The sequence below is a fragment of the Shewanella sp. GD04112 genome (assembly GCF_029835735.1).
Taxonomy (GTDB): domain Bacteria; phylum Pseudomonadota; class Gammaproteobacteria; order Enterobacterales; family Shewanellaceae; genus Shewanella.
This window is the reverse complement of the sequence record NZ_JAOEAL010000001.1, coordinates 2,995,963-3,053,633: the sequence shown is the minus strand read 5'-3', so window position 1 is coordinate 3,053,633 and position 57,671 is coordinate 2,995,963. Positions and strand designations below refer to the sequence as shown.

53 protein-coding genes (2 of these 53 only partly in view) are annotated in these 57,671 nt (G+C 47.5%); 35 read left to right on the top strand and 18 right to left on the bottom strand.

Features of this window, described 5'->3' with window-relative positions; translation table 11 throughout:
- The 3 genes in view from msbA to N7386_RS13565 are tightly spaced (each overlapping or abutting the next) and all read left to right on the top strand, a layout consistent with a single transcriptional unit that may run on beyond the window.
- Positions 1-357 carry the end of a lipid A export permease/ATP-binding protein MsbA gene (gene msbA / locus N7386_RS13575; RefSeq protein ID WP_279769032.1) on the top strand. The gene continues 1,446 nt to the left of window position 1, outside the view, so the window shows 357 of its 1,803 coding nt (coding positions 1,447-1,803); its start codon lies beyond the left edge, outside the window; it ends in the stop codon at positions 355-357.
- Positions 358-1,365 (top strand): tetraacyldisaccharide 4'-kinase, encoded by a 1,008-nt coding sequence (gene lpxK / locus N7386_RS13570; protein ID WP_279769030.1) that lies wholly within the window; start codon positions 358-360, stop codon positions 1,363-1,365.
- Positions 1,355-1,534 (top strand): Trm112 family protein, encoded by a 180-nt coding sequence (locus tag N7386_RS13565; protein WP_011623174.1) that lies wholly within the window; start codon positions 1,355-1,357, stop codon positions 1,532-1,534. The genes lpxK and N7386_RS13565 overlap by 11 nt, the downstream gene beginning before the upstream one ends.
- A gap of 128 nt (positions 1,535-1,662) precedes the next feature.
- Here the strand turns inward: N7386_RS13565 and N7386_RS13560 are convergent, their stop codons facing one another.
- Complete coding sequence (locus tag N7386_RS13560; protein ID WP_249555759.1) at positions 1,663-2,127, bottom strand: hypothetical protein; 465 nt, start codon at positions 2,125-2,127, stop codon at positions 1,663-1,665.
- Between the two features lie 165 nt (positions 2,128-2,292).
- On the opposite strand from N7386_RS13560, the gene N7386_RS13555 reads away from it, so the two are divergent.
- Positions 2,293-2,982 (top strand): energy-coupling factor ABC transporter permease, encoded by a 690-nt coding sequence (locus N7386_RS13555; protein ID WP_220053360.1) that lies wholly within the window; start codon positions 2,293-2,295, stop codon positions 2,980-2,982.
- Between the two features lie 87 nt (positions 2,983-3,069).
- Here the strand turns inward: N7386_RS13555 and N7386_RS13550 are convergent, their stop codons facing one another.
- The 3 genes from N7386_RS13550 to N7386_RS13540 form a co-directional block, all read right to left on the bottom strand.
- Entirely contained in the window at positions 3,070-3,426 is a 357-nt protein-coding gene (locus N7386_RS13550; protein ID WP_011717480.1) for a glutathione S-transferase N-terminal domain-containing protein, read from the bottom strand.
- 231 nt (positions 3,427-3,657) lie between these two features.
- Complete coding sequence (locus N7386_RS13545; RefSeq protein WP_279769020.1) at positions 3,658-6,870, bottom strand: DUF748 domain-containing protein; 3,213 nt, start codon at positions 6,868-6,870, stop codon at positions 3,658-3,660.
- Positions 6,871-7,100: 230 nt separating this feature from the next.
- Positions 7,101-7,481, bottom strand: a complete 381-nt coding sequence (locus N7386_RS13540) for a VOC family protein (protein WP_011717478.1) — start codon at positions 7,479-7,481, stop codon at positions 7,101-7,103.
- Between the two features lie 350 nt (positions 7,482-7,831).
- Between N7386_RS13540 and N7386_RS13535 the strand changes: the two genes are divergently transcribed.
- The 3 genes from N7386_RS13535 to N7386_RS13525 all read left to right on the top strand — a co-directional run bounded on the left by N7386_RS13535 (position 7,832) and on the right by N7386_RS13525 (position 9,153).
- On the top strand, positions 7,832-8,536 hold the full coding sequence (locus N7386_RS13535) for a DUF445 domain-containing protein (protein WP_279769018.1): 705 nt from the start codon (positions 7,832-7,834) through the stop codon (positions 8,534-8,536).
- A 73-nt stretch (positions 8,537-8,609) separates the two neighbouring features.
- A complete protein-coding gene (locus N7386_RS13530; RefSeq protein ID WP_011717476.1) occupies positions 8,610-8,957 on the top strand; it encodes a VOC family protein in 348 nt (115 codons plus the stop codon).
- A complete protein-coding gene (locus N7386_RS13525) occupies positions 8,938-9,153 on the top strand; it encodes a DUF1289 domain-containing protein (RefSeq protein WP_279769016.1) in 216 nt (71 codons plus the stop codon). Before N7386_RS13530 ends, N7386_RS13525 begins: the two co-directional genes overlap by 20 nt.
- A gap of 85 nt (positions 9,154-9,238) precedes the next feature.
- Here N7386_RS13525 and cdd read toward each other — a convergent pair whose 3' ends face one another.
- Both cdd and sbcB read right to left on the bottom strand, forming a co-directional pair.
- Entirely contained in the window at positions 9,239-10,129 is an 891-nt protein-coding gene (cdd, locus tag N7386_RS13520) for a cytidine deaminase (RefSeq protein ID WP_279769014.1), read from the bottom strand.
- Between the two features lie 213 nt (positions 10,130-10,342).
- Positions 10,343-11,755 carry an exodeoxyribonuclease I gene (sbcB, locus tag N7386_RS13515; RefSeq protein WP_279769012.1) on the bottom strand — a complete coding sequence of 471 codons (1,413 nt, stop codon included), beginning with the start codon at positions 11,753-11,755 and terminating at the stop codon, positions 10,343-10,345.
- A gap of 175 nt (positions 11,756-11,930) precedes the next feature.
- Between sbcB and N7386_RS13510 the strand changes: the two genes are divergently transcribed.
- The 3 genes from N7386_RS13510 (at position 11,931) to N7386_RS13500 (ending at position 14,102) form a co-directional block, all read left to right on the top strand.
- Positions 11,931-12,737 (top strand): hypothetical protein, encoded by an 807-nt coding sequence (locus N7386_RS13510; protein WP_279769010.1) that lies wholly within the window; start codon positions 11,931-11,933, stop codon positions 12,735-12,737.
- Positions 12,738-12,770: 33 nt separating this feature from the next.
- Positions 12,771-13,586 carry a 23S rRNA (guanine(745)-N(1))-methyltransferase gene (gene rlmA, locus N7386_RS13505; RefSeq protein WP_279769008.1) on the top strand — a complete coding sequence of 272 codons (816 nt, stop codon included), beginning with the start codon at positions 12,771-12,773 and terminating at the stop codon, positions 13,584-13,586.
- A gap of 306 nt (positions 13,587-13,892) precedes the next feature.
- Entirely contained in the window at positions 13,893-14,102 is a 210-nt protein-coding gene (locus tag N7386_RS13500) for a cold-shock protein (protein WP_011072720.1), read from the top strand.
- Between the two features lie 436 nt (positions 14,103-14,538).
- Here the strand turns inward: N7386_RS13500 and N7386_RS13495 are convergent, their stop codons facing one another.
- Complete coding sequence (locus N7386_RS13495) at positions 14,539-16,098, bottom strand: SulP family inorganic anion transporter (RefSeq protein WP_279769006.1); 1,560 nt, start codon at positions 16,096-16,098, stop codon at positions 14,539-14,541.
- Between the two features lie 145 nt (positions 16,099-16,243).
- The gene (gene rne / locus N7386_RS13490; RefSeq protein ID WP_279769004.1) at positions 16,244-19,534 is read right to left on the bottom strand and encodes a ribonuclease E; all 3,291 of its coding nucleotides are present in this window, start codon (positions 19,532-19,534) and stop codon (positions 16,244-16,246) included.
- 595 nt (positions 19,535-20,129) lie between these two features.
- On the opposite strand from rne, the gene rluC reads away from it, so the two are divergent.
- Positions 20,130-21,089, top strand: a complete 960-nt coding sequence (gene rluC, locus N7386_RS13485; protein ID WP_279769002.1) for a 23S rRNA pseudouridine(955/2504/2580) synthase RluC — start codon at positions 20,130-20,132, stop codon at positions 21,087-21,089.
- 40 nt (positions 21,090-21,129) lie between these two features.
- The gene (locus tag N7386_RS13480) at positions 21,130-21,873 is read left to right on the top strand and encodes an HAD-IA family hydrolase (RefSeq protein ID WP_279771027.1); all 744 of its coding nucleotides are present in this window, start codon (positions 21,130-21,132) and stop codon (positions 21,871-21,873) included.
- A 160-nt stretch (positions 21,874-22,033) separates the two neighbouring features.
- Here N7386_RS13480 and N7386_RS13475 read toward each other — a convergent pair whose 3' ends face one another.
- Entirely contained in the window at positions 22,034-22,621 is a 588-nt protein-coding gene (locus N7386_RS13475; protein ID WP_279769000.1) for a Maf family protein, read from the bottom strand.
- 286 nt (positions 22,622-22,907) lie between these two features.
- Here N7386_RS13475 and yceD point away from each other — a divergent pair, with 286 nt between their 5' ends.
- The 11 genes from yceD to N7386_RS13420 all read left to right on the top strand — a co-directional run bounded on the left by yceD (position 22,908) and on the right by N7386_RS13420 (position 31,624).
- Positions 22,908-23,432 carry a 23S rRNA accumulation protein YceD gene (gene yceD / locus N7386_RS13470; protein WP_023267847.1) on the top strand — a complete coding sequence of 175 codons (525 nt, stop codon included), beginning with the start codon at positions 22,908-22,910 and terminating at the stop codon, positions 23,430-23,432.
- Positions 23,433-23,449: 17 nt separating this feature from the next.
- Positions 23,450-23,620, top strand: coding sequence for a 50S ribosomal protein L32 (gene rpmF / locus N7386_RS13465; protein WP_011072715.1), 171 nt, complete (start codon positions 23,450-23,452; stop codon positions 23,618-23,620).
- A gap of 15 nt (positions 23,621-23,635) precedes the next feature.
- Positions 23,636-24,664, top strand: a complete 1,029-nt coding sequence (gene plsX / locus N7386_RS13460) for a phosphate acyltransferase PlsX (protein WP_279768997.1) — start codon at positions 23,636-23,638, stop codon at positions 24,662-24,664.
- 9 nt (positions 24,665-24,673) lie between these two features.
- Positions 24,674-25,633, top strand: coding sequence for a beta-ketoacyl-ACP synthase III (locus N7386_RS13455; RefSeq protein ID WP_011626536.1), 960 nt, complete (start codon positions 24,674-24,676; stop codon positions 25,631-25,633).
- Between the two features lie 104 nt (positions 25,634-25,737).
- Positions 25,738-26,664 carry an ACP S-malonyltransferase gene (fabD, locus tag N7386_RS13450; protein ID WP_011623153.1) on the top strand — a complete coding sequence of 309 codons (927 nt, stop codon included), beginning with the start codon at positions 25,738-25,740 and terminating at the stop codon, positions 26,662-26,664.
- Between the two features lie 9 nt (positions 26,665-26,673).
- Positions 26,674-27,420, top strand: a complete 747-nt coding sequence (gene fabG / locus N7386_RS13445; RefSeq protein ID WP_011623152.1) for a 3-oxoacyl-ACP reductase FabG — start codon at positions 26,674-26,676, stop codon at positions 27,418-27,420.
- A 163-nt stretch (positions 27,421-27,583) separates the two neighbouring features.
- Positions 27,584-27,817 carry an acyl carrier protein gene (gene acpP, locus N7386_RS13440; RefSeq protein WP_006081231.1) on the top strand — a complete coding sequence of 78 codons (234 nt, stop codon included), beginning with the start codon at positions 27,584-27,586 and terminating at the stop codon, positions 27,815-27,817.
- 207 nt (positions 27,818-28,024) lie between these two features.
- The gene (gene fabF / locus N7386_RS13435) at positions 28,025-29,263 is read left to right on the top strand and encodes a beta-ketoacyl-ACP synthase II (RefSeq protein WP_126511535.1); all 1,239 of its coding nucleotides are present in this window, start codon (positions 28,025-28,027) and stop codon (positions 29,261-29,263) included.
- Positions 29,264-29,441: 178 nt separating this feature from the next.
- A complete protein-coding gene (locus N7386_RS13430) occupies positions 29,442-29,810 on the top strand; it encodes a hypothetical protein (RefSeq protein WP_279768990.1) in 369 nt (122 codons plus the stop codon).
- A 116-nt stretch (positions 29,811-29,926) separates the two neighbouring features.
- On the top strand, positions 29,927-30,406 hold the full coding sequence (locus N7386_RS13425) for an acyl-CoA thioesterase (protein ID WP_011623149.1): 480 nt from the start codon (positions 29,927-29,929) through the stop codon (positions 30,404-30,406).
- A gap of 342 nt (positions 30,407-30,748) precedes the next feature.
- Positions 30,749-31,624, top strand: a complete 876-nt coding sequence (locus tag N7386_RS13420; RefSeq protein ID WP_099458277.1) for an NAD(P)-dependent oxidoreductase — start codon at positions 30,749-30,751, stop codon at positions 31,622-31,624.
- 96 nt (positions 31,625-31,720) lie between these two features.
- Here N7386_RS13420 and N7386_RS13415 read toward each other — a convergent pair whose 3' ends face one another.
- Positions 31,721-32,569, bottom strand: coding sequence for a D-hexose-6-phosphate mutarotase (locus N7386_RS13415; RefSeq protein WP_279768985.1), 849 nt, complete (start codon positions 32,567-32,569; stop codon positions 31,721-31,723).
- 227 nt (positions 32,570-32,796) lie between these two features.
- Between N7386_RS13415 and N7386_RS13410 the strand changes: the two genes are divergently transcribed.
- The 3 genes from N7386_RS13410 (at position 32,797) to N7386_RS13400 (ending at position 38,382) form a co-directional block, all read left to right on the top strand.
- Positions 32,797-34,587, top strand: coding sequence for an acyl-CoA dehydrogenase C-terminal domain-containing protein (locus N7386_RS13410; protein ID WP_279768983.1), 1,791 nt, complete (start codon positions 32,797-32,799; stop codon positions 34,585-34,587).
- Between the two features lie 294 nt (positions 34,588-34,881).
- Positions 34,882-37,098: a TonB-dependent siderophore receptor gene (locus tag N7386_RS13405; protein ID WP_279768981.1), complete on the top strand. Its 2,217-nt coding sequence runs from the start codon at positions 34,882-34,884 to the stop codon at positions 37,096-37,098.
- Positions 37,099-37,374: 276 nt separating this feature from the next.
- Complete coding sequence (locus N7386_RS13400; RefSeq protein ID WP_011717456.1) at positions 37,375-38,382, top strand: patatin family protein; 1,008 nt, start codon at positions 37,375-37,377, stop codon at positions 38,380-38,382.
- Between the two features lie 149 nt (positions 38,383-38,531).
- On the opposite strand, the gene asnB is transcribed toward N7386_RS13400, so the two are convergent.
- The 5 genes from asnB to purM all read right to left on the bottom strand — a co-directional run bounded on the left by asnB (position 38,532) and on the right by purM (position 45,098).
- The gene (gene asnB, locus N7386_RS13395; RefSeq protein ID WP_011717455.1) at positions 38,532-40,196 is read right to left on the bottom strand and encodes an asparagine synthase B; all 1,665 of its coding nucleotides are present in this window, start codon (positions 40,194-40,196) and stop codon (positions 38,532-38,534) included.
- Positions 40,197-40,660: 464 nt separating this feature from the next.
- Entirely contained in the window at positions 40,661-42,334 is a 1,674-nt protein-coding gene (locus tag N7386_RS13390; RefSeq protein ID WP_011717454.1) for a M28 family metallopeptidase, read from the bottom strand.
- 197 nt (positions 42,335-42,531) lie between these two features.
- Positions 42,532-43,278 (bottom strand): HAD-IIA family hydrolase, encoded by a 747-nt coding sequence (locus tag N7386_RS13385; RefSeq protein ID WP_011626525.1) that lies wholly within the window; start codon positions 43,276-43,278, stop codon positions 42,532-42,534.
- A gap of 138 nt (positions 43,279-43,416) precedes the next feature.
- Positions 43,417-44,061, bottom strand: coding sequence for a phosphoribosylglycinamide formyltransferase (gene purN, locus N7386_RS13380; protein WP_011623140.1), 645 nt, complete (start codon positions 44,059-44,061; stop codon positions 43,417-43,419).
- Positions 44,061-45,098 (bottom strand): phosphoribosylformylglycinamidine cyclo-ligase, encoded by a 1,038-nt coding sequence (gene purM, locus N7386_RS13375; protein WP_011623139.1) that lies wholly within the window; start codon positions 45,096-45,098, stop codon positions 44,061-44,063. The genes purN and purM overlap by 1 nt, the downstream gene beginning before the upstream one ends.
- Positions 45,099-45,425: 327 nt before the next feature.
- Here purM and upp point away from each other — a divergent pair, with 327 nt between their 5' ends.
- Both upp and N7386_RS13365 read left to right on the top strand, forming a co-directional pair.
- Entirely contained in the window at positions 45,426-46,052 is a 627-nt protein-coding gene (gene upp / locus N7386_RS13370; protein ID WP_011717453.1) for a uracil phosphoribosyltransferase, read from the top strand.
- 202 nt (positions 46,053-46,254) lie between these two features.
- Positions 46,255-47,661 carry a GGDEF domain-containing protein gene (locus tag N7386_RS13365; protein WP_041412669.1) on the top strand — a complete coding sequence of 469 codons (1,407 nt, stop codon included), beginning with the start codon at positions 46,255-46,257 and terminating at the stop codon, positions 47,659-47,661.
- An 83-nt stretch (positions 47,662-47,744) separates the two neighbouring features.
- On the opposite strand, the gene N7386_RS13360 is transcribed toward N7386_RS13365, so the two are convergent.
- The gene (locus N7386_RS13360; protein WP_011717451.1) at positions 47,745-49,064 is read right to left on the bottom strand and encodes a Na+/H+ antiporter family protein; all 1,320 of its coding nucleotides are present in this window, start codon (positions 49,062-49,064) and stop codon (positions 47,745-47,747) included.
- Between the two features lie 370 nt (positions 49,065-49,434).
- Between N7386_RS13360 and N7386_RS13355 the strand changes: the two genes are divergently transcribed.
- Entirely contained in the window at positions 49,435-50,040 is a 606-nt protein-coding gene (locus tag N7386_RS13355) for a peroxiredoxin C (protein WP_011623136.1), read from the top strand.
- A gap of 74 nt (positions 50,041-50,114) precedes the next feature.
- Here the strand turns inward: N7386_RS13355 and rnt are convergent, their stop codons facing one another.
- Positions 50,115-50,783 (bottom strand): ribonuclease T, encoded by a 669-nt coding sequence (gene rnt / locus N7386_RS13350; protein ID WP_011717450.1) that lies wholly within the window; start codon positions 50,781-50,783, stop codon positions 50,115-50,117.
- A gap of 142 nt (positions 50,784-50,925) precedes the next feature.
- Here rnt and motY point away from each other — a divergent pair, with 142 nt between their 5' ends.
- Positions 50,926-51,798 carry a flagellar protein MotY gene (gene motY / locus N7386_RS13345; RefSeq protein WP_011717449.1) on the top strand — a complete coding sequence of 291 codons (873 nt, stop codon included), beginning with the start codon at positions 50,926-50,928 and terminating at the stop codon, positions 51,796-51,798.
- A 116-nt stretch (positions 51,799-51,914) separates the two neighbouring features.
- Here motY and N7386_RS13340 read toward each other — a convergent pair whose 3' ends face one another.
- Entirely contained in the window at positions 51,915-52,328 is a 414-nt protein-coding gene (locus tag N7386_RS13340) for an Rrf2 family transcriptional regulator (RefSeq protein WP_011717448.1), read from the bottom strand.
- A 116-nt stretch (positions 52,329-52,444) separates the two neighbouring features.
- On the opposite strand from N7386_RS13340, the gene N7386_RS13335 reads away from it, so the two are divergent.
- From N7386_RS13335 to tolR, 5 genes are all read left to right on the top strand, one after another.
- Entirely contained in the window at positions 52,445-53,344 is a 900-nt protein-coding gene (locus tag N7386_RS13335; RefSeq protein WP_011717447.1) for an NAD(P)/FAD-dependent oxidoreductase, read from the top strand.
- A 704-nt stretch (positions 53,345-54,048) separates the two neighbouring features.
- On the top strand, positions 54,049-56,229 hold the full coding sequence (locus N7386_RS13330; protein WP_279768978.1) for a prolyl oligopeptidase family serine peptidase: 2,181 nt from the start codon (positions 54,049-54,051) through the stop codon (positions 56,227-56,229).
- A gap of 170 nt (positions 56,230-56,399) precedes the next feature.
- Positions 56,400-56,801, top strand: a complete 402-nt coding sequence (gene ybgC / locus N7386_RS13325; RefSeq protein WP_011626519.1) for a tol-pal system-associated acyl-CoA thioesterase — start codon at positions 56,400-56,402, stop codon at positions 56,799-56,801.
- Positions 56,791-57,477: a protein TolQ gene (tolQ, locus tag N7386_RS13320; RefSeq protein ID WP_011626518.1), complete on the top strand. Its 687-nt coding sequence runs from the start codon at positions 56,791-56,793 to the stop codon at positions 57,475-57,477. The genes ybgC and tolQ overlap by 11 nt, the downstream gene beginning before the upstream one ends.
- A protein-coding gene (tolR, locus tag N7386_RS13315) for a protein TolR (protein ID WP_011623130.1) crosses the window boundary here: on the top strand, positions 57,477-57,671 show its beginning. 240 nt of this gene lie beyond the right edge of the window; 195 of the gene's 435 nt are visible here — the first part of the coding sequence; its start codon is at positions 57,477-57,479; its stop codon lies beyond the right edge, outside the window. The genes tolQ and tolR overlap by 1 nt, the downstream gene beginning before the upstream one ends.

The following is a 57,671-nucleotide window of genomic DNA, read 5'->3' as shown; positions in this document are numbered from 1 at the left end:
CAATTGCCCGAAGGTTTAGACACCCAAGTGGGTGAAAACGGCGTGTTATTATCGGGCGGCCAGAGACAACGTATCGCGATTGCCCGCGCTATGCTGCGCGATGCGCCTGTGCTGATCCTCGATGAAGCCACCTCGGCACTCGATACTGAATCTGAGAAGGCGATTCAGCAGGGGCTGGATAATCTACGTCAAAACCGCACCTCGGTTGTGATTGCCCACCGTTTGTCGACCATTGAAAGTGCCGATCAAATTTTAGTGGTCGATCAAGGTCGTATCGTCGAGCGCGGTACCCATAAATCCCTTCTGGAACTTGGCGGTATGTATGCCAAGTTATACCAAATGCAGTTCGGTAGCTAAATGCAGGCGCTGGTGAATAAAATCTGGTACGAGGGCCACCCATTGCGGTGGCTCTTGTTGCCGTTTTCTGTGCTATTTGCCTTGATTACTGCGATTCGTCGCAGCCTGTTTCGCTTGGGACTCAAATCTCAAACCGCATTACCCGTGCCCGTTATCGTCGTCGGTAACATTACCGTTGGCGGCAGCGGTAAAACCCCCACAGTCATCTATTTGATTGAACTGCTGCGCCAACAGGGGTTTAACCCTGGCGTCATCAGCCGTGGTTATGGTGCGGATATCCAAGGGGTCAAAGTTGTTACCGCGGCAGATAGCGCGGCGGCAGTAGGCGATGAGCCCGCCATGATAGTCGCGCGCACCAGCGTGCCTATGGTGGTGGGAGCCAAACGTGTCGATACCGCTAAGGCGTTGCTGGCAGAGTTTGCGGTAGATGTGATTATCTGTGACGATGGCTTGCAGCATTACGCCCTCGGCCGTGACATTGAGCTGGTGGTGATTGATGGAAAGCGCGGTTTAGGGAATCGTCATTTGCTGCCCGCAGGGCCGCTACGGGAAGGGGCTTGGCGCCTAAATCAAGTGGATTTTGTGGTGGTCAATGGTGGACCCGCGCAGGCCAATCAATATGAGATGCAGCTGAGTCCAAGTGCGGTGTTACCAGTCAACCCTAAGGCAAAGGCCCTGTTTGACCCGACGCTACCTGTAGTGGCGATGGCGGGCATTGGTCATCCGGCGCGCTTTTTTGAGACGTTAACGCAGCAAGGTATTCAACTCGCGTTATCCCATGGTTTTGATGACCACCAAGCCTACGATAAACACGTGTTATGCGAGCTTGCGGCATCTCGCCCGCTGATGATGACAGAAAAAGATGCGGTTAAATGTCGCGATTTTGCACAAGAAAACTGGTGGTATTTGGCTGTGGATGCCAAGCTATCGCCACAATTTGATCAACAGCTGCTGAGCCGTGTGCGCTCTGTGGCTGCAGCTAAACAAGGAAAATCCCATGGCGTTTGATAAAAAACTGTTAGACATAGTCGCTTGCCCTGTGTGCAAGGGAAAATTGGAATACGATAAAACAACGCAGCAATTGATTTGTAAGGCAGACAAATTAGCCTATCCAATCACGGATGGGATCCCTGTGTTACTCGAAAACCGTGCAGTTCCCTTAAACGAAGCGGTTTAATTGCAGACTGAATGAATTGAGGCTTTGATTTAGCGTTCAGTGAGTTAGCTAAGTAAAGCGTTGAAATAAGGGCGATAACTTCGCCCTTATTTTTTCTTTTTACTGGTAAAGATAAGCACTCAAACTTGCTAAAAGCGCGCAAATTTTTGTTTGTCTTCCTCGGTGGCGCCTTCTTTACATTCTCCACGAATTTCGCCGCGTCCCGATTCAATATTTCGACTCAATTCGAAATAACCCTCGCGGCAATAGCCTGTCATTTCTAAGGTTTTTTCTAAGCCCAGCTCCACCTGTTTACCCCAAATCTCGAGTGAGTCGGCCTGCTCTTTACGACTGCGGCGCTGTTCTCTAGGATCTTGGGCGACTTGGCGCATGCGTTCTTCGTGGGGGAAGGGGCGCTCGGCATTATCCTTTTTCGATTTGTCTTCGGCTAAACCGGCTTGATAGGTAAAGAGTTTTAGGCCATCGGCTCGCAGATCTGTGGTGAGCTTATCTTTAAACTTACCCGCAAACTCAGTGGGATCTATCGGGGCGCTGCTACAGGCGAGTAGGGTAAAGCAGCTCAGCAGTGTCAGACTTATCGATCTTAATGGCATATGAAGGATTACTCTTAGGTGATTCACTTATCGAAGAATACCTTAATATGCCGCGAAATATCATGCAATTATGGGTTTTATTCACGATATACTGACTCTCGTATACCGTGATTATCTTTACCGCTTTATCACGCCGAATGGCGCTGTACTGAGGGAGCCTTTGTCATGTTGGACTTTTGGGCGAATCGTTTGGCACAAATCGAATGGGATATCAGCCCATTGCAGTGCCTAAGTCTATTGCTACTGGCGCTGTGGATTTATGCCATTTGGCCTAAGGAGGAGCTACAGCAAGTACTGAAGGACAAAGGCTTACAATGGCGGCTGTTATTGACCCTGATTGCGGTAAATACCCTGTGGTTGCTCAATGCCAGTATTCAAGTGGGATTGCATTTACACTTCTTAGGCATAGTCACTTGCCTACTGATGTTTGGTTGGCGTTTAGCCACGGTTGCCTTGCTGCTACCGAGCGCATTTTTCAGTGTGTTTGTGTTAAAACAGCCCGCCGAATTTGGTGCCTTTAGCTTGTTTGCTATCGCTATTCCGCTGTTCTGTGCCTTTATCCTCTACAGCCGTAGTTATCATTTGTTTCCTAAGCATATTTTTGTGTTTATTTTTGTCGGCGCCTTTATTAACGCAGGGTTGTCGACGGTTTTTCATCAATTCAGTTGGGCATTCTGGCTGTGGTGGTCAATGGATTATGACTGGGGCGTGTTGATTGATAATTATCTGATGTTAATCCCGCTATTAGCGTTCCCCGAAGCGCTACTCAATGGCATGGCGGTGACGCTTTTGGTGGTGTACCAACCCCAATGGTTGTTTGACTATTCGGATCGCGAATATCTTTGGCGTAAGTAATTAAAGGCGTAAATAAAAAAGGCGCAAATAAACGTGGTGCTAAAGCTAGGCGTAAATAAAAAGCGCGCCATAGGGCGCGCATTTCATTTAGGCAAAGCGTTGATCTAAGTAGTTAATAATTTCTTTCGACTCATACAGCCATTGTACTTGGCCATTTTCTTCGATGCGTAAACAAGGAACCTGTTGTTTACCGCCCTGAGCAATGAGCTCATCTTTGTGCGGAGATTGTTTTGCATCAACCGTTTGAATATTCAGTCCTTGACGACGCATGGCGCGGCGCACTTTCACGCAGAAAGGGCAGGCATTGTATTGATATAAGGCCAGCGCTTGGGTCTGGGCGTCAATTTGTTGTTGTTCTGCCTGTGGGCGTTTGCGCTTCTTTGGGGTGAACACAAAGTTCAGTAACAAAATGATCCGGCCTAAAATCCAGCGAATAATAAACATAATTACCTCGAATAAAGTGTGTTAGCGCGCCGCAGTATGGTGGCAAATGGGTATTCCGCTGTCGAAAAGACTTGGCGAAATGTGATTCCGCTCGCATAAAGCCGCAGAGTGTAACCTAAGGGGGGCGTGAGGCCAAGTAATTGAGAGTGAGGCTGTTAGTCGACTTTAGCTATAAAAACGCCCAGTGAGGACTGGGCGTTTTATTATCCATGTTTTGGTGTTGGTGAGTATTTAGTTTGCGTCGATACTCATATTCACCTGCGCCGCATCTTGGCTCAGGGTCACTCGGCTCTCGAGTAGGAAAATCCGCTCTGGCGCGATTCCTTTAGTGTCGACAAGGTAGGCTTTAACCGACTTAGCCCGCTCTTGGGCTAAATCACCTAGCATGCCAGGGCTGACTGTTTGCGCTTTTACCGTGAGGTTATACAGCGCAATATGCCAACGGGTGGTGAGTTCCTCTTTGCTCAGTGGCGCATCTTTGGTCTCAGCAACAATAGTGTCTTTCACATCATCCGGATTGGTTTTGACTTCCTGCTCGTACAGTTTGACTAGCGCATCGGCCAGTGAGCCTTCGGTTGGGAATTGGCTCGGGCTGAGATCCGCGGGTAATTCCGCCAGTGGCAGATTGGCTAGCGTGGCAAGCTTGCGTTTCATCATGCGCTCGGCGATTGCTTGGCTATCCTTGATGGCATCGACGCTGCCTTCAAGGCTCAGCTTGAGCATTGGGCGATCGTCTAAGCCTTTAGCGAGCTTATCTAAGCTTTCTAGCTCATGTGGGCTGAGTACAAATTGCCCTGGATTGAAGGGGATTTTATCCAAGGTTTCATCGGAGCCTACAAGGCCCGCAAGGAAAGAGAAGGGCGCTGTTACGGCCTTGGTGATCACATTGGTGATGGCCGTCATGATAATACCGCCGACACTAAAGCTGGGTGAGTCTAAGTCGCCGGAGACCTCCATCCCAAGGTCAATCACGCCGTGGCGGTCCTGTAACAGGGCAATCGCTAATGTTACGGGCAAACTGGTGGCTAAGTCACTGTTGCTGCGCTTACCGAGCTTAAGCTGATCAATCACTAAGTGGTTGCTGCCCTTGAGTTGGTTTTGCTCCAGTTTGTAGTTGAGCGCTAAGGACAATTGCCCCTTATCGATGTAATACCCCGCATAGGTGCCTGAATAAGGATTCACAGAGGTCAGCTCGACACTCTTAAACACAAGGTCTAAGTCAAGATAAGGCTTATCCAGCAGTGGGTTAATATCCCCTTTTAGGGTCACTGGCGCATAACGATCGATTTTCCCTTTAATATCGACCGATGCTGTCGTGCCGGGTTTAGAGGATAAGTGACTGATATTGCCTTCAAGCTGCTCAATGCCTGAGGCAAAGTTAGGCGTGAGGGAGTTATCGGCGAAAAATGCCGAGCCTTGGTTAAAGCTGATTTTCTGAATATCTAAGCTTAATTCGGGCTGCTTAGCCGTTGCGTTGGGGCTGCTCTGCGGCTTAGCCACTGTCTTTGTCGTTGTCGCAGTCGTCTCAGACGCGTCGGTCGCAGGCGTTTCCACAATTAGATTACTGATATTGGTCGTGCGATCCTTTGCGATAACCACCTTAGCGTAGGGCTGATTAAAGCTTAAATGGTCGATATTAATTTTATTCAGCTGCTGGTCAAAATCGAGCTGATTAATATGCATTTTTTGCCATTTAACCAAAGGGGCTTTACGAATGTTGTCGAGGATACTCAAATCATCCAGCTCAACACTGCCTTGATAAATCGCTTTGCCTTTGCCGTCGGCATTTAGCTTGCCATCACTGCTGAACAGGCCGCTGCTGAGCTGCATATTCACATAGGGAGCGAGGTAAGGTTGGAATTGGGCTAAGGCGAGCTGCTCGACTTTAAGGTCGGCGTTAATTGACTCGCTAGGCACATCGACTTGCCCCTTGGAGATAAAGCGTCCTTTATCATTTAGAGCAAAGGAAAGTTCGTATTCGATTGGCGCCTTTAAATCGCTCACTATGGTTTGTGTTGCAAAATTAAGGGGATAAACACGCCATTGCTGCGCGGTTTGGGTGAGTTTATGTTCCGCAAGTTGAATATCGTAGTTTTCAATACTCAGGCCGCCCAGTGTCACTAACCAGGCATCTTGCTGTTCAGTCGCGCTCGTATCCGAGGCCGCTTGTGAAGCCGATGTGGCTGACGCGTTCGTTTCAGCTGCTGTTTCTGGTGTTTGTGCTTCAGCTGATGTGTTCGGCGCTGCGGTATCTGTGCTGGCAGCCATAGATTTTGGCATTAACAACTGCGCTAAATCGATGCCTTGTTCGTCCAACTTGGCTTTAAGGCTTAAACCTTCACTGTGGATTTGCTTAATGTCGACACGTTGCTTGGCGAGGTTGAGGTTAATTCCATCAATCGCCAGCAAGGGTAAGGCGATAACGGACTGGTCGCCATTGAGTAAATCAACTTTCTCTACAATCACTTGGCCGCGGTCGGCTGTGAGTTGTACGTTTCCATCGGCTGGCAACTCAACTTGGTAATGACTGCTGATACTGAGTTCACCCGCCGCCAGTTTTACCTTGAATTGGTCGGCTACAAATTGCCAGAGTGGAGCGAGTTGCAGTTTGGCGAGCTGTGCATCCCCGACAAGCTTAAAGGGGAAAAGCTGGAATTGTCCGGCAAGGCTGACTTCGCCCGCATGGGCATCCTGCAACTGGGCGACAAATTGGTTGTGCAGAATACTCGGAGGGTTCGATGCAGAGTTGGCCTGAGTTGTGTCCGTAGCTGGCTTATCCTGAGATGTCGTCGCTTGGCCATTTGCAGGGCTTGCAGGATTGGCCGTCATCAAATACTCAGTATCTAACTGACTGAGTTTGAAGTTGATATTGGGGTAATCAACCAAGGCTTGGGTGATTTTATCATCAAATTTGACCTTGCCCGCCGTTAAGCTGAATTCACCTAATATCACTCGCGGTGGGTGGGTACTTTCTGTAGCAGTTTCAGGCTCACTCGGCGTTTTCGCCTGATTGAGGGTGGTAATGATATCGTCGAAGTTAAACTGGGTTTTCCCTTGGGTTTGAAACCGACGGATATTGGCGAAGGGGCCTTGCAGCTGGATATGGTCAATCACCACGGCTTGATTAAACACTGACTGCCAAAAGTTGACTTCAAATTGCAGCTGAGATAATCCTGCAAAGGCTTGATTATCTTTCTCTTTAACTTCGAACTGTTCGATATTGACTTGGAAGGTAAAAGGATTGACCCGCATATCCTGCAGCGTCACAGGACGGCCCAATACTTCTGCAAGCTTCTCTGGGGCGAAAGACACTACGGCCTTGGGGAGCACCAGTCCAAGGATAATCAGGTAACTTAAGTAGATTATCGTTAAATAGGCGAGAATTCGTTGGTATCGAGGACGGCTAAAGAACGCCAGTTTTAACCGTGATAGCTGAGTCAACATAGTGAGATTAAGGCTCCAATACGCACGCAGGCGCGAAATCTATCAATAAATGCGACTATTCTAGCGAATAATGCTCAGGTTTACATGAGTTGTTTTTAGTTTTTCCAATTAAATCTGAGCATTACCTTATGGTAACGAGTTTGAACGTCAAGCAATATTAAACAATAACCCTCTGTTCACAGCAGTAACGTTTCTGCCAATCAAACGCAATTAGATGCAGTCGAAACGGCTTAGGCTGAGAGGTAACTAATTGCGGCGATAATGGCGCCCTGTGGATCTTTTATCCAACAAAAACGACCCACTTTAGGAATATCCTCTGGGCCGAAGAGAATATCGCCGCCGAGTTTTTTCGCATTAATAGCGACCAAATCGACGTCGGCCACTGTGACGTACCCCGTCCAATGCGAAGGTAATGCTGGGATCAGATTATCGGTAATACCGCCAATACCTACGCCTTGATTTTCAATGAGATGATACTGACCATGGGGCATTTTGACCGTTCTAAACTGCCAACCAAACACTTCGCCATAAAAGCGCATGGCTTCTTCGGTATCGTGGGTCGTGAGTTCATGCCAACCTAAAGCACCAGCGGTATTAAATGCAGAGTCCATAAGCACATCCCTTATGTTTACGTGATTGAGCAAGGTTGTGGAGTTTTTGTCCCCTTGAGTGTAGACGATGCTTTTCAATAATTCCTAAGCGCGTTGAGAAATGTGCAATTATTTTTCCTTAAAATCATTAAACTAAGTTAATGTTAATTAATGAAATAACCTGATTGACGCCACTCGCCGTTAGCGATGTAAGGCTAGCCCGGCTAGCGCTTGAGTTAGCTGGGTTTGTACGTTGTTTTATCGGTATTTGGCTACGTTTTCATCCTTTTTCAGCATTAGACCTGCATCCCCTTCACTTGCTAAACTAGCGCCATTTGCAATCGCATCGATAGCTTAAGAGGGGAGTAAGATTGAATAAGAGTTTAGTGACAAATGTGCTAGCGGCCATTTGCGTTGCATTGGGATACGCATTGAGCCAACCCATTCTGTTTAATGTTGGTTTATTTGCTTTATCTGGCGCCATTACTAACTGGCTTGCGGTGTATATGTTGTTTGAGAAGGTCCCAGGTTTATACGGTTCGGGCGTCGTGCCATCGCGTTTTGAAGAATTCAAAGCGGGGATTGCGCATCTTATGATGAAGCAGTTCTTCACCACTGAGAATATCGACCGTTTTCTGTCGGAAAAAGATGGAATTAGCCAAATCGATTTAGCGCCTGTGATTGATAAAGTGGACTTAGCGCCATCCTTCGATGCTTTAGTTAACACTGTGGCTCAATCTTCCTTCGGGGGCATGTTATCCATGTTTGGCGGCACTGAGGCGTTAATGCCGTTAAAGGAACCCTTTATCGAGAAGATGAAAGCCTCTTTGGTGGAAATGTCCGAGAGTGAACAGTTCCGCAACCTATTGAAACAAGAGATTGAACAGCCGAATGTAATGGCCGATCTACAAACGAAGATCGCTAATATCGTTGAACAACGCCTAAATGAATTAACGCCGCAAATGGTTAAACAAATCGTGCAGGAGATGATCCAGACACATTTAGGTTGGCTCGTAGTGTGGGGCGGGGTATTTGGTGGCGCTATCGGACTTGTCGCCGCCTTAGTACAAGGTTAATCTGGCAATAGCCAGCATACTAAAGGGAGCATTGGCTCCCTTTTTGTTTGATTAATCATGAGCAGGGAAGATTATGGATCATCACAGCATTAATTATTTAGAAATCCCCACCACAGATATTGGTCGCTCGAAGGCCTTTTTTAATACGGTATTTGGTTGGCGCTTTGAGGATTACGGCCCGCAATATAGCTGTTTTATTGATGCGGGGATCACGGGAGGTTTTTATCAAGCAGAGGTAAGTTTTAACCTCGAAAAAGGTTGTCCGCTCATCGTGTTGTACAGCAAGGATTTAGAACAGACACAAGCGGCGGTGAAGGCGGCGGGCGGCGCTATCAGTACAGATATTTTCAGCTTTCCCGGTGGACGGCGTTTCCATTTTATTGAGCCAGCTGGCAACGAATATGCGGTCTGGTCAGAGTAATCACCTCGAACATCCCTGTGTGCGAAATTGCTGCCTCGATCAGCAAGATATCTGTATGGGCTGCTTTAGGCATTTGGATGAGATCTTAGCCTGGCGCACCATGACACAGACGCAGCGCGAGGATTGTTACTTAAGAATGGCTGAGCGTAAGCTTGCATTCGAGGCAAAACGAAGCGCTAATCACTTAGCTAAGTGACTTAGGCACCGCTAGAGGTAAGAGATGAGAAAAACGGCGCCTAGCAAATACAATTGTGAAAAGCTAAAGCGCCGCTGGACTCTCGTTAAACGGGGTCGACCACAATATGCTCAAGTTCGATGGCCGCAACGGCATGTAACGCATCCATGGTTGCGCCCACTAAACTGATTTTCCCCTGTGATGACTCAACCAGCACCGCGCGGCGGATCTCGCCAAAATCACGGTTATGTCGAGTCAGATTCGATAAGGCCATCTGCATTGGCAGCATGGAAGGGTTAAACGCCGCGTTTTCAGCGTAGCGACCACAATAGGTTGCGCCATCCGCTGTTTCTAATACGACTGCCGCGTAACTTTGGGTATAAGGCGCGTAGCTTAAACCCGCATGATCTAACGCCTCAATCACCATAGGATCGCTGCTATCGAGGGCAAATTCGGTTTCCTGCTTGACCAGCAAGGGCGACTGCACATTTAAGTCCTTTGGCCCAAACGCGTAGGGCAGGTAATAGGACAGTAAATGGCTGTCTTGCGATGGCAAATGGATCTTGATTTGGCCACCATCGACCAGTTCGTTCATAAACTGACGGCAATGACCGCAGGGGCTGGCATTGACTATCATATCGACAATTTGGCTTTCGCCACTTAACCAAGCGTGACTGATGGCGCTTTGCTCCGCATGCACAGAGTGAAACAGGGCCTCGCCGGGCAGTTCAAGGTTGGCGCCCATATAGATGTCACCACTTTTTCCTTTGGCAATCGCGCCGACATAAAACTCACTAATAGGCGGTTTCGCCAAGGCGGCGGCAATAGGCAGTAGCGCCAGTAATACTTCGGCTTCGGTCATTTTGCTGCTTTGGACTAACTCTGCCAGTTGCTGTGCATCAATATGTCCCGCAAAGTTTTGATGTAATAGGGGAATTAATGCGTCAGCCAATGGTGTTGGCAGCTGGGTTATGCTTTTGATAAATCTATCTTGCATTTCCCGACTCCTTGTTTGTTAAGTTCATGGAAGAACATTCTAGTAATTTTGTTACGGTATAAATGCGAGTTAGTTCGCGTTTATACCTCAATTTAACGCCAGTTAAGTGACAACTGAAAGAAGTTATCAATGTCTGGCGTTAAATAACTGTCTTATCTGATAGAACTCTCTGCTTAGCGATTGGGCTATCGGTGTTGTAGAGTCCGCGTAACTTTAGAGCCCGCGTAGATAGTGACACAGGGCCGCGAGTAACTTCTGTTTGTGTTCATCACCCTCGGTGTCTTGCAGCAGATTTTCAAGTTTGAGTAAATAATCCTGATCGCTCAAACGTTGTTGGCAGAAAGTACGCCAACGCTGAGCTTCTTGATCATTCAGCAGCTCAGGATAGTTACGTGCTCGATAGCGGAACAGCATCTCGGGTATGCGTCCATCATCAAACTGCAGATCCAGCGCCGCTAAATTTTGTGGCAAGGTATGGCGAATGATCTCCATCTTGGCTTTATCGGCGGGGCTGAAAAAACCACCCGAATACAGCATTAAGTCAGGATCTGTGGTTGTGACTTCGCCTTCATGCTCAAAGAGTTGTGCCAGTTTTTCACGCAATTCTGGGTGAGCCTTTAAGCGTTTGTATTGTTCTCTGGCAAAGGCTTTATCGATATTGAGCCTTTCAGCCTGGGCATCATCCAAAATTTTGGCCGAGGTAATAAAAGGGCATTTGTTAAGATGAACTTGTTTGACCGGGATAGGTAACTCATCTGCGGCAAGCTCGGCTCTCGGTGTATACATGCGAGTCTTTATTTGCTCGACATCCAGCTCAAACAGCGGGCTTAAATCCATGGCTAAGTTAACGCAAATAATGGCGTTTTTGTTGCTTGGATGGTGGGCTACGGGGGCAATCAGCGTCGTACACCCCTGCAGCGCACTGATTTTGGAACTCACATGGGCAAGCGGCTGCATATTCAACACATCGATTTGGGCACTCACGGCCTGTTTACGGCGTAGCTCGAAATAGTATTGATATAACTTGGGTTGTTTTTCTTTAATCAGTTTGGCCATAGCTATGGTGGCGTACACATCAGACATGGCATCGTGGGCTTTTTCATGGCTTAAACCATTGGCTTGCGTCAGGTGCTCTAACTTAAAGCTGGGCGAGCCATCTTCTTTTAATGGCCAATGGATCCCTTCTGGTCTAAACGCATAGCAAGCTCTGACTAAATCGATTATATCCCAGCGTGTATTGCCATTTTGCCATTCGCGGGCATAAGGATCGATAAAGTTACGGTAGAAACCGTAGCGGGTGACTTCATCGTCAAAACGTAAGGAGTTATAGCCTGCGACACAGGTATTCGGTTGGCTAAAGAGTGCATGAATACGGCCCATAAACTCGGTTTCAGGCAACCCCTTTAAATTGGCTAATTGTGGTGTGATCCCTGTGATTAAAATGGCTTCGGGCGAGGGGAGATAATCCGTTGATTGTTTACAGTAAAAAGTCTCGGGTTCACTGATGATATTGAGATCTAAGTCTGTGCGGATCCCGGCAAACTGGGCCGGTCTATCCTTGGCGGGATTGGCTCCGAAGGTTTCATAATCGTGCCAAAAAATACTTGGCTGAGATGCTGTATACATAATTTCAATCGAATGACGGTTTTGTCGAATGATAGCATCTTAACACTTAAACTCACCGCAATATTCATTAGCAAAAACCGAGATTGAGAAATTATATTGAAAAGATAAGCGCTTAAGAGGTGATCTTTACCTCGGTTGGCAGTTACAATTCCCTTTAGAACAGGGAATAAGTCTTATGCATCATCAATATCTTAATGAACCTATGGTACTCGATGTTGGGCAGAGCTCGACGCTGACCTTAACCTTGCCCAGCAATATCAGCGATTTTATTGTGCTTGAGGCGATGGGGGCACCATTGCTTGAGTTAATTGTAGTGTCTGAAACACCGCAGCCGCAGATTGCCGTCCGCTTTCAACCTATTTTGGGACTCAAACTCAATGCCGAGATAGTGGAGGCGACAAGGTTTGCAGCATCGACGTCAAGATTTTTGGGGCAAGGAGTTCGGCTTTACCATCGTCTAGGTACTGCACCCAAATTTTGCGCGCAGGAACTGCGCGCGGGCATTGCCGTTAAGGTCGATGCGCAGGCCGGGATAAATGTGTCACTGCAAGCAGCATCAAAGTTTGAGCTCGTTGCACTCGAGTCCGATGGCCGAGGTTTGCATGAGCCCAAAGTGTTGATGATGGCGAAAGCGATATTAGCGCGGGAATATGACTATAATGCTACCGCTGAATCCTTGGCCGTATGTTTGACTGAAATAGAACAAGTGCGGCTCGAGCTACAAGCATTTTTACGGGGAGACTTGGGGCATTGTCATATGGGGTTAGCCGAAGAGGCTGTGCGACTTGATCCCTTACTGCAACAAAAACGCCAATGGTTATTTCGCACTTATACTCACATGTTTGAGCGACCTAACTTCAGCCGTGCAGCCAATGACGGTTTGAATATCGATAAAGCCTTAAGGAAGCTCGAATGTTTTGAGCTGCTCGCCTCCCCAGAATTACTGCAAATGGTGGAGCGACTCATGGAAGATGAGGCATAAGCCAGCCATTCCAATCATTTACAGAGTTAACCAATGCAATATATATGTCCTTTGTGTGCCTTACCGCTCACCTTGACTGAACGAACTTGGGGATGCCCGCAGGCACACAAGTTCGACATGGCCAAAGAAGGCTATGTGAATCTGCTTCCCGTGCAGAAGAAAAATTCCAAAGACCCCGGTGATAATCAACAGATGATGTTGGCTCGCAGGGAGTTTTTAACTGCGGGTTACTATCAAAGCTTAAGTGACAGAGTGAATGCGTTGGCGCTTGAATATGCCAGCGAGGCGCAGCAGATCCTCGATATCGGCTGTGGTGAGGGCTATTACAGCCATCGTTTGTACAATGCGCTTACCGCCGTGCATCCGTGCCAATTACAAGGCGTGGACATCTCCAAATCGGCGATAAAATATGCGGCTAAACGGTACCCTAATCTTAGCTTTTGTGTGGCGAGCGCCTACGAAATGCCTATTCCATCGCATAGTATCGATTTAGCGATTCGTATTTATGCGCCATCGAAGGTAGAAGAGTTACAGCGGGTCATGACGCCCAATGGCATTTTGATCACAGTATCACCAGGACCTTTACATCATTTTGCGCTAAAACAGCAAATTTATGCCGAACCGAGATTGCATCCAGCGTCGGATGCCAAGATTGAGGGGTTCGAATGTTTACACCAAGAGCGGCTTAGGTCACAACTTGAGCTAAATAACAGCCAAGATATTAGCCATTTTCTGGAAATGACCCCCTATGCTTGGAAGTTTACAGCCGAACAAAAGCACACATTTGCACAGAGCGGATTAAGCTGCGAATTAGACTTTCAGATTGAAGTACATCGCATTTCAGTCTAGAGGTTGATTTTAACCTATTGAAATAAATTATTTAAAATGCTTAACTGTCGATGCTTACGCCGTAAGAACATGCTGTTCTGCGAGCCGGTGGCAAAACCTGAGATTGGCTTGGTTTAAATAAATTTTTCAAAGTGTCGCAGTATGTTGACTTATCTTTAGAATGGTTTATAGTCTTACTAGCTTGAAGGTTGGGCTTATATTTATGTGTTCAATACGACCAGTTCGTCCTGTAAACATAAGTAATACCGGCATTTTCCAGCTCCACCGCCGTTAAGGCTTTAATTTTTTATTTACAGGATTTATATCATGTCTCAAGTTACTGGTGTTGTTAAGTGGTTCAACTCTGACAAAGGTTTTGGTTTCATCGAGCAAGAATCTGGTCCAGACGTATTCGTACACTTCCGTGCAATCAACTCTGACGGTTTCAAAACTCTTGACGAAGGTCAAAAAGTGTCTTTCACTGTGACTCAAGGTCAAAAAGGTCCTCAAGCTGAAAACGTAACCGTAATCGGTTAATTTTCAGTGCTATTAGCCTAGCGCTGATAGCAAGGGATTTAAGAGCTGTGGTTTATACCACGGCTCTTTTTATTTGTGTCGCTTTTAAGTTTTCTATACTCTTGCCTTGTATATATGTGAGTGGATTAGGCTGTACTCTTTCTTAACCTCTTAACCTCTTAACCTCTTAACCTCTTAACCTCTTAACCTCTTAACCTCTTAACCTCTTAACCTCTTAACCTCTTAACCTCTTAACCTCTTAACCTCTGTTCCTCTGTTTTGGAGCCTATTTATCTAGCCAACGTTGAGTGGTGAAAGTTGAGTTTGATAGTTAAGCTATCAGGTATCGGGGCACATCAAGTTTTGTTTTGCCTGCAAAAATAAACCCACGATCTTTTTGCGAAGTTAACCTTCAGACCGTGGGGTAGCAGTTATTGCAGCCTTATTAGGTGCTTATTTAAGAATCGAGCTTATCGTCCGCAACTTTATAGTGGGGATCGTCTAGCAAATTCACTTCAACCAGATCGCCTGCTTTGTGAAGTAAGGCTTTACAGTCGGCACTTAAATGCACCAAATGTAGCTTTTTGCCCAGCGTAACATAACGTTCGGCAAGGGTATCTATGGCTTCTAATGCTGAATGATCGGCTACGCGTGAATGTTTGAAATCGATAACGACATCTTGGGGATCCTGCGAGGCATCAAATAATTCGAGGAAACTGGCCACTGAGCCAAAAAACAATGGGCCGTTCAGCTCATAGACTTTCCAGCCCAGACTATTTGAGGTCACTTTCACACTGATGTGTTTAGCATGTTGCCATGCAAACACGAGCGCAGACACCACGACGCCGACAAAAACCGCGAAGGCGAGATCAGTAAAAACGGTCACTGTGGTCACTAGCACAATGACAAAAGCATCATGTTTCGGCACTTTGCCCATAAACTTAAAGCTTGCCCATTCGAATGTGCCGAGCACCACGATAAACATCACGCCAACCAAAGCGGCAAGCGGAATGATTTCGATAAAAGATGCGCCAAACAGAATAAAGGTCAGTAAACCGATAGCCGCGGTAATACCGGATAATCTGCCACGACCACCAGAGTTAATGTTAATCATCGATTGACCAATCATAGCGCAGCCGCCCATGGCCCCAAAAAAGCCGCTGGTGATGTTGCCCACGCCTTGGCCTATACATTCTTTGTTGCTACGTCCTCGGGTATTAGTCATCTCATCGATAACCGTCAAGGTTAACAGGGATTCGATTAATCCGACGGCGGCTAAAATAAAGGAATAGGGCAGAATAATGTAGAGTGTCTCAAGGTTAAACGGCACCTGTGGAACAGCAAAGCTTGGGAGTGAGCCTGCGATTGTGGCGTGTTCGTCACCACTCATGGTTTTAAGAAAATCCAACACATTACGGGTTTCTAAGTCAAAACCGACTACGATGGCGGTCACGCTTAAAATCGCAACTAACGATGAGGGGACTGCTGTAGTCAGTTTGGGTAGAAAGTAAATTATTGCCATGGTCAGCGCGACTAACCCTAGCATCAGCATCAAAGGCTCTTGCGGTAGCCAGACTAATTCCCCCGCGGCATTTTTGACTTTAAATTGCCCGAGCTGAGCCAAGAAAATTACAATGGCGAGGCCGTTAACAAAACCTATCATTACAGGATAGGGCACAATGCGGATAAACTTACCCAGTTTAAATATCCCTGCGCTGATTTGGATTAACCCCGCAAGCACCACTGCGGCAAATAAGTATTGCACGCCATGTTCAACCACAAGGGACACCATCACCACGGCCATGGCCCCTGTAGCGCCCGAAATCATGCCCGGGCGGCCGCCAATCAGTGCGGTAACCAATCCCATAATAAAGGCTGCATAGAGGCCGACCATAGGTTCGACATTGGCGACAAAGGCAAAGGCAACGGCTTCAGGGATAAGTGCAAGTGCGACCGTCAGCCCCGAGAGAATATCGGCTTTGTGACTAGATGTTTTGTGGCGAAAGAGATCGAACATGAAACCTCTGTTAATGATTTGTGTTGGCAAAATAGCCGCGCATACTAACAAAAAAGCCGATTGAGCTAAACCTTAAATATGGCTTAATTTGCTGAAAATAAAAAAGCCATGCAAGAGCATGGCTTTTTTCGCAACGGGTTGAGGATTATGGACGAGCCATATCCGATTCGGCGCTGTTGCTGTGTTTCAGTTTAGGCGCAGCCGCTTCGGCGGAGGCGACACTGTCATACTCACGACCTTTCGGTACTTCTACCTGAGTTCTAACTTCTACCGTTGGCTTGGTCATTTCTGATGATACCATAGAACCAAAACGACTCGCCGCTTTAGGCTTGCTCACCACAGCTTCTGCTGTAGGCGCTGCTACTTGAGTCACAACTGTTTTCGCCTGTGGTTTAACTATGGGCGCAGGTTTTGCCATTGGTGCAGAGGCCACAGATTTTAGGGCTTCTTTTGCTTCGGCTTTGTCTGCTTCAGGCGTTACGGCTTCAACTGCAACGGCCTTTTCTTCAGCTTTTGGTTGAGCTAGAGTTTCGGCTGGAGCCACAACGGCTTCCGTTACCGCTTCTACAGTTTTCACTGGCTCAACAGCAACTTCTTCAGTTATAACGCTTGTCTCAGCCTTGTTGTTTACCGCAGTGTCAGCTGGAGCTTCTGTTGCTGCAACCTCGGCTTTAATCTCATCCACTTGCGCGGTAGCGACAGCCTCAACAACTTCAGTCTCAACAGCTTTATTGGCGGTGGTTTCAGTAACCACACTGACATCTGCCGCTTCGACTACAGTTGCAGGAGAAGTCATAGTCGATTCAGCCGTTACTTCAATTGCTTTGGCTTCAGTGGTCTCAGTTGCTTCTACCGTTTGAGCGCTTGGAGCTGGGTAGTCCTGATCTTCACCCAGGGCGTCGTTTGGTACGAATTGCGCAGGTGCAGAGGCGCCTTGCTCATCTTCATCGCGGCGACGACGTTGACCAGCCGCTCTCAAATGACGTGGGCTGCGGCGACTACGACGTTGTCCATCGCGAGATTCACGTTTCGCTTTATCATCTGCATCGGCGCTGACGTCTGCGTTATCCGCATCGGTCTCGGCTTCAGTCTTAACGCTTTCTGTTACGTCAGCAGGCGCATCAGCACGGTTTTCTACTACAGGCGCTTCTACAGCCACTTCAGCACTTGCTTCAGCTTGGCTTACTGCATCAGTAGCTTCTGCTGTCTCATTGGCAACCGCGGCTTCTTTGCGTGGTTGGCGACGTGAGCGAGGTGCTTTGGTTTCAGCTTGCGGTTCAGTTGCAACGTCAGTATTGGCAGCATTAACAGCGGCCACTTCGGCTAATACCACTTCTTCTTGAATTGGCGCTTCAGTGGTGTCATTGGTGTTGTCGATGCGTACTTTACGACGCATGTTACGGCGCTGACGACGCTCACGGGCCACTTCTTGCTTTGGCGTGTCGTCTTGAGACTCCGCGACCACTTCTTTTGGTGCTTGGTTACGGCTCTTAGGCTCTGGCTTAGTGCGTTTTGCATTCTCGTCTTTTTCACGAGCTGGACGCTCCTGAGCCTGAGGTGCATCAGCCGACTTCTTGGCATTGCGGGTGCGTGGCTCGCGGGTGCCTTCTTTCGCTTTGTCAGTATCTTGGTTATTGCGAGTACGGCGAGTGTCATTACGACGATTACGACGGTTCGCATTGGCCGTTTGGCTGTCAGACTTTTTGGTTTCTGTGGTCTTTTCAGCCGCCGGCTTATCGTTTGAGCTGAAGAAGGCGCCAATAGCACTGAACAGTTTGCTGAAGAAACCTAGCTCGGTTGCTTCCACTTTGTTGGCTGCTGGTGCGGCGGCTTGTTCTACTTTCTGCGGTGCAGTGAAGCCTTTTAGGGCTGGTGCTGGCGCAGCAGTGCGTTCCAGTTTACGGGGCTCGTATAACTTGGCTTCTGGCTGTTCGATGCGCTTGTAGCTAGATTCATCGATTTCATCGTCGGTGCGGTGACGAATGACGCGATAATCTGGGGTCATCATGTGCGGATCTGGGATCACATAGACTTCCACATCATGGCGTTGCTCTGTGATACGAATCGCTTTGCGTTTTTCGTTCAGCAGGAAGGCCGCTACATCGACAGGCACTATGGCTTCGATTTGTGAGGTGTTTTCTTTGATGGCTTCTTCTTCCATCAAACGCAGAATAGACAGCGCTAAAGATTCAGTACTACGAATCGTGCCTTGGCCATGACAGCGAGGGCAGATATGCGCAGCTGATTCTTCTAACGATGGACGCAGACGTTGACGCGACATTTCCATCAGACCGAAGCGAGAAATGCGGCCTAATTGCACGCGGGCGCGGTCGTGGTGCACGGCATCACGCAGGCGGTTTTCAACTTCGCGTTGATGGCGCACTGGCGTCATATCGATAAAGTCGATCACTACTAAACCACCTAAGTCTCGCAGACGTAATTGACGGGCAATCTCATCGGCGGCTTCAAGGTTGGTGTTTAATGCGGTTTCTTCAATATCGCCGCCCTTAGTTGCGCGGGCAGAGTTGATATCGATTGAGGTTAACGCTTCCGTTGGGTCGATAACAATCGAACCGCCCGATGGCAGACGCACTTCACGTTGGAACGCCGATTCGATTTGCGACTCGATTTGGAAGTGAGTGAATAATGGCACTTCGGCTTCGTAGAGTTTTACACGTTCTACGAAATCAGGGCGTACCAATGCGATATGTTGTTTGGCTTCTTCAAAAATACGTGGGTGGTCGATTAAAATCTCGCCCACATCGCGGCGCAGATAGTCACGAATTGCACGTACAATCACGTTACTTTCTTGGTGAATTAAGAAAGGCGCCGCTTTGCTTTGCGCCGCTTCGGTAATGGCTGCCCAGTGGTGCTGTAGAACTTTTAAGTCCCACTTCAGTTCAGTCGATTCTTTGCCAACACCTGCGGTGCGCACGATAAGCCCCATACCCGCTGGGACCTCTAAATCGGCCATGGCTTCTTTTAATTCTGTGCGCTCATCACCTTCGATACGGCGAGAAATACCGCCAGCACGAGGGTTGTTTGGCATCAAGACTAAGTAAGAACCCGCTAAGCTGATAAAGGTCGTCAGTGCCGCCCCTTTGTTGCCGCGCTCTTCTTTGTCAATTTGAACAATAACTTCTTGTCCTTCACTGACCACTTCTTTGATGTTTGGGCGACCTTGGAAAGAATAACCTTTAGGGAAGTATTCTCTGGCGATTTCTTTTAGCGGTAAAAAGCCGTGGCGCTCGGCACCATAATCAACGAAAGCGGCTTCTAAAGAGGGTTCTACGCGGGTAATTTTACCCTTGTAAATGTTGGATTTTTTTTGCTCGTGACCAGGACTTTCAATATCCAGATCGTACAGTTGTTGCCCGTCAACCAGGGCAACACGCAACTCTTCTGATTGAGTTGCATTGATTAACATACGTTTCATGATGACGTCATTCTTCTTTAAATGGAGGTCATCAAACAATCGCGTTTCGCTGCATTACGGGCCTAGCAGTAGGTCAACGAAGCCTCACGGCTGGTGGCTAGGCAAGGTGCGCATTACTGTTAGACGCAGTCGCTGCGTGTCGCATCCTATTTATGGCTTATTTTTTAATGATTACAAAAACAAGGAATTCGTTGTAAAACATCAACCAACCCCATAAATTCTTTCATTTCGTTCCGGTAATGCCCAAGTCGAATCGGTTTGTCTGACGACAAGTTAAAATATATTTCGAAATCGGTGAGAAAAACTTTAGATAAACCTAGTCAAAGTAAGGTTAGATTCTCGATTTAATCGTAAAAAACGCATTTGTGGTATTTTTACTCAGTATACGATTTGCAAATCAATGAGTTGCTATCAAGAAAATCTTTTTTAATCTATAAAGCTTTTCACTTGGGACTGGGACCTTGTGAACACTTTATTCACGGCTTATCCCTAATCGCTGGTGAAATATAGCAATAATCAAAAAATTCAGCAATGGAAAGGCACAATTCTTCTTAAGTGTTGTACAATGGCCGCCGTTTTAAGCAGATGGCACATCATGAATACAGAATCTCCACAGCTACAGGTGCAGTTGATCACGATTGACGAAGACCACCTCGACCAACGAATCGACAATTTTTTAATCACAGTGCTCAAGGGCGTTCCTAAGAGCATGATTTACCGTATCGTCCGTAAGGGCGAGGTACGGGTGAATAAAAAACGCATTAAGCCCGAGTACAAATTGCAAATCGGTGATGTGGTTCGCGTGCCGCCGGTCAGAATGGCTGAGCAGGACAATCGCACCGCGCCTTCAGCAAACTTGAGCAGAGTGTCACAGCTTGAAGACCGTATTTTGCATGAAGACAATCATCTGATTGTATTAAATAAACCTGCGGGGATTGCGGTGCATGGTGGCAGTGGCGTCGATTATGGTGTGATTGAAGCGCTACGGTCGTTACGTCCACAACAAAAGTTTTTAGAACTGGTTCACCGTCTCGATAAAGACACCTCGGGCGTGTTACTGGTGGCGAAAAAGCGCAGTGCGCTTAAGCATATGCATGACCAATTGCGTTATAAAAAGATGCAAAAGGATTACTTGGCCTTAGTAAAAGGTGAGTGGTCGGCGCAGGATAAAGTGGTTAAACAACCACTGTTAAAACTGACACTTAAGTCGGGCGAGCGTATCGTTCGAGTCAATGCCGAAGGTAAATCTTCCGAAACCCGCTTTAAAATTGTACAGCGTTATCAAGGTTGTACGCTTGTGCAGGCCAGCCCTGTAACAGGACGTACCCACCAAATTCGGGTGCATTGCCAATATATGGGACATCCCATCGCCTGTGATGAAAAATACAGCGAGCAGGCGTTCGATGACAGTATGCGCGCACTGGGTCTGACTCGACTGTTTTTACATGCGGCAGAGTTAATGTTTATTCATCCTGAAAACGATGAAGTGATGCGAGTCTCAGCGCCGCTCGATGATAATTTGCAGCAACTGCTAAGCAAGTTAAAGCGCGCTTAGCGTTTTTTCTGCACCAATTACCTACGGATAACCTGAGAGCATAAAAGTGTCAGTGAGCCATTCAACCCAACGAAAATATGATTTAGTGATTTTTGATTGGGATGGCACGTTAATGGATTCCATCGGCAAGATTATTGTTTGCATTGAGAATATGGCTAGGGCGCTGGCGTTACACGTGCCAGCTGAGACGGATATTCGCAATGTGATTGGCTTGTCGATGACGCAGGCGTTACAGGTGTTATTTCCCGAAGGTTTGACTTCAGGGCTGCCGATTAACGCAGCTGCGAGTGCAACACAAGAAAATGCTGCTCAAGCGCTTGTGGGCACCGATGATTTCTATATTAAGATGCGTGCCGAGTTCAAGACGCAGTATTTGCACCTTGATACCACGCCAACGCCGATTTTTAACCAAGCCCCCCAATTACTCGAATCATTATCAACTGCAGGGTACCAACTTGCCGTTGCGACGGGTAAGGCGAGAGCAGGCTTAGTGCGCGTGTGGGAGCAATCCGGCTTAGGTCACTATTTTATTGCTTCACGCTGCGCCGATGAGGCGCAGAGTAAACCTCATCCTGAAATGATCTTAAGTCTGCTGCAGGAGTTAGGTGTTCAGCCTGAACGAGCCTTGATGGTCGGAGACTCTTTGTTGGATTTGACTATGGCGGCGAATGCAGGGATTGACGCTGTGGGCGTGACTTACGGCGCCCATAATGAAGCAATGCTCCTGCAAGCCAATCCCATCGCATTAATCGATTCCCCTGAAAAACTCTTGCTGCATTTATAGTGATTGACTCATTAGTGCAGATTAATGACGAATGATGAGCTGAATCGCTAATAACCTAAGTGCTTTTTGAGTTATCTGAGCAAGCGATATGGCCAAGTGCCATCTCGCTTGCTTATCTCGGGCCGCACTTGCGTAATATCACCTTAATAATAGCTTCGCGCTAGTCGGCTAAGACATCGATTCCTTGAGTGAGCAGCATTTCAGTTAACAGTATTAAGGGCAGTCCAATCAACGTGTTAGGATCGCGGCCTTCTAAGCGATTAAATAAGGCAATTCCTAAGCCTTCACTCTTAAAGCTACCCGCACAATAAAAAGGTTGCTCTTTATCGACATAAGCGGCGATTTGCGCAGCCGTCAGCTGACGAAAATGCACGGTGAAAGGTTCGACCTGAGCTGTCATTTCTCCAGTCTTGGCATCATAGAGCGCAAGACCGGTATAAAAGGTGATTGCTTTGCCCGAGGCTTGGCTGAGCTGCTTGATCGCATTGTCTCGATTTAATGGCTTACCAATAATCTTGCCGTCAATCACGGCGACCTGATCTGAGCCTATAATTAATCCACGAGGAAAATGTCTCGCACCTGCCTCGGCCTTGGCTTTGGCAAGCCTTAAGACTAAGTCTTGGGCGGACTCATTTGCCATGGGGCTTTCATCGATATCTGGATTGCAAGTCTCAAAGGTTAAGCCTAACTTTTGCAATAGTGCTTGTCGGTAAACAGAGGTGGAAGCGAGGATTAACTGGGGCGTCATCGGTAAAAATCCATAAGAAAACCTGACTTATTGTCGCTAACCTGGCCGCTTGAATGCAAGCGAGTGGTGGCAGATTGCATGACTTTGGGACGGTAATCGGGGATTCTTACGATGAGTGCGGCTATTTTAGACGGCTTACGCTTGTGCGCCGCCCCGTGCTTGGGTAAAATTTCGCTTCCGTTAATTTCAATGTTGGGGCTAGAGAATCACTTAAGTCGCAAACTGGGACTTAAGTTAGAAATTTTTCTTTGACTCTAGCGTTTTCAAACTATAATATGCGCGCCTTATGCAAACAGTAAAGATACCGGTTTCAATTGATCCTTTTCGCGCCGCCTCGAGCCGTTCTACCTATGAGGGGATAGTGCCTGGGCAGCAATTGAGAAGATTAAATGAGTTATGTGCCGGCGACTGTTCCGATGTGGCAGTGTCGATTGAATGTGGCGTAGATTTGCAGGGGATAGTCTACCTGAAAGGGAAGGCTGTGACGGAGCTCACTCTGGTTTGTCAACGTTGCATGACGCTATTTACCACTGAGGTTACGGTCGAGTTTTGCTTCGGTCCATGCCGGACTAAGGCAGAAATCGATGAGCTCCCGGATGCGTATGACCCAATTGAGTGCAATGAGATTGGCGAAGTACGTCTGCATCAATTGATCGAAGATGAATTGATAGTCGCTATGCCTATCATCCCGATGCATGAAGAAACTGATTGCAACATCGGGTCAATGGACATAGTTGTAGGCGAGATCGAACCCGCTCAAGAGGAGCGTCCAAATCCGTTTGCAGTGTTAGAAAAACTGAAGAGCAAGTAATCTAGGAGACAGGGCCAATGGCTGTACAACAGAATAAAAAATCTCGTTCTAAGCGCGGTATGCGCCGTTCACATGACGCACTGAGCACTGCTCAGTTGTCTGTTGACGCTACCAGCGGTGAAGTCCATATGCGTCACAACGTGACTGCTGATGGTTTCTATCGCGGTAAAAAGGTAATCAACAAGTAATTTGTTGGTTTCCTAATGACGAGTCTGACGCTCGCGTTAGATGCGATGGGTGGCGATCATGGCCCCCACGTCACGGTGCCTGCAGCCTTGCGGGCACTAAAATCTCACTCTTCCCTTAAAATCATTTTAGTCGGCGATAAGACTGAAATTGATGTCTATCTGCGTCAAGCAGAACAACCGTTACTCTCACGTATTGAAGTCATTCACACCGATGAAGTGGTGAGTATGTCCGATAGACCCGTGCACGCTTTACGTACCCGCAAGAATAGTTCGATGCGCTTATCGATTGAACTGGTGCGTGACGGACGAGCTGCAGCCTGTGTAAGTGCGGGTAATACTGGTGCCTTGATGGCCATGGCCAAGGTGTTATTGAAGACCTTGCCCGGTGTAGACAGACCTGCGTTGGTCAGTTGTTTACCCTCGGTCACGCAAAAGCCAGTTTATTTATTGGACTTAGGTGCCAATATCTCCTGCGATTCAGAAACGCTTTTCCAATTTGCCGTGATGGGCTCTGTGCTGTGCGAGGCGGTGGATAAAAAATCCCGCCCTAAAGTTGCACTCCTTAATGTGGGTACAGAAGAAATCAAAGGCAACGATCAGGTTCAACAAGCGGCGCAAATACTGCAAAACACCGATCAGATTAATTACACCGGCTTTATCGAAGGTGATGAAATCTATTCGGGCAATGTGGATGTGATCGTTTGTGACGGTTTTGTGGGTAACATCACGCTCAAAACCTCTGAAGGCATTGCCAAGTTATTGGTTCATCAGTTAAAACGTGGCCTAATCCAAGGTTTCTTCGTGCGTTTTTTGGCAAAACTCATCGCCCCACGCATTCAGGCGGTCCTCAGCCAGATGAACCCCGACCACTATAATGGTGCAAGTCTGATAGGATTGCGCGGCATAGTTGTAAAGAGCCATGGAAATGCGGATGAAACTGCCTATTTACAAGCAATTAGTTTGGCAGTGACTGAAGCGCAACGTCGACTCCCCGAAATGATAAAAGATCGTTTGGAGTCGATTCTTTTAGATATAAATAACTGATTCCTCCTTATGCATACAAAAATTCTCGGAACTGGTAGTTACCTGCCAGTGCAGGTGCGTAGCAATCAAGATTTGGAAAAAATGGTGGAAACCAGTGACCAATGGATTGTTGAACGTACAGGTATTTCAGAGCGTCGCATCGCGGCGCAAGACGAAACTGTCTCAACTATGGGCTATCAGGCGGCATTAAAGGCGCTCGAAATGGCCGGCATAGAAGCATCAGAGTTAGATATGATCATTTGTGGCACCACCAGTGCGGCAAATGCGTTCCCTGCGGCGGCTTGCGAAATTCAAGCCATGCTCGGCGTACATACCATTCCAGCCTTTGATATTGCGGCGGCTTGTTCAGGTTTTGTGTATGCCTTATCCGTGGCGGACCAATTCGTTAAAAATGGTACCGCGAAAAAAGTCCTCGTGATTGGCGCCGACGTATTATCCCGTCTGTGTGAGCCAGAAGATCGCACTACTATTATCCTATTTGGTGATGGTGCAGGGGCGGCGGTTATCGGTGCTTCCGATGAGCCCGGGATTATTTCAACCCATATTTATGCCGATGGTCGTCAAGGTGACTTGCTTAAGTGCGCTTTCCCACCTCGTCAGGGGGAAACCTCTGAGGCGGTTGGCTTTATGACCATGAAAGGCAATGACGTCTTTAAAGTGGCAGTGACTCAGTTATCCCATGTCGTTACTGAAACATTGCGCCTGAATAATATCGATAAGTCGGAAATCGACTGGTTGGTTCCCCATCAGGCTAACTTCCGCATTATTAATGCCACAGCGAAAAAGCTAGATATGAGCTTAGATAAAGTGGTGTTAACCCTTGCTAAACACGGTAATACCTCGGCGGCTTCGGTACCGATTGCCTTAGACGAAGCCGTGCGTGATGGCCGGATCCAACGTGGCCAGCTATTGCTGCTTGAAGCCTTCGGTGCCGGTTTTGCGTGGGGCAGTGCGCTCGTCCGTTTTTAACCGTATCTGGATACGACTAAATTCCTAACTATCGTTATCTTGGTTTGCTGTCCAAGATAACGGTTTAGTGTTCAATAAATTAAGTTCGCCATAGGTAATTTGATATGGAAAATGTAGCTTTTGTATTCCCAGGCCAAGGTTCACAGGCCCTAGGCATGTTAGCCGAGCTGGCTGGTGCGCAGCCGATTGTGGGACAAACCTTTGCCGAAGCGAGTGAAGTGTTAGGGTATGATCTGTGGGCATTAGTGCAAGATGGCCCCGTTGAAACCTTAAATGAAACCGATAAAACCCAGCCTGCCTTATTAGCCGCAAGTGTGGCGATTTGGCGTGCCTATGTTGCTTCTGGCAAGGCCATGCCAGCGATGTTAGCGGGCCATAGCTTGGGTGAATATTCTGCATTAGTTTGTGCTGGTGTAATCGACTTTAAAGATGCGATCAAACTGGTTGAGCTCCGTGGTCAACTGATGCAGCAAGCCGTACCAGCCGGTACTGGCGCCATGTACGCGATTATCGGCCTGGATAATGACGGCATTGCTAATGCGTGTATTGAAGCCGCCCAAGGCGAAGTGGTGAGCCCTGTTAACTTTAACAGCCCAGGCCAAGTGGTTATCGCGGGTCAAAAAGAGGCGGTTGAACGTGCAGCTGCGGCCTGTAAAGCGGCGGGCGCCAAAATGGCGGTTGCGTTGCCTGTCAGCGTGCCATCACACTGCGCATTAATGAAACCTGCCGCTGATAAATTAGCCCTTGCGTTAAACGATGTACAGTTTAATGCGCCAAGCATCACTGTTATCAATAACGTGGATGTGGCATCACCCACTGCGGTTGCCGACATTAAAGATGCGCTGGTTCGTCAACTGTATTGCCCAGTGCGCTGGAGCGAAACCGTTGAATTAATGGCCGAAAAAGGTATTACACAGTTAGTTGAGTGTGGTCCTGGTAAAGTATTGACAGGTCTTGCGAAACGCATTAATAAATCTCTTTCTGCCCAAGCAGTTAATGACGTTGCATCCCTTGCCGCGTTAACTGAATAAGGAGTTTGTATGAGTATCAATCTGAGTTTAGCGGGCAAAGTTGCCTTAGTGACTGGCGCGAGCCGTGGTATTGGCCGTGCGATTGCTGAAACCTTAGTCGAAGCCGGTGCGATTGTGGTAGGAACTGCCACAAGTGAGAAGGGCGCCGCAGCAATTCAAGAATATCTGGGTGACAAAGGTTTTGGTTTAGTGCTTAATGTTACCGATAGTCAATCCGTCACCGATTTATTCGATTCGATCAAAGAAAAAGCGGGTGATGTTGATATTCTAGTCAACAACGCGGGTATCACCCGTGATAACTTGCTGATGCGAATGAAAGATGATGAATGGAACGATATCATCGATACCAACCTGACATCATTGTTCAGACTATCAAAACCTGTGATGCGTACCATGATGAAAAAGCGCTTCGGCCGGATCATCAATATCGGTTCAGTGGTAGGCACTATGGGCAATGCAGGTCAAGTTAACTACTCGGCAGCAAAAGCTGGTTTGATCGGATTTACAAAATCTCTTGCAAGAGAGGTTGCATCTCGTCAAATTACAGTTAATGCTATCGCTCCTGGATTTATCCAGACCGATATGACTGATGAGCTGACCGAAGATCAGCAAAAAGCTATCATGTCTCAGGTTCCGATGGAACGATTAGGGCAAGCGCAAGAAATTGCTAATGCCGTACTCTTCTTAGCGTCGGATTCTGCCGCTTATATCACAGGCGAGACCTTGCATGTGAATGGCGGAATGTACATGGTTTAAGGGCGGATGGCAGGGATACTGTCGCAACTGAGTAGTGATCTGTATCAATTGGTCGCTAAATTTCGTGGTTAGACCACGAAAACTAAGCTTGCATTGTCAGCCAAATCTAATAAACTACTCGCAATCTTACGCAAGTGCGTAATTTGAATAGGAAAGAAAACTAATGAGCAACATCGAAGAACGTGTAAAGAAAATCATTGTAGAGCAACTGGGCGTTAAAGAAGAAGACGTTAAACCAGCGGCATCTTTCGTTGACGATCTGGGTGCAGATTCTCTGGACACTGTTGAGTTGGTTATGGCTCTGGAAGAAGAGTTTGATACCGAGATCCCTGATGAAGAAGCTGAAAAGATCACTACTGTTCAAGCAGCGATCGATTACGTTTCTAAGAATCAGTAATTCTGAATTCTAGAGAACAGGCGGCAAATATGCCGCCTGTTTTTGTTTTAGCCCCGCCCAATTCTGCAATAGTGCCATTCAATCGTCTCTGGAACCTGTGTTGCATTTGTCCATGAGATGCTCGCCGCAGATTGGCGAAGACTCTTTATGATAGAAACACCATTGTCTGTCATAACCTTATCTATTTAGCATTAAAAGGTGACTGCCGTGTCTAAACGTCGTGTAGTGGTAACCGGTTTAGGGTTAGTAACTCCCGTGGGTAATACTGTCGATACTACTTGGAAGGCGCTGCTTTCGGGTAAGAGTGGTATTGCACCTATAACCAAATTTGATGCCAGCGAATTCACCACTCGTTTCAGTGGTTCTGTAAAAGATTTTGATGTTGAGCAGTACTTAACCAAGAAAGACGCCCGTAAAATGGACCTCTTTATTCAGTATGGTATGGCTGCTGGCATCCAAGCTATCCAAGACTCGGGTCTGGATATGAGCAAAGAAAACCCAGGCCGCGTCGGTACCGCTATCGGTGCGGGCATGGGCGGTATGTGGTTAATCGAACAAAACCACAGCGCGCTATTAAGCGGTGGCCCTCGTAAAATTTCGCCTTTCTTCGTGCCAAGCACCATTATCAACATGATTGCCGGCCATTTATCGATTATGTACGGTATGACTGGTCCTAACTTTGCCGTCACGACCGCTTGTACTACCGGTGTGCATAACATTGGTTTTGCGGCGCGTACTATTGCCTATGGCGATGCCGATGTGATGATCGCAGGCGGCGCCGAAGATGTGACTTGTCCATTAGGCGTAGGTGGTTTTGGCGCGGCCAAAGCCCTATCAACCCGTAACGATGACCCAACGGCGGCCAGTCGTCCGTGGGACAAAGACCGTGATGGTTTCGTCATCGGTGATGGCGCGGGTGTGATGGTGATGGAAGAATACGAACATGCTAAAGCGCGCGGTGCGACCATTTATGGTGAGCTCGTCGGCTTTGGTATGAGCGGTGATGCGTTCCACATGACATCGCCTCCAAGCGATGGTGCGGGCGCTGCGGCGGCTATGGTTAATGCGGTGAATGATGCCAAGTTGCCATTTGAGAAAATTGGTTATATCAATGCACACGGTACTTCAACGCCAGCGGGCGATAAAGCCGAAGCGGCAGCGGTGAAATCTGTATTTGGCGACCACGCTTATAATCTGCTAGTTAGTTCGACTAAGTCTATGACGGGTCATTTGCTGGGCGCTGCGGGGGCGGTTGAAGCGATTTTCACTTTGCTTGCGCTGCGCGATCAAGCCGTACCGCCGACCATCAACCTCGATAATCCAGACGAAGGTTGTGATTTAGACTTCGTGGCACACACTGCCCGCGATGTGAAGTTAGAGTATGCTCTGTGTAACTCCTTCGGTTTTGGTGGCACTAACGGTTCATTGCTGTTTAAGAAAGTCTAAATTGCGATAAGCTAGATAAAAAATGCGCCTATGGGCGCATTTTTTTATGCTCAAATTGTGCCGAATATCACTTTCTAACATGCTGATATCCTGAGGGTTAACCTTTGTTCATCCTACTTGTTTAATCTTACTTGGCGCCGATAATGACAGGCATACTCCGTCTAAAAGGAAGCTTGTCATGCTAAACCCTCTGGTGATCCCGCTTGTGCCTATCGTTGGGGCGGTAACCGCTAATTTAACCGAATTAATTCGAGGTGAATCTAAAGCTTGGCATCCTAATATGGATATCGGCATGAAGACCTTCACCTTTGCGATTGCGGCATATGTGCTGGTGTGGTTTGCCTTATTGGTGACCGCCATCAGCGTCGGTGGTAACAACCATTTATCGTCGGGATTTGAAGTGATTGGGCTGTTTCTATTTGGACTAGGGCTTTATACCTTTGGTGAAGGTACTCGCTTTGTTAGCAGCCAATTACAGCTGTGGTTGTATCGCTTAGCGTTGCCGGGATTATTACTCTCCTGTGGGCTGATAAGCTACTTTGGCTAAATCGGTTATCTTCGCCAAGACAATCGCAATTATCTTTACGCTATTGACCATTTCTATCGTAAACTCAACTTATTGCAAAATCATTGAGCCACAGAGGCTGAATAAGTTGAGGTTATATGGCTGGTATCGATAGACAAATTACCCTGAGATTTTTGTCTGAGCCTGCGGATGTGAATTTTGGTGGTAAGGTTCACGGTGGCGCTGTGATGAAATGGATTGACCTTGCGGCCTATGCCTGCGCTGCGGGTTGGAGTGGTAAATATTGCATTACCGCCTATGCGGGGGGGATCCGATTTGTACAACCGATCCTCGTGGGCAATATTGTTGAAGTCAGCGCTAAGGTGATTTATACCGGCAAGACCTCGATGCATATCGGTATTGATGTGCGGGCAGGGGATCCTAAGGTCTCTGAGCGCCATCTCACGACTCATTGTATCGTTATCATGGTTGCCGTGGATGAAAACGGACAACCGACACCCGTTCCTGAATGGGTGCCGCAGACTGAGCATGATATTCATCTGCGTGATTCTGCGCTGCGCTTAATGGAAATGCGCAAGAAAATTGGCGCCGAAATGGAAGCCCACGTGCAAAAGTGATTTTGGCTCGTGATAAAAAGCAAAGGCGCCAGTGTGCGCCTTTGTTGTTTCTGTCGAACACTGCGTTTGCTGCCGAGGGCATTTTTACTCTGACGCTTGCCTAAGCGAGTGCTACACTGCCGCCAGCGTTTTTTGCTACGGATTGACCCTTTAAGTTGAAACACTTGCTCGCATTTTTTTAGTTTAGGTCGGGTCTTTCTCGGAGTAACATAAGCGCGCATCCTGCGTGTCGTTAGTCCATTGTTGTCAACTCAGTGTTGTCAATTGAGTGATGTTAATGAACGCAGGGCAAATGTGTGGCGTAAAACGTTTCACCTTGTTTATCAATTAAAGGAATTCCTCATGGCAAAAGTCGCATTTATTGGTTTAGGCGTAATGGGTTATCCCATGGCAAGACACTTACTCAACAAGGGCCATGAGGTTACTGTGTATAACCGCACTTTTGCTAAGGCACAAACTTGGGTCGAGAATTACGGCGGTCGTTGCTGCCCAACACCCAAAGAAGCGGCTATTGGCCAAGATATTGTTTTTACCTGCGTAGGCAACGATAACGACTTGCGTGAAGTGGTATTAGGCAATGATGGCGTGATCCATGGCATGGCGCCAGGTACAGTACTAGTTGACCATACGACGGCTTCTGCCGATGTGGCCCGTGAATTACATAAAGTGCTGGCCGAAAAAGGCGTCGATTTTCTCGATGCGCCTGTATCGGGTGGCCAAGCTGGCGCCGAAAATGGCGTACTGACCGTGATGGTCGGTGGCGATCAAGCCGTGTTCGAGCGTGTTAAGCCCGTTATCGAAGCGTTTGCACGTTGTGCAGAGCGTTTAGGTGAGGTTGGTGCAGGCCAGCTCACTAAGATGGTCAACCAAATTTGTATCGCTGGTGTGGTTCAAGGCCTTGCCGAAGCACTGCAATTTGCCCGTAAGGCTGGTCTTGACGGTGAAAAAGTGGTTGAGGTGATCAGTAAAGGCGCGGCGCAAAGCTGGCAGATGGAAAATCGCTACAAAACCATGTGGGGACAGAGCTATGATTTTGGTTTTGCCGTCGATTGGATGCGTAAGGATTTAGGCATTGCCCTAGAAGAAGCTCGCCGCAATGGCTCGCACTTACCCTTAACCGCGCTAGTGGATCAGTTTTACTCAGAAGTTCAAGCCATGGGTGGCAATCGTTGGGATACTTCTAGCTTGTTAGCGCGTTTTGAGAAAAACACTAAATAGGCGGTGATTGCCAAATAGATTGCCATCGTGAATTTGATGGCATAAAAAAGCCCAGTCATGCACTGGGCTTTTGCATTGATGGGGGATAAAGACGGATTAGTCTGCCCAGCGAATATGGGTGACTAAACTGTGACTCTCGCCAGGAGCCAGCGTTAATTTATCTTCAAGCACATTGGCGGCTTCAAGACACACCATGGTCTGATAATCATCGTGATTAAAGCGGGCAAGGCGAGTCGATTTTTCAATCCAAGGGTTCCACAGTACGGCCGAGTGGCTATTTTCGCGGCTCACTTCAATCACACCTTGGGGCGTATGTAAGTGTTGAACTGGACCTAGGTTGGTGTAAACGCGGTCGGTTTCGCGGTCAAATAGCACATCATCTGTCGTTTGCGGATAAGGCCCTTCGGCAAACTCAATATATTGAGCGCCACTAAAACCAGTGGCTTTAAGCTGGTGAATATCTTCAATCGGAAAATAGCTGTGTAGTGCTTGGGTGAGCGTAACGGGCACATCGCCAAGGTTAGTATTAACTAAGCTGATACTTAAGGTTTCACCTAAGGTAAAGAGCACGTTGACTTGGGTATGGTGCGGCCAAAAGACCTTGTCTTCTTCGCTGATCGTTAAACTGAAACGCAAATCCACCAGTTGATTTCGCATCTCAACAGACTCGAGTGTCCAAATACGGGTGCGGGCAAACCCATGTTGTGGAAAATTAGCTTGATTGCTCATGCCAAACCAAGGCCAGCAGACGGGTACACCGCCACGGATCCCATTACCGGGTTGATAGTCATCCGCCGAAGACACCCACAACAGGGGCGGCTTACCTACGGGTTGAAAATGATCGATTTGCGCGCCCTGTAAAAAAATCCTTGCTTGGCATAACGCAGTGTTTACTTCGACATAATCGAGCCCGTTTGCGTGTTTTTTGGTGGTAACAGAACCCATAGTAACAATATCCTCAACCTGATGACGTATCAGCAATACAGACACTTAGCTTACAAACTTTTGCACTTGAGCATAAGCCTTTGTTGCGATCAATTTACGGTTTCGCTGTTCGATTGTGTAAACAAAAGTCATTGTGCCAAGGTCCAGATGCTTCCTTTTTCAACAGATTTAGCTAAAGTGGTCAGAGCACTGAGTTCATTGCCATAAAACAAGAAAGGGAAGCGATTATGCCAGTCTATCAAGCACCACTACGTGACTATCAATTTATCCTCGATGAAATGTTGCATATTTATCAGCAAGATGCTCTTAAAGGCTTCGATGAAATCGACCCTGATCTGGTCGATGCCATCCTACAAGGTATGGCGGATTTTAGTACTGAGGTGATGTTGCCGTTAAATAGCGTGGGGGATGTGCAGGGCTGCAAACTCGTGGATGGCAAAGTGGTTACCCCCGAAGGTTTTGCCGGCGCCTATCAGCAGTTTGTCGACAATGGCTGGCCAACACTGACCTGCGATCCCGCCTATGGCGGCCAAGGGTTACCCGAAGTGGTCGGCATTTTCGCCACCGAGATGCAAACCTCGACCAACATGGCCTTTGCCATGTATCCCGGCCTTACCCATGGCGCCTATGCGGCCATTCATGCCCACGGCAGTGAGGCGCTGAAACAAAAGTATTTAGCCAAATTAGTGAGTGGTGAATGGACTGGCACCATGAACCTAACCGAATCTCATGCTGGAACTGACTTAGCACTGCTGCGTACTAAGGCCGTTCCTGCAGCTGACGGCTACTTTGCCATCACTGGGGAGAAGATTTTTATCTCCTCGGGTGACCATCAATTTACCGATAACATAGTGCATTTGGTGCTAGCTCGCTTACCCGATGCCCCCGAAGGGGTGAAGGGGATTTCGCTGTTTGCCGTGCCCAAAGTGTTAGTCAACAGTGATGGTAGTTTAGGTGAGGCGAACAGCCTCTATGCTAGCGGCCTCGAGCACAAAATGGGGATCCACGGCAATTCAACCTGTGTGATGGTATTTGAGGGGGCACTCGGTGAGTTAGTCGGCGAACCCCACCAAGGGCTGCGCGCCATGTTTACCATGATGAACCAAGCGCGACTTGGTGTCGGGATGCAGGGATTAGGTGTGTCCGAAATCGCCTATCAAAATGCCTTGGCCTACGCCAAGGATAGATTGCAGAGCCGCGCCATCAGTGGGGCTAAAGCGCCCGAAAAAGCCGCCGATCCGATTTTGGTTCACGGTGATGTGCGCCGAATGTTGTTATCGCAAAAAGCCTTTAATGAAGGTGCCCGGGCACTCGTTGGTCAGCAGGCGCTGTGGCTCGATGAGGCAGAGCGCCATAGCGATCCTGCCAAAGCAAAAGTGGCTGCCCAATTAGCGGCGTTATTTACCCCTGTGGTGAAAGGCTTTATCACAAACCGTGGTTTTAACGCCTGTGTGGATGCACAGCAAGTATTTGGCGGCCATGGCTATATCCACGAGTGGGGCATGGAGCAATTCGTGCGTGATAGCCGTATCGCTTTGATTTATGAAGGCACAAATGGCATTCAGGCGCTCGATTTAGTTGGGCGTAAGCTGCTGAGCGATCGCGGCGCCGCCATGCAGCAATGGTCTGCGCTAGTGACTGAGTTTATTCAATCACAGGGCAAAGATCCGCAAATGCAGCCCTATATCAGTGGGCTAATGGATTGCGCCACCGATTTACAAAAGGCGAGCGGTTATTTAGCGACCCATGCGGCTAGCAATCCCGACATTATCGGCGCGGCATCGATGGCGTATCTCGAGTTATTTGGCATTACTGCCCTTGCCTGGATGTGGGCGCGTATGGCGAAGATTGCCCTGACTGCACTCGAAAATGGCACGCAAGAGTCCAATTTTTACCAAGCTAAACTGAAAACGGCGGACTTTTATATGGCGTATTGGGCCGTGCAGAGCCGCAGTCTGCGTAAACAGTTGGAGCAGGCGAGTGAGATGTTAACCACGCTCGATGAGGCGATTTTTTAAGTTTACCTTCAAAGTGTTACAACCAGTCAAAGCCAGCAGCGTGATGCTGGCTTTTTTATTAAGATGGCTTTTATTAAGCGCCATTCAGTAAGAGCTATGCACTAAGATCCATTCACTAGGAGCCATGCCGTTACATCCATACATTACGAGTGGACTCTCTTTACAATTGTTACAAATCCCGACCGATGTAAATTTAAATGAGAATTATTGTCATCTAATAATCAAACTTTATAATGACGGCACATTTTAGATGACATGGGTAAACCACAGGTTTGCTCAAGGTTGGGGGACTTTGTGAAATCACGTTTTGCCTATTCAATACTAACGCTTGCCCTGATGCCGCATTTGGTCTTTGCGGCTGCGCCTAACGCTCAAGAGCGTCAACCCGAACAAGAAAGTGTTTCAACGGCACAAGCCGCTATACAAACCAACACACAGGCCGAAGCACAAGCTGAGACTAAGGCGCCAGAGCGCATTGTTGTGCGCGGTCGCGCCATGCAAATGTATGTCGATAAAGAGACGGAAATCGGCACTAAAACGGCCATCAATGTGATGGAGCTGCCGCAGTCAGTACAAGTGCTGACCGAGCAACTGATTGACGATCAAGCCGCCCGCAATATTACTGACTTATACCGCTCCATTGCCGGTGTCAGTGAATTTAGCTATTCCGGCGTGACCTTTCGTGGCTTTCGCGACGATGCCAACGTGTTTTACGATGGCGTGCGTGGCGACCCGTATTCGGGATTTTCGGTGCCACAACTGTTCAACGTACAGCGGGTTGAAGTATTAAAAGGCCCTGCATCGGCACTCTATGGCGGTGGCGAACCCGGCGGCATGATTAACTATGTCACCAAAAAACCAACCTTTGTCGAGCGTAAAGAGCTCACCCTAAGCACGGGCAGCTACGACATGATGGGCGGCTCGCTGGATTTCACCGGCGGCTTAACCGAGGATTTAGCCTATCGATTGGGAGGCTATTATCAACAGGAAGATAGCTTCCGTAACAATGCCGATAGTTTAAATGCCGAAGTAGCAGGTGGCTTACTGTATGAAATCAGTGACGATACTAAGCTGACCACCACATTCGATCTGATAAGACAGGACTTGGGCGGTAATCGACTCCGTGGTGTACCCGTGGATGATGCGGGGAATTTCCTCGTTGACCCTTCCTACAATGCCAACGAGAAGAGCGACTTCCAGAAAATGGATGCCTTGGTGCTGCAAGCGATTCTCGATCATCAATTTAGTGATGATTTTTCGGTAAAAACTCAAATTCGTTATCTGAATAATGAATCCGATCAGCAATATCACGAATCCCGTGGCTGGGTCGATGTGAACGGTGATGGTAAGGCAAACAGCGCTGATGGCACCATCAAACGTGAATATCGTGTCCAATCCCGTGCCAATGACGAAATCAGTTTAACCAACGATTTTGTCTATCGCTTTAATGCCTTAGGTTTTGAGCATGAGTTCCTGTTTGGTGGTGATTATCACTACGTCGAAACCGAATACCATTACAAGTTGGCGACCAGCAAGGAAGGCGTGGGTAATCTCAATATCTTTGAGCTGAATTACGGAGAAACTAATCCGAGTACTTATCAGTTAAAAGACATGGATACCGACGGTACCCGCTCCAACCGTTTTGGCTTTTATCTGCAAGAACATCTGCATTTCAACGAGCAGTGGTCTTTAATTGCGGGTCTACGCTTTAGCCAGTTTGATGATTACGACAAAAAGACCGGATTCTCCTTTAGCGATAATGCCATTACCCCAAGGGCTGGGCTGAATTATCGTCCAATCGAATCTATGTCTTTCTATTTGAACTACTCAGAGAGTTTCAATCCGGCATCATTGTCGGATCAAGAGAGCATTAAAAGTGACGGCGCACTCGATCCCGAAACTGGTAATCAAATAGAACTCGGGATGAAAAACGAGTGGCTTGATGGCCAGTTTATGACCACGCTCGCACTCTATCGCATTGAAAAACAAAATGTTGCTCAGGCAAACCCTCTAGATACCGGCGATGACGATGGTATTCCTAACTTAGTCAATTTAGGCGAAGTACGCAGCCAAGGGGTGGAATGGACGCTGGTGGGCGATCTCACTGATAATCTTACCGTGACGGCCAACTATGCCTATAACGATACCGAAGTGATTAAAGGTGTGACCAACGACAGTTTGACCAACACCTTTGGCGACGGCAAACACTTTGCCAATGCGCCGCGTCATCAAGCAGGTTTATGGACGCGTTACGATATTCAAGCGATTGATTCGGCCATTGCTTTTGGGATGGACTATGTGGGCGAGCAATTTAGCCTCAATGGTCAAACGGTGAAACCCCATACAGTGTTTGATATGAGCTGGACGACCCAATGGGATCAAACCCAAGTGCGCGTAAATCTGAAGAATATCTTCGACAAGGAATATGCTGTTAGCGGATTTAGTGAGCGCAATGGCCATTTCCCCGGTGAGCCGCGTAATGTCACCCTCGAATTGACCCATAAGTTCTAGGGTAAAGCTTCCAAGTGTCATCTATGCCCGCGTGATGATTCGCGGGCATAGATTGCTTGCTAAGCAATTGTATCTAAGGATAAATTTAACTATACCTTTTAATGTGCATTAGCGTTTTAGCATTGCTGCTAACCATGTCATGATCCGAATGAAAGGCTTCTAATATTTTATTTATCGATTACAACGATAGATTCTATCCGTTTTTGACTGTGACAATCTTTGTTTAGACTGAGCTTATCTATTCTCCATTGCGTCTTTATTGCGATAAGGTCAGTTATGCCGCCCATTAGCCATTTATCTTCTGCCTCTCAATCTGTTACCGCGCCGAAAGTGGCGTTAATTGCAGAAGGCGGTGGCCAGCGTGGCATTTTTACCGCAGGCGTACTCGATGCTTGGCTTGAGGCGGAGTTCGACCCCTTCGATTTATTGATTGGTACCTCAGCAGGCTCGCAAAACTTGACCAGTTTTTTAGCCAGACAAAAGGGTTACGCCAAAAAACTCATCCGAGGGCTAACGCGCCATAAACGCTTTTATCAACTAGGACGCGGTTTGATTGGTGCCAACGTTATCGATCTTGACTGGTATTTTGAGCAGACTCAGCGTGGCAGCTTTAAGCTGGATTTAGCTGCGGCGAGTCAATCCCTCAATGGGCGAGAACTCCTTATTACGACTACACGAGTGTCTGATCGCCAAGGGTATTTCTTGAGTCCAACCAGTCATGAGCACTGGCGTGAACTACTCAAAGCCTCTAGCGCCTTGCCTTTTTTATATAAACAGGGGGTCAAGTTAACGCCTTGGTTAGGGATTGAATCTGCTAATCATGTTGAAGCGACACTCGAACCCGAGCAAGACTTTTACCTCGATGGCGGTTTAGCGGCGCCGCTGCCCGTGCGAGAGGCGTACAAACGGGGCGCCCGTAAAATTGTGGTCGTGAGAACAGTCAATGAGGACTTTCAAGCCCAATCGGCTTGGGTACATAAGCTTAAATCGTGGATCTGTGTCTCTGGCTTTTGCCCTAAGACCATTGATTACTTAGTGCAGCATGAAGAAGCCTATCAGGCCGAGTTAGACTTTATTGCCAATCCTCCCGATGATGTTGAAATTGTGCAGATTTTTGCGAAGGCGCCATTACAGAGCAAGCTGTTAGGCAGTACAGATGTGGATTTACGCATTGATTATCAGCAAGGGATAAAGGCGGGGAAGGCGTTTCTTGCAACGTCTTCTGGGCAAATTGCCAAGGCTAAAGATGCGACGCCCGTTGCACCGCTGGCGATATCGGCCTAGGTTATTTGTTCGATCTCAAGGTGATATTTCAAAGCAGCATTTATGTTTGGCGCCATGTGGTCAAGCTAAATCCAAGTCTTAAAGAGTTAGATAGTTAAAGATAAAAGCCACCCTAGGGTGGCTTTTATCTTGATGGCATGCGTCAGCGATTAATAGCTGGCGGCATGCACTGAGCGTACGGCGCGGCCAGAGGGGTCGATAATGCCACGTAGGCTTTCATCCCATGCCAGCGCTTCTGGAGTAGAGCAGGCGACCGACTTGCCACCGGGAACCGTTTCGGCGGCGCTTGGCAATGGATAATGCTCCTCAAAGAAACAACGGTAGAAATAGGCTTCCTTGGTTTCTGGCGTGTTGTACGGGAAGCGGAACTTCGCGTTAGCCAGTTGTAAGTCGTCGACTTGCTCAGCAGCATGGGCCTTTAAACCATCAATCCAAGAGTAACCCACGCCATCGCTGAATTGCTCCTTTTGACGCCAGGCGACTTCTTTTGGCAGTTTATGCTCAAAGGCTTGGCGCAGAATGTGTTTCTCAATGCGGCCATCCTTAGACATTTTTGCCTCGGGGTTGATGCGCATCGCCACATCCATAAATTCCTTATCGAGGAAAGGCACACGGGCTTCGAGTCCCCACGCCGCCATGGCTTTGTTGGCGCGCAGACAGTCGAACAGATGCAGTTTATCCAGTTTACGCACGAGTTCTTCATGGAAGGCCTGCGCGTTTGGTGCCTTATGGAAGTACAAGTAACCGCCAAAGAGTTCGTCGGCACCTTCACCCGATAACACCATTTTAATGCCCATCGCTTTGATTTTACGCGCCATCAGGTACATAGGTGTCGCGGCACGAATGGTGGTCACATCATAGGTTTCTAAGTGGTAGATGACTTCTTTAATCGCATCTAAACCCTCTTGGAAGGTAAAGTTGATCTCGTGGTGAATGGTACCAATCGCATCGGCGACCTTCTTAGCGGCGGCTAAATCCGGCGCGCCTTTTAACCCTACGGCAAAGGAGTGCAGCTGTGGCCACCAAGCGCCACTTTGATCGTCATCTTCAATACGGCGCTTGGCAAAGGTTTGGGTAATGGCTGAGATCACCGAGGAATCTAAACCGCCAGACAACAACACGCCGTAGGGCACGTCGGACATCAATTGGCGCTTAACGGCGGCTTCGAGGGCATCACGTAATTCTTCTTGGCTGGCGCCGTTATCTTTCACTGCATCAAAGCTCTGCCAATCGCGAGTGTAGTATTGCACTGGCTCACCGATGCTTGAGTACAGATATTGCCCTGGCTGGAATTCGGCCACGGTTTTACAGACAGGCATCAGTGCCTTCATTTCGGAGGCGACATAGAAGTTACCCGCCGCATCACGCCCTGTGTACAGTGGGATAATGCCCATATGATCGCGGCCAATAAGGTAGGCGTCTTTGGCTTTATCGTAGAGTACGAAGGCGAAAATACCGTTTAATTTATCAAGGAATTCAGTGCCATATTCTTGATATAGCGCCAAGATCACTTCGCAGTCAGAGTTGGTTTGATAGCTGTATTTATCGCCGAGTTGGGCTTTGAGTTCTTTATGGTTGTAGATCTCACCGTTTACCGCGAGGATAAGGCTGCCGTCTTCGGTTAGCAGTGGCTGCGCACCGTGTTCAATATCGACAATCGCCAAGCGCTCATGGGCCAAAATCGCTTTGTCGCTGGCGTAAATGCCTGACCAATCGGGGCCGCGATGGCGCATCAGTTTGGACATTTCCAGTGCCACTTGGCGCAGCTCTTTCGCATCGGATTGAATATCTAAAATTGAAAAAATCGAACACATAATGCAACTCCTAAACCGCTATATTTCATTTGAGGATGTCTCAATTGAGTATCAATGTGCCAGCAATTCGGGATTTTGCCAAACATTATTTTTGACGATTCGTTTGATTTTAGGTGTTTTAAGTGAGTTTGCTGTATCTTTAAAATGCTTTTAATTGGTTTTTATTTAATTTATTTCGAATTTTTATGAATAAAGTGTTTTTGCTTGTGGGTTGCCAAGCGGGATATTGGTAAATACGTAATGTTGACTCAAGAAAATCCGTTTTTAGGAAAATAATCATAAATGTGAGCAAGATAGTGATCCAATCGCAAGTGTTGCTGATTTAATAAACAGTTTATCGGCGGTCAATGCGCGTGTTGCTACAGTCAAGGTCAAACTAAAGTGGGGCGGCTGGTAAAATAATAAGGCACCTCTCAAGGTGCCTTATAGGGATGTTTTAGCGATGAATCGCTTTACTTAAGTGTTTACTTTGCGGCCGTGGCAAGTTCCGTTTTGGCAGGACGCAGGCTGTTGAACTCAGTGCCTTGATAATAGCCTGGCCAATCTTGGCTGTTACCTAAGGTGCGAGTCACCTGATAGTAAACTTCGAGATCTTGAATCGCACCGCTCAGATCCCAGTCTTCATGGTATTCATCGCAGACATTGTGGTAGCAGCCCTTCATGGTCGCCTGCATCTGAGTCTTATAGCTTGCTGTTGCGGCATCTAGGGGCTCGCTGCCGCCACCAGCAAAGACCGCAGGCACGCCAAGTTTGGCAAAGCTGAAGTGATCAGAGCGGAAGAAACCGCCCGACGCAGGATTCTTTTCACCCAAAGCAATACGGTTTTGCAGTTTGGCGGCATCGACTAAGTAGTTCTCAAGCTCAGACTTACCTTTACCGACGATAGTGAAGTCCTTGGTTTTTCCATAGATATTGGTGCTATCTAAGTTGAGCACTGCCACTGTTTTATCAATGGGATAGATTGGGTTGGCAGCGTAATAGCGTGAGCCGAGTAAACCTTGCTCTTCACCTGTCGTCGCGATAAAGGTCACCGAGCGCGCTAAGCCGTGGCCCTGTTTGGCGTTATCGGCCAGTTGTCTGGCGATTTCTAAAATGCCCGCAATGCCCGATGCGTTGTCCATAGCACCATTGTAAATCTTATCGCCTTCTTTACTGTCATCTTTGCCAATATGGTCCCAGTGGCCAGTAAATAGGATTTGCTCATCGGCTTGCTTAGTGCCGGGAAGGGTGGCGACCACGTTATAGCTGTTGGCGTATTCGGCTTTGTTTTTAAAGGCGATGTTGGCCGTTTGCTCAAGGGGTAAGTTAATCGGGCTATCGGCGGCGCGCGCCATCAGCGTTGGTAGGGATAAACCTGCTTTTTCAAATAATTGTGTTGCAGCATCTAAGGTTAACCAGCCTTCGACTTGCACGCGACTGTCTTGCTCGGCTTTGCTGAGGACTAAATCTTGCTGCGCGCCAGTCCAGCTGTTTTCAACCACGGACCAAGGATAAGAAGCAGGCTCGGTATCGTGAATGATCAATGCGCCGAGCGCACCTTGGCGGCTCGCTTCTTCAAATTTGTAGCTCCAGCGACCATAGTAGGTCATGGCTTTACCGTTAAACTTACCTGAGTCAGGGCGGGCAAAACCGGGATCGTTCACTAAGATCACCGCAATTTTGCCTTTCATATCCACATCTTGGTAATCGTTCCAGCCATATTCAGGTGCATTCACACCGTAGCCAACAAACACTAAGGGCGCGTTTTCGATATTGACGCCGCCATTATCGTGACGACTGTTTAAGACGATATCTTTGCGAAAGGTTAACGGCAATCCTGCCAAGCTGATTTGCTGCGCATCGTAGGCGGTATAACTCACCATAGGTACTGGTTGTAAAAAACTGCCTTGATAGGCGCCTTTGAGTCCCATTTCGGCAAAGGCCTTAGATAGGTAGTCTAAGGTGAGCTTTTCACCGTGGGTAGTGGGGGCGCGGCCTTCAAACTCATCGGAGGAAAGGTTTTTAATATCGTTTCTAAAGCGTGCTTCATTCATTTGCACGGGTTTCAGTGCTGTACTGCTGTTGGCATCGGGCTGGGCCGAATTAGGGCTGCAGGCGCTGAGCATGGCTAGCGCGCAGACAGGATACAAACGTCGCATAGGTTAATCCTACTGTTGTTTTTAGGGCGTATTTCACGCATATATCAAAGGAGTATGTCGCGCCTTATCATGAAGCAAGCGCTACTGGGGAACAAGGGAGAGCCAAGGGGAAAAATGTTACTTAATGTTGCTTTACCGTATCGAGTCTGTTGTGGTTCTCAGCACGCTAAGGTGCTGAGAATCGGGCGATTTAAGGATTAAACTACATCAATATCGCCGGCGCAGGCGAATACATGATTGGGGCGGAAAGGCTCTTTATCGATATCTTCAAGCTTACTTACGCCGCTGGTAACCAGAATGGTCTCAAGCCCCGCTTGAAACCCCGCCAGAATATCGGTACGCATATTGTCGCCAATGATCACGGTATTTTCGGAGTGACCGTCGATATGGTTGAGCGCCGAGCGAATAATCCACGAGCTGGGCTTGCCCACATAAAAGGGCTTTTTGCCAGTAATGCGCTCTATTGGAGAACACAGGGCGCCGCATGCTGGACTGTAAGCGGGGCCGTGAGTGTCGGGATTGGTGGCGATAAAACGGGCACCGCGGGCGACGAATCCGGCGGCCTTATGGATCATATCCCAGTTATAGGAGCGGGTTTCACCCACAATCACGAAGTCGGGATTAATGTCGGTAATGGTAAAGCCAGCCTTGTAGAGCTCATGGGTGAGGGCGCCTTCGCCAATCACAAAGGCTTTACTGCCTTCTTGATGCTTTAAAAAATCGGCGGTGGCCATGGCCGAGGTGTAAAAACATTCTTCAGGTACGTCTATCCCGGCGGCGCTGAGGCGGTTTTGCAGATCTTTACCCGTTTGTACTGGGTAATTGGTCAGAATAACGAGGGGATTGCCTTGGTCGAGAACGCGGTGGATAAATTTATCACTGCCGGGGATCAGCTTATTGTCGTGCAGGAGTACACCATCGATATCGCAGATAATATTTTTCATCTAATAGTCTCTTGTATGCCGAACAAAATCACTTTTCGTTAGCTTATCTAATGCCACATTAGGCGAGAAAACAATGATTTTGTATGACAAGACGAAAAAAAAGAGACCCTTAAGGTCTCTTTTTTCGCGAGGCTGTGTTTAATCGGGGGCGTAGCCGTTAGGTCCGATTAAGGTGCCATCGAGATAGGCTTGGCCGTCCTGCATCTTGAGGCGTTGATGGCTGAACCATTTCACCACCAAAGGATAAATCGCATGCTCTTGCTCATGGACACGAGCGGCGAGCATCTCAGCGGTATCATCCTCATAAACAGGGACTTTTGCCTGTAAAATCACTGGGCCTGCATCCAGCTCTGGGGTGACAAAATGCACACTGGCGCCATGTTCAGTGTCTTTGGCATCAATGGCGCGCTGGTGGGTGTTTAATCCGGTATATTTAGGCAGCAATGAAGGGTGGATATTGATCATGCGTCCTAAGTAACGATTCACAAAATCGTTGGTCAGAATACGCATAAATCCGGCCAACACGATCAAATCGGGTTGGTACTTTTCAATTGTTGCCATTAACCGTGCATCGTAATCAGAGCGAGATTCACCTGAATGAGCAATCACGCAGCTGGTATCAATTTCACTATGATGGGCGCGAATTAAACCGTAGGCATCGGGTTTATTACTGATCACTCCGACAACTTCGGCCTGCAGATTATCGTCACAACCGTCGATAACGGCTTGCAGGTTACTGCCATTTCCGGAAATTAATACAACTACACGACAGCTTTGGGGCATTACAGGATCTCCACTTGCTCTTCATTGCCTTCGCGAGCAGCGATAGCACCGATTAGCCAAGCTTGTTCGCCTTCGGCGGCGAGCAGTGCCAGTGCGGCATCGACCTTATCGGCTGGCAGCGCAACGATCATGCCGACACCACAGTTAAAGGTGCGGTACATTTCATATTCTGCAATGTTACCGTTTTCCATTAACCAATTGAAAACGGCAGGCCATTGCCATGAATCACCTTGGATAACGGCTTTGCAGTTTTCAGGCAGTACGCGGGGGATATTTTCCCAGAAACCGCCGCCAGTGATGTGCGCCATTGCGTGCACGTCTGATGCTTCGATCAGCTTGAGCAATGATTTAACGTAAATTTTGGTTGGTTCTAACAGATGTTGGATCAATGGCTTGCCATTGAGATCCTGTTGAGGGTCCGCTTGGCTGACTTCTAATACTTTACGAACTAATGAGTAGCCATTTGAATGAGGACCGCTTGAGGCTAAGGCGATCAGCGCATCACCCGCAGCCACTTTACTCCCGTCAATGATGTCGGCCTTTTCAACCACGCCCACACAGAAACCTGCGAGGTCGTAATCTTCGCCTTCATACATGCCTGGCATTTCAGCGGTTTCACCGCCGATTAACGCACAACCAGATTGGAAACAACCTTCGCCGATGCCGTTAACAACAGAGGTTGCTGTTTCTACATCTAGCTTGCCTGTTGCGTAGTAATCGAGGAAAAACAACGGCTCAGCACCTTGAACGATCAAGTCGTTCACACACATAGCCACTAAGTCGATACCGACTGTGTCGTGTTTTTTGTAATCGATAGCTAAACGCAATTTAGTACCAACACCATCGGTGCCTGACACTAAAACAGGTTGCTTGTATTTAGTGGGTAATTCACACAATGCGCCAAAACCACCTAAGTTGCCCATTACCTCTGGACGACGGGTACGTTTAACAGCCGCTTTAATGTTACTTACCAGTGCATTACCAGCATCAATATCAACGCCAGCGTCTTTATAGCTCAGTGGGGTAGGAGTGCTCACGGAGGATCCTCTCGGGTACATCGTTATTGGATTTTTATGCGGCGGTATTCTACCAGCTTGTGCTAGGGGTCGAAAGCCATGATTTGGATTTATCGCCTTGCGGGGAGTATTTTTAGCTTCACAGGGGGATATTTCACATTTTCTATCCTGCGATTGGTCATAAAATAGTAGATGAATGGGCGTATCTTAAGCGATAGGCAATAATTCTTGGGATATTGCTCACGATTAGCTCGAATGGCAAAACTTTATGTTTTACCCAATAAACAAATCATCTAAAATCTGAAAAATTTGCCTAAGATATTTCGCGAACAACAGTAGGAGAGAAAAATGAAAGTTGTCGAGGTTAAACACCCGTTAGTGCGTCACAAAATCGGCCTGATGCGTGAAGGTGACATTAGCACTAAACGTTTCCGCGAGCTAGCCGCCGAAGTGGGCAGCTTGTTAACCTATGAAGCTACCGCAGATTTCGAAACCGAAACTGTTACGATTGAAGGCTGGAATGGTCCAGTTGAAGTGGATCAGATCAAGGGCAAAAAAGTGACTGTTGTGCCAATCCTGCGTGCGGGTTTAGGTATGATGGACGGTGTACTTGAGCATATTCCAAGTGCGCGTATTTCGGTTGTAGGTATCTACCGCGACGAAGAAACCTTAGAGCCAGTGCCATATTTTGAAAAGCTGGCCAGCGATATGAACGAGCGTATTGCACTGATCGTTGACCCTATGCTGGCAACCGGCGGCTCTATGATTGCGACGATCGATCTGCTGAAAAAACGCGGTTGTACGTCAATTAAAGCCCTAGTGTTAGTCGCTGCGCCTGAAGGGATTAAAGCCCTTGAAGCGGCTCACCCAGATGTAGAGCTGTATACTGCCGCTATCGACAGATGCTTAAACGAGAAAGGCTATATTCTGCCTGGTTTAGGCGATGCCGGTGATAAAATCTTCGGTACTAAATAAAAACGAGATGACTTAACCGTCATTAAGATTCGATAGGGGAGCTTAGGCTCCCTTTTTGTTTTTGGCGTCCGCAATACAAAATTCATCGCCCTTCCCACTGCTTGAACTAGAGTTAACAATAAGATTTATTTCAATTTAATACTTGAACAATACAAATGTTCGTTATATTCAATTCATTTTAAGTAAGATGATCGCAGGGATTATGATTAGTACAAAACTCAGTTGGGCACTGGTTCGTCAATCCTGTTCACTGGCAACATTGATATTTGTTGTCCTGCTGCTCATTCTCTTACCCTTCAAAATCGATAAGGAACATAAGGCTTTCGTTCATTTCCTGAGGGCAAAACACACTGTGCCAAGTTATGTGGAGCTGCTTGGGAAAGGATTGTCGTTACACGATATTATTGATTTTGATAGCGCGCTGCTTGCGCCCTTTAAGCTCGACCCTTCGCGCTTATTATTGCCTCCTGGAAGTCATTTACTGCCGGAAGAAGAGCAAATCATTCGTTATTTTGACTACCTCTATTCGAGTCGCAAGAATGCGGTTCGCGGGGCTTTTGTCTATATCGGCTTATATAAAAGCAATGCCTTGTATGTGGCATCCCCAATTCCTGAAGAAGTGAAAAACCGATTAATTCACGATCACATTTTGACCAATGAGTTTTGTCAGCGGCTGCATTATTGTAGTAAGGACGCGTCGGCGGAGTCCTTGGCGGACGGTATCGTGTTATCGATTCCTTATGTTGATGAAATTACAGGAAATGTAATTTTCTCTATGGCGGCACCGATTTCATCTTCCCACGATCCTGCGCACCTGTGGGGGGATGTGATTGCCGATACGGCATTTATGGCATCGGGATTTATGCGGGGTAAAGGCTATGAGTCGGTGATGACTCCTTATGGCACAGATATAGTGATCACTGGCGACAGCCTCTGGACGCGTATTACGCCAGAGTTCTTGTTTTATCCCATGAGTAATCATCTGGATAACCTCACCACATTAACCTACAAAGTCAGTGTATTACGCTTTGTGGTTCAGTATGTTCCCTTATGGTTCTTGTTGTGCGTGTTAACTGTTATCTTCCAACTCAGATATATGCGCCTTAAACAGCTGCGAGCAGAACGTCAACGGTTCGGCGAAGCGATGCTGCAGGATCCTTTTACTAAAACCTACAATAAGAAGATCTATGAGACGCTGACATTTAAGGCGGCGACCGAGGGCCTGTATGCGGTGATCTGTATCGATGGCGATAAAATCAAAACCATCAATGACACCTACGGACATAAACTGGGCGATATGGCGATTCTGCAAATTGTTGAAGCCATGCGGGCGGTATTTCGGGAGAATGACTTGTTTATCCGCACTGGTGGGGACGAATTTGTGGTGATCCTCAGTAATTGCTCCCAGGATAAAGCGTTACAACTTGCTCATAAGCTTAAAGAGAATGTTGAGCAGCGCCAGTTCTTAAGCATGCTAACGGTATCGTGCGGGGTGGCAGATTCGAGCGGCTATCCATCCTTTGACTCAGTGTTACAGGCGGCGGATAAGGCTTTATACGTGGATAAGGCCAAAAAGGGTGGGCATGTGTCCGATAATAGCCTGCGCTGAGTTCCTTTTACTGAGCTAGCTAGACATTAAAAATTAGGCATAAAAAAGCGTGGTCTTGCCACGCTTTTTTATTGCTATCTGCCCTAGAGCACCATGGCGGCAATCCAACCAAAGACCAGTAAGGGAATATTGTAATGGATAAAGGTTGGGATCACGCTGTCGCGAATATGGTCGTGCTGACCATCGGCATTTAAACCCGAGGTCGGGCCCAATGTTGAGTCAGATGCTGGTGAGCCAGCATCGCCCAAGGCCGCAGCGGTGCCGACTAACGCGATAGTTGCAGGCACTGAAAAACCAAAGCTTAAGGCTAAGGGCACGTAAATTGTCGCGATAATCGGAATGGTCGAGAAGGACGAGCCAATGCCCATGGTGATCAAAAGACCGACCAGTAACATCAAAAAGGCGGCAAGGGCTTTATTATCCCCAATCAATGAACTCAATGACGAGACAAGTGTGCCGACTTCGCCGGTTTCTTTGACTACCGCAGCAAAACCTGCGGCGGAGATCATGATAAAGCCGATATTGGCCATCATGCGCACGCCTTGGGTGAAAATATCTTGATCGGCAACGTGCTTAAGCGCGCCCGAAAAACTGAAGATCATAAAGCCGACTAAGGCGCCGAAGATCATCGAATCGGTTTCAAGTTGCACAAACAGGGTCGCCAGAATCGCAAACGCGGCGATAACGATATTGCGTTTATTGAGGCTTTCTTCAGGTTCGGCGGTCAGTACCTTAGCTTCATCGTAAACCCTAGGTTTGCGGTAACTGAAAAATACCGCGATCAGCAAGCCGACCACCATACCGGCGGCGGGGATCAGCATGGCAGGGGGTATTTGATCGCGTACGGCAACCAATCCATTGCCCGTCAGGTTAGAGAGCAAAATATCATTCAAGAAAATCCCACCAAAGCCTACGGGTAAAATCATATAGGTGGTCACAAGACCGAAGGTCAGCACGCAGGCGACCAGACGGCGGTCGATATTCAGCTTGGTCATCACATGCAGCAGCGGCGGCACGAGTATCGGAATAAAGGCGATATGGATTGGCAGGATATTTTGCGATGCCATCGACATAGCGAGCAGGGATAACAACAATAACCAGCGGACCCAGTTGGTGTTGGTAGCATTGGGATCTTTGCCAAGGCTTTTAATGATGGAGTTGGAGATCAGTGTCGTTAAGCCCGAATGGGATAGTGCCACAGCAAACGCACCAAGTAAGGCATAACTGAGGGCGATTTGTGCGCCGCCACCTAATCCCGTATTGAAGGCATCAATCGTTTGATGCAGATCCATTCCCCCGACCAAACCGGCAACGAGGGCACTGATAGTGAGTGCAATCACCACATTCACCCTCGCCAAACTGAGGGCTAACATTAAACACACTGCAATAACGACTGCATTCATAGACAATATCTTAATTCTGTAAACCAAAGGGACTATTTTTGACTGCAAAGGCCGTGTCTGTCCAGTTTACGGCGGCTTAATCTGAAAAATATCTGAAAATGTGAATTGGGTGGGTTTTTACTGTTAGACGAATGTGTTCTCGCACGCTTACCACTCGTCCAGATTGCTCTATCCTTAAGCAGTAGTGTCAAAATGCCCTTGAAAAATGTGATATTGGTCTTAAATAGGTTGTAAGGCAAAACGCACGACTTATAATGCCTAAAGATTTGATTGGTAAACTCCCTCAAAGACACTCGCGCAAATCAGCGCAAGCGTGTTTAAGGGATGTTTTACTTTAATAGTTAGTTCAACTCATAGATGGAGATATAAAATGAGCGTATTAGTAGGCCGTCCGGCTCCTGATTTTACTGCTGCAGCTGTATTAGGTTCTGGCGAAATCGTAGATAGCTTTAACTTAACTGCGGCCATCAAAGGTAAGCCAGCGGTTGTATTTTTCTATCCACTTGACTTCACTTTCGTTTGTCCATCAGAGTTGATCGCTTTCGATCACCGCATGGAAGAGTTCACTAAGCGTGGTGTTGAAGTGATCGGTGTGTCTATCGATTCTCAATTCACTCACAACGCATGGCGCAACACCCCTGTAGAAAAAGGTGGTATCGGCCAAGTGAAATACACTTTAGTTGCTGACGTTAAACACGACATCTGTAAAGCATACGATGTTGAGCACCCAGAAGCTGGCGTGGCTTTCCGTGGTTCATTCCTGATCGACAAAGAAGGTATGGTACGTCACCAAGTGGTTAACGATCTGCCATTAGGCCGTAACGTTGACGAAATGCTGCGTATGATCGACGCTCTGCAATTCCACGAAGAGCACGGTGATGTATGCCCTGCGGGTTGGGAAAAAGGCGACAAAGGTATGAACGCAAGCACTGAAGGTGTTGCGGCTTACTTAGCAGAAAACGCAAGCTCTCTGTAATTTGCGGATTTTCGCGTAATAATAAAGCTGCCCTAGGGCAGCTTTTTTATTGGACGGTCGATAAGCATTAACGCCTATTCCTCACCATCTGCATCCTCTGACTCACCCGCGGCTAATAATGGCCAACCACCTAACTGCTTCCAGCGGTTGACGATATGGCAAAACAGCTCTGCGGTGCGCTCGGTATCGTAAAGTGCTGAGTGAGCCTCTTTATTATCGAAAGGGATCCCCGCCATGATGCAGGCTTTGGCCAGCACGGTATGGCCAATCGCTAAGCCTGCGAGTGTTGCCGTATCAAAGGTGGCAAAAGGGTGGAAGGGGGATCGTTTTAAGTCACAGCGCTCAATCGCTTTACTCACAAAGCCATGATCGAAGGCGGCATTGTGCGCCACGATAATACTGCGGTGACAATCTGAGGCCTTCTGCGCCTTTTTAACGGCTTTAAAAATCTCTAAGAAGGCTTCTTTTTCGCTTACGGCGCCGCGTAATGGATTGGTGGGATCAATACCATTAAAGGCCAGCGCCTCAGGTTCTAAGTTGGCGCCTTCAAAGGGCTCAATATTGAAATGCAGGGTTTTATCAATGCCGAGCAAGCCTTCATCATCCATTTTTAACAGCGTGACGGCTATTTCCAGCAACGCATCGGTTTGAGAGTTGAAGCCCGCGGTTTCGACATCTATCACTACCGGAAAGTAGCCTCGAAATCGGTGTTTCAATTTGTTTGCGTCGCTAATATCGCTCATTAAAGTACCCAAGAAAAATGATAGGGCGCTATTATGCTAAATGTACTAGGATGTGTCATGTTTGATTGGTGGTTTTATGAGCTAAAGGAACTAAATAGTTTGCCGATAAAACTTCGTAACCGAATAAACACGAGTAAGGGCTATGTGGCGAAAACTGATATTAGTATCAATTTTATGCGTTCCAGCAACTGCAATGGCAGAGTTGCGCCACTATGTGGCCTCTTTGGGCGAATCCCAATGGCGAGTCAGTCAAAACAGCCCCATCGTATGCCGTCTTGAGCATGATATTCCATCTTACGGTAAGGCGATTTTCACCAGCGAAGCGGGTAAACAGTTAAACCTTAACTTTACCTTGGACATGTGGGTGAAACCGGACCAAGTCACACAGGCGACCTTGATGAGTCGCGCCCCCCAGTGGCGTCCTGGCGTAGTATCGAAAGAAATCACTTCACTACGTTACCAAAAGTATTTTAATGGTGAAGTACCAAAGCGTGCCGCTTGGTCGATGTTGAGCGAACTGAGCCGTGGCATGGAGCCGACGTTTTATTATGCCGATTGGTATAACGAATCGAATAAAATTGCGGTAGGGCTGTCGGCGGCGAACTTTGGCCGTAAATATGCTGAGTTTAAGTCGTGCCTATCACACTTATTGCCATACAGTTTCGAGGATATCGCCTTTACCGTACTGAATTACGAAGAAGGCGGCACCGATTTAACCCGTTTCTCACAGCAGCAGCTTTCCCGCATTCAGGAATACTTGTCCTACGATCCGGATGTGGAACTGGTGTTAGTCGATGCCTATACCGACAGTTACGGTGGCCGCTCCGTTAACCAAAAAGTATCGGATAAGCGCGCAGAATCGGTAAAAGATTTCTTTGTCGCCAGCGGTATTCCTCAGGATAGGATTGTCACTGTTGGCCATGGTGAGCGCCGTCATGTGGCATCGAATGATGATATTGAGGAGCGAGCACTCAACCGCCGCGTCGTTATCCGGATCAGTAAGCCGCTGATGTGATATTTGGCTCTAAGTTCTAGTTTCGTTCAGTTTAAATGCACTTCATATAAACCAACAATGCCAAGCCTTCTGACTTGGCGTTATTGGTTTCTTTCTTCTCACAGTTTATGCGCTCATTATACCGATTGAGTAAACGCCAATTTATCTAAGGTGATCTCACCAAATCGTTGCAGCAACAATGACTCAGCTTCTTGCATAACGTCCTTTAATGCGTCGTTGACGGCTATTTCAATAGGGCAGTTATTGTGTTCATCAGTCAGGCCAATCGTAAAAAAGGCACTGTCTCCTAGTGCTTGATGAATTTCCAGCAGAGTGATCTTGGCAAGTGGTTTTGCCAAAGCCCAGCCGCCAGCATGCCCTTTGCTTGAGGTGACATAACCTTGATCTCGCAGTAGCGCCATTGTTCGGCGAACCACCACGGGGTTAGTTCCAATCATTTCGGCCATTTTTTCGGAAGTGAGCTGCGTTGCAAATGCATCTAAATGCACAAGAATGTGTAATACACGCGATAATCGACTGTCTTTTCTCATACAACACCTATTGCTATTTCGTCGAAGCATATCATGAAACTTTTGAAGTTACATGTGTTGATTCTCACAATATTATCATGTAACAATAAAAGTTACACAAATAGAAGGGGTGATTTATGCAAGTCGAAATTGTCATTATTGGTGGTAGTTTTGCTGGGTTAGCAGCCGCTTTGCAATTAGCAAGGGCGCAGCGAAAGGTTGTGGTCATTGATGCTAATCAACCACGGAATAGGTTTGCCCATGCCTCACATGGGGTGTTTGGCCTAGATGGTAAAACGCCAGCGGAAATAAGAACGACTGTCCTTGCACAGTTGGAGCAGTATCCAAGTTTTTCGTTGCAGGAAACACAAGCCATTGGTGTCGAACAAACACAAACGGGTTATGCGGTCTTAACGGCTGACGGTATGAATATTCGCTGTCAGAGGTTGATTTTAGCTATGGGTATCCAAGATACATTGCCAAATATTGAGGGAGTAGCGACATATTGGGGGAAAGCCGTTGCTCACTGTCCTTATTGCCATGGTTATGAATTGCGGGGTAAATCCTTGGGGGTTCTGGCAAGTGGTGAATTAGCCATGCATCAAGCCCTTATGCTGCCTGATTGGGGGCCGACGACATTATTTACGCAACAAGCCTTTGTTCCCAACGATGGCGAACGACATGCCCTTGCCAAACGGCAAGTACAAATTGAAACCACCCCAATAGTTTCAGTGCATGGTGATGGTGAATTGCTCACCCACGTGGTACTCGCAGATGGGCGCACGGTTGCATTACAAGGTTTATTTGTTGCGCCGCAAATCCAGCTGCCAACGCCTCTGATTGAGATGTTAGGTTTAGCGCTTGAAGCGGGCCCACTTGGTAATATTGTTAAAGTGGATGCGCAAAAGGAAAGTTCTTTGTTGGGGGTGTTTGTTGCAGGTGATCTATCCAACCAGATGCAAAGTGCAACACTTGCCATCGCCTCGGGAACTATGGCGGGAATAGCGGCTCACCGTAGCCTTATTTTTACTTCCTAACTGACAAGTGCTCATTTTGAACAAGTGCTATAGACGCACGTTAATCCCGATTGTTTATAACGTCTCACAGTGGATTACTATTTGTCATGGTTTGCTGTAGTGGGACTTAGGCTGAACACGGTTGCTTGCCATATGGCTTTTATCGCGTGTGGTTCTCGGAGATTTTTATGTAACAAAAAACGACTGAAAATCGCTAGAGTTTAGCTGTGTGTTTGAATCGAGATAAAAAAAAGCCCGCTTAAACTAAGCGGGCCGCAAAAAATGCATTTGCAATCAACAAATTGAAGGAAGGAAGTCAAGCATAAGAACCAGGGATGAACTGACATCTTAAAAAGACACCAGTTTAAAAGTTCTTTGTTTTCCATATCCGCTAGCGGATATCTCCTGAAAACAAGCACATTCTAGTGTGTCCCAAAGGCTCAAGCAAACGAGAAAAATTGCCCTGACACATTAGCAAAACTAATGGATAATTAAGTGATCTGGCTCACTTAAGTCACTATTTAGCTTGATTAACAACTTGTCAGTCAGAATTAATGCATAAAAATACACTTCAATAAACTCATCATTGCTACCACTTTGTTAAATCTTGTCTCTTAGCGAGAAAAGCTCATCTTTTGCTGTGGCATTGCCATGAAAAATTTTGCTTGTATAGTACTTGCTGCAAAAGAGCGTTAAGCCAGACATCACCAAAAGGACGATAAAAGATGGCATTAAGATTTCGCCTTGCCCAGCAAGGTTTATTAGTGGCCACATTGGGCATGGCGTTGGCCGCCTGCCAGAGTGGCAATACGCCAGAAGAGGCCGCACAGCAGGTCAGCGCCAACAAATTGGTTTACCCTGAAACCCGAAAAGACAACTTAGTCGAGACGATTCACGGTGTTGCAGTGGCGGACCCTTACCGTCACCTTGAAGAAAACACGCCAGAAACCGAAAGCTGGGTAAAAGAACAACAGGCCTTTGGTCAAGCTTACTTGGCGAAGATCCCCAACAAACAAGCCGTGGTTGACCGTATCACAGAGCTGTGGAACTACGAGAAAATCTCAGCTCCTTTCGAGAATGGCGATAACCAGTTTTATTACCGTAACGATGGTTTACAAGCGCAATCGGTACTGTATGTAAAAGGCAAAGACGGCGTTGAGAAACCTGTACTGGATCCAAATGGTTTTTCAGCCGATGGAACTGTGGCGCTTTCCGGCGTATCAGTCAGTAATGACGGCAAGATTTTAGCCTATGGTGTGTCTCAGTCGGGCTCTGACTGGCAGCAGTGGCAGTTTATCGATATTGCCACGGGTAAAAAGCTTAAAGATGAACTCAACTGGATTAAATTCTCCAGCGCGGTGTGGGATAAGGAAAACCAAGGTGTTTTCTATGCCCGTTACGATGCGCCCGCGGGCGGTGATTTACTGGCCGATGTGAATTTTAATCAAAAAGTGTATTACCACAAATTAGGCACAGATCAGCGCCAAGATTTATTGATTTACGAACGCCCACAAAATAAAGATTGGGGCTTCGGTATCGATGTGTCTGAGCAGGGCGAATATTTACTGTTGTCAATTTCCCAAGGCACAGACAAACGTAATCGTTTCTTCTATAAATCACTGTTTGAACCTAAAGCGCAGGTGGTGGAATTAATCCTTAACCTCGAGGCGGAATATGAGTTTTTAGGTAATGATGGCGCCGTATTTTATTTCAAGACCGATTTAGATGCGCCAAACGGTAAAGTGATTGCCATCGATACCCGTAATAGTGATAAATCCCAGTGGCAAACCATTATTCCAGAATCGAAAGATCCTATTAATAAAGTGGCCATTATTAATGACCATTTAGTCGTGAGTTATTTGCACGATGTATTGGGACAGTTATCGATTTTCAGCATGGGCGGACAAAAGCGTCAGGATGTCACTTTACCTGGTAAAGGTAATGTTGCCGGACCTTTCGGCAAGGCGAGTAAAGACTATTTCTACTATGTCTTTAACAGCTATATTCAACCCGAAACCACCTATAAGTTCGATTTTAAAACGGCAGAATCGACAGTGGTCGCTAAGCCGCAGGTGTCGTTCAATCCCGATGACTATGTGTCTGAGCAAGTGTTTTACACCAGTAAGGACGGTACTCGCGTTCCTATGATGGTGTCCTACAAGAAGGGGGTGGTGAAGAATGGTCAAAACCCAACGCTACTCTATGCCTATGGCGGTTTTGCGATTTCAATGACGCCGCGTTTTAGTCCTGCCAACATCGCTTGGTTAGATATGGGCGGCATTTACGCCGTGCCAAGTTTGCGTGGCGGCGCGGATTACGGTGAAAGCTGGCACCAAGCAGGGATGTTCGATAAGAAGCAAAATGTGTTTGATGACTATTTTGCGGCGGCCGAATACCTGATCAACGAAAAATACACCAACAGCTCTAAGTTAGGTGCCTATGGTCGCAGTAACGGTGGTTTGTTGATGGGCGCTGCTGTCACCCAACGCCCAGAACTGTTTGCCGCCGTGTTACCGGCCGTGGGTGTGCTGGATATGCTGCGCTTCCATAAGTTCACCATTGGCTGGGCTTGGACCAGTGAATACGGCAGTGCCGACAACGCTGAGCAATTCCCTGCGCTATTGGCTTACTCGCCTTACCATAACGTTAAAGCGCAGGCCTATCCTGCGACTATGGTGATGACGGCCGATCACGATGACCGTGTAGTTCCGCTACACAGCTTTAAGTTTGCTGCCATGATGCAAGAGAAGCAGCAGGGCGATAAACCCGTCATTATGCGCATTGAGTCCAATGCAGGGCACGGTGCGGGCAAACCGACGGCGATGAAGATCGACGAGTTTGCCGACATTTACAGCTTCCTGTGGCAAAGCTTTGGGCTGACATTGCCGCAAACCCTCGCAAAATAGCGAACTATGTTAATGAAATGGGGTCGTTTGACCCCATTGTTATTTACAAATCCCTCAATTGCGCTGAAACCCGCGCTATCCCTATCTATATCTTCGTCGGGTCATTCACAAGTCTTGTTTCCCTAGGTATAGTAAGCGTCAATTTTTCAACCAAAATTTGCTGATTTCAAATGACGTTTAATTGGCCCATTTCAGTCTATTACGAAGACACCGACGCAGGCGGCGTTGTCTATCATTCGAACTATCTCAATTTTTTTGAGCGGGCGCGAACCGAGTGGTTAAGAGCCTTAGGCGTAAGCCAGACTGCACTGTTAGCCGATGATACGGCGTTTGTGGTTAAGCGGGCGGAATTGGATTTTAAAAAAGCCGCGCGTTTTGAACAGAACCTTATTGTAGAAACTAAGGTCATAGAGTTGAAAAAGGCCTCGTTGGTATTTCATCAACGTTTGGTTGATCATCAGGGAGACTGTTATTGTGAAGGTACAGTGCTAGTGGCCTGTGTTGCCTTATCACGAATGCGGCCCCGAGCTATTCCCTTAAATATTGTGCAGGAGTTTGACAGTGCAAGCTGATATGTCGATTGTTGGGTTATTTTTACAAGCCAGTTTATTAGTGAAATTTGTGATGTTCACTTTACTTTGCTTGTCTGTAATGTCTTGGACGGTGATTTTACAACGCCGTAGCTTATTGACATCTGCAAAAAGTAAATCGGCAAAATTTGAAGATAAATTTTGGTCAGGCGTTGATTTAAACCGTCTGTATAAAGAATTATCGGCTCGTCCTGATAATACTGGCTTAGAGTCATTATTTGTGACGGGTTTTAAAGAATATTCACGTCTGAATAAATTAAATAGCAAAGTGCCCGATGCGGTGATGGATGGGACTTCACGTGCGATGCGCGTCACCTTATCCCGTGAATTAGAAAAGTTAGAAGCCAACTTACCTTTATTGGCAACTATTGGTTCGACTAGCCCTTATATCGGTTTGTTTGGTACGGTATGGGGTATTATGAATTCATTTATCGCTATCGGCTCAATGGAAAACGCGACGCTTGCCATGGTGGCGCCAGGTATTGCTGAAGCACTGATTGCAACCGCAATGGGTCTGTTTGCGGCAATCCCTGCTGTTATCGCTTATAACCGTTTTGCCACCCAAGTTGAAAAGCTGGAAATCGGTTACGCTAACTTTATGGAAGAGTTTTCTAGCATCCTGCATCGCCAAGCGTACAGTGAGAAGGAAGGCGTATAATGCAAGTCGGTTATCAGCGTAAACGTCGTCGCCCCGTTGCCGAAATCAACGTGGTGCCTTATATCGACGTCATGCTCGTGCTGCTGATTATTTTCATGGTAACAGCGCCGATTGTGACCCAAGGGGTGAAAGTGGAGCTGCCTCAAGGGGCGGCCGAAGTGCTGCCTGCGGACAGTAAGCCACCAGTGGTAGCG

What these genes read in the sequence shown, in the direction of transcription:
- lpxK (WP_279769030.1), top strand. Translation starts at nt 358, where the DNA reads ATGCAGGCGCTGGTGAATAAAATCTGGTACGAGGGCCACCCATTGCGG.
- N7386_RS13565 (WP_011623174.1), top strand. Translation starts at nt 1,355, where the DNA reads ATGGCGTTTGATAAAAAACTGTTAGACATAGTCGCTTGCCCTGTGTGC.
- N7386_RS13560 (WP_249555759.1), bottom strand. Translation starts at nt 2,127, where the DNA reads ATGCCATTAAGATCGATAAGTCTGACACTGCTGAGCTGCTTTACCCTA.
- N7386_RS13555 (WP_220053360.1), top strand. Translation starts at nt 2,293, where the DNA reads ATGTTGGACTTTTGGGCGAATCGTTTGGCACAAATCGAATGGGATATC.
- N7386_RS13550 (WP_011717480.1), bottom strand. Translation starts at nt 3,426, where the DNA reads ATGTTTATTATTCGCTGGATTTTAGGCCGGATCATTTTGTTACTGAAC.
- N7386_RS13545 (WP_279769020.1), bottom strand. Translation starts at nt 6,870, where the DNA reads ATGTTGACTCAGCTATCACGGTTAAAACTGGCGTTCTTTAGCCGTCCT.
- N7386_RS13540 (WP_011717478.1), bottom strand. Translation starts at nt 7,481, where the DNA reads ATGGACTCTGCATTTAATACCGCTGGTGCTTTAGGTTGGCATGAACTC.
- N7386_RS13530 (WP_011717476.1), top strand. Translation starts at nt 8,610, where the DNA reads ATGGATCATCACAGCATTAATTATTTAGAAATCCCCACCACAGATATT.
- N7386_RS13525 (WP_279769016.1), top strand. Translation starts at nt 8,938, where the DNA reads ATGCGGTCTGGTCAGAGTAATCACCTCGAACATCCCTGTGTGCGAAAT.
- cdd (WP_279769014.1), bottom strand. Translation starts at nt 10,129, where the DNA reads ATGCAAGATAGATTTATCAAAAGCATAACCCAGCTGCCAACACCATTG.
- sbcB (WP_279769012.1), bottom strand. Translation starts at nt 11,755, where the DNA reads ATGTATACAGCATCTCAGCCAAGTATTTTTTGGCACGATTATGAAACC.
- N7386_RS13510 (WP_279769010.1), top strand. Translation starts at nt 11,931, where the DNA reads ATGCATCATCAATATCTTAATGAACCTATGGTACTCGATGTTGGGCAG.
- rlmA (WP_279769008.1), top strand. Translation starts at nt 12,771, where the DNA reads ATGCAATATATATGTCCTTTGTGTGCCTTACCGCTCACCTTGACTGAA.
- N7386_RS13500 (WP_011072720.1), top strand. Translation starts at nt 13,893, where the DNA reads ATGTCTCAAGTTACTGGTGTTGTTAAGTGGTTCAACTCTGACAAAGGT.
- N7386_RS13495 (WP_279769006.1), bottom strand. Translation starts at nt 16,098, where the DNA reads ATGTTCGATCTCTTTCGCCACAAAACATCTAGTCACAAAGCCGATATT.
- rne (WP_279769004.1), bottom strand. Translation starts at nt 19,534, where the DNA reads ATGAAACGTATGTTAATCAATGCAACTCAATCAGAAGAGTTGCGTGTT.
- rluC (WP_279769002.1), top strand. Translation starts at nt 20,130, where the DNA reads ATGAATACAGAATCTCCACAGCTACAGGTGCAGTTGATCACGATTGAC.
- N7386_RS13475 (WP_279769000.1), bottom strand. Translation starts at nt 22,621, where the DNA reads ATGACGCCCCAGTTAATCCTCGCTTCCACCTCTGTTTACCGACAAGCA.
- yceD (WP_023267847.1), top strand. Translation starts at nt 22,908, where the DNA reads ATGCAAACAGTAAAGATACCGGTTTCAATTGATCCTTTTCGCGCCGCC.
- rpmF (WP_011072715.1), top strand. Translation starts at nt 23,450, where the DNA reads ATGGCTGTACAACAGAATAAAAAATCTCGTTCTAAGCGCGGTATGCGC.
- plsX (WP_279768997.1), top strand. Translation starts at nt 23,636, where the DNA reads ATGACGAGTCTGACGCTCGCGTTAGATGCGATGGGTGGCGATCATGGC.
- N7386_RS13455 (WP_011626536.1), top strand. Translation starts at nt 24,674, where the DNA reads ATGCATACAAAAATTCTCGGAACTGGTAGTTACCTGCCAGTGCAGGTG.
- fabD (WP_011623153.1), top strand. Translation starts at nt 25,738, where the DNA reads ATGGAAAATGTAGCTTTTGTATTCCCAGGCCAAGGTTCACAGGCCCTA.
- fabG (WP_011623152.1), top strand. Translation starts at nt 26,674, where the DNA reads ATGAGTATCAATCTGAGTTTAGCGGGCAAAGTTGCCTTAGTGACTGGC.
- acpP (WP_006081231.1), top strand. Translation starts at nt 27,584, where the DNA reads ATGAGCAACATCGAAGAACGTGTAAAGAAAATCATTGTAGAGCAACTG.
- N7386_RS13430 (WP_279768990.1), top strand. Translation starts at nt 29,442, where the DNA reads ATGCTAAACCCTCTGGTGATCCCGCTTGTGCCTATCGTTGGGGCGGTA.
- N7386_RS13425 (WP_011623149.1), top strand. Translation starts at nt 29,927, where the DNA reads ATGGCTGGTATCGATAGACAAATTACCCTGAGATTTTTGTCTGAGCCT.
- N7386_RS13420 (WP_099458277.1), top strand. Translation starts at nt 30,749, where the DNA reads ATGGCAAAAGTCGCATTTATTGGTTTAGGCGTAATGGGTTATCCCATG.
- N7386_RS13415 (WP_279768985.1), bottom strand. Translation starts at nt 32,569, where the DNA reads ATGGGTTCTGTTACCACCAAAAAACACGCAAACGGGCTCGATTATGTC.
- N7386_RS13410 (WP_279768983.1), top strand. Translation starts at nt 32,797, where the DNA reads ATGCCAGTCTATCAAGCACCACTACGTGACTATCAATTTATCCTCGAT.
- N7386_RS13400 (WP_011717456.1), top strand. Translation starts at nt 37,375, where the DNA reads ATGCCGCCCATTAGCCATTTATCTTCTGCCTCTCAATCTGTTACCGCG.
- asnB (WP_011717455.1), bottom strand. Translation starts at nt 40,196, where the DNA reads ATGTGTTCGATTTTTTCAATTTTAGATATTCAATCCGATGCGAAAGAG.
- N7386_RS13390 (WP_011717454.1), bottom strand. Translation starts at nt 42,334, where the DNA reads ATGCGACGTTTGTATCCTGTCTGCGCGCTAGCCATGCTCAGCGCCTGC.
- N7386_RS13385 (WP_011626525.1), bottom strand. Translation starts at nt 43,278, where the DNA reads ATGAAAAATATTATCTGCGATATCGATGGTGTACTCCTGCACGACAAT.
- purN (WP_011623140.1), bottom strand. Translation starts at nt 44,061, where the DNA reads ATGCCCCAAAGCTGTCGTGTAGTTGTATTAATTTCCGGAAATGGCAGT.
- upp (WP_011717453.1), top strand. Translation starts at nt 45,426, where the DNA reads ATGAAAGTTGTCGAGGTTAAACACCCGTTAGTGCGTCACAAAATCGGC.
- N7386_RS13365 (WP_041412669.1), top strand. Translation starts at nt 46,255, where the DNA reads ATGATTAGTACAAAACTCAGTTGGGCACTGGTTCGTCAATCCTGTTCA.
- N7386_RS13360 (WP_011717451.1), bottom strand. Translation starts at nt 49,064, where the DNA reads ATGAATGCAGTCGTTATTGCAGTGTGTTTAATGTTAGCCCTCAGTTTG.
- N7386_RS13355 (WP_011623136.1), top strand. Translation starts at nt 49,435, where the DNA reads ATGAGCGTATTAGTAGGCCGTCCGGCTCCTGATTTTACTGCTGCAGCT.
- rnt (WP_011717450.1), bottom strand. Translation starts at nt 50,783, where the DNA reads ATGAGCGATATTAGCGACGCAAACAAATTGAAACACCGATTTCGAGGC.
- motY (WP_011717449.1), top strand. Translation starts at nt 50,926, where the DNA reads ATGTGGCGAAAACTGATATTAGTATCAATTTTATGCGTTCCAGCAACT.
- N7386_RS13340 (WP_011717448.1), bottom strand. Translation starts at nt 52,328, where the DNA reads ATGAGAAAAGACAGTCGATTATCGCGTGTATTACACATTCTTGTGCAT.
- N7386_RS13335 (WP_011717447.1), top strand. Translation starts at nt 52,445, where the DNA reads ATGCAAGTCGAAATTGTCATTATTGGTGGTAGTTTTGCTGGGTTAGCA.
- N7386_RS13330 (WP_279768978.1), top strand. Translation starts at nt 54,049, where the DNA reads ATGGCATTAAGATTTCGCCTTGCCCAGCAAGGTTTATTAGTGGCCACA.
- ybgC (WP_011626519.1), top strand. Translation starts at nt 56,400, where the DNA reads ATGACGTTTAATTGGCCCATTTCAGTCTATTACGAAGACACCGACGCA.